50 protein-coding genes and 2 pseudogenes (2 of these 52 running past the window's edge) are annotated in these 57,671 nt (G+C 68.4%); 26 read left to right on the top strand and 26 right to left on the bottom strand.

Features of this window, described 5'->3' with window-relative positions:
* The 4 genes from FDZ84_RS27000 to FDZ84_RS26985 all read right to left on the bottom strand — a co-directional run.
* A protein-coding gene (locus FDZ84_RS27000) for an ABC transporter permease (RefSeq protein WP_168588162.1) crosses the window boundary here: on the bottom strand, positions 1 to 892 show its 5' portion. It extends 467 nt beyond the left edge of the window; only the first 892 of its 1,359 coding nucleotides appear in the window; the start codon lies at positions 890 to 892; its stop codon lies off the left edge, out of view.
* Positions 889 to 1,830, bottom strand: a complete 942-nt coding sequence (locus FDZ84_RS26995) for an ABC transporter ATP-binding protein (RefSeq protein ID WP_168588161.1) — start codon at positions 1,828 to 1,830, stop codon at positions 889 to 891. The genes FDZ84_RS27000 and FDZ84_RS26995 overlap by 4 nt, the downstream gene beginning before the upstream one ends.
* Positions 1,831 to 2,306: 476 nt before the next feature.
* Positions 2,307 to 3,500, bottom strand: a complete 1,194-nt coding sequence (locus FDZ84_RS26990) for a phenylacetate--CoA ligase family protein (RefSeq protein ID WP_168588160.1) — start codon at positions 3,498 to 3,500, stop codon at positions 2,307 to 2,309.
* A 249-nt stretch (positions 3,501 to 3,749) separates the two neighbouring features.
* Positions 3,750 to 4,718 carry a chitinase gene (locus FDZ84_RS26985; protein WP_371812920.1) on the bottom strand — a complete coding sequence of 323 codons (969 nt, stop codon included), beginning with the start codon at positions 4,716 to 4,718 and terminating at the stop codon, positions 3,750 to 3,752.
* A gap of 418 nt (positions 4,719 to 5,136) precedes the next feature.
* Here FDZ84_RS26985 and FDZ84_RS26980 point away from each other — a divergent pair, with 418 nt between their 5' ends.
* The 8 genes from FDZ84_RS26980 (at position 5,137) to FDZ84_RS26945 (ending at position 15,403) form a co-directional block, all read left to right on the top strand.
* Positions 5,137 to 6,243: a Gfo/Idh/MocA family protein gene (locus FDZ84_RS26980; protein ID WP_246868455.1), complete on the top strand. Its 1,107-nt coding sequence runs from the start codon at positions 5,137 to 5,139 to the stop codon at positions 6,241 to 6,243.
* On the top strand, positions 6,240 to 7,343 hold the full coding sequence (locus FDZ84_RS26975; RefSeq protein WP_168588158.1) for a DegT/DnrJ/EryC1/StrS aminotransferase family protein: 1,104 nt from the start codon (positions 6,240 to 6,242) through the stop codon (positions 7,341 to 7,343). The genes FDZ84_RS26980 and FDZ84_RS26975 overlap by 4 nt, the downstream gene beginning before the upstream one ends.
* 2 nt (positions 7,344 to 7,345) lie before the next feature.
* On the top strand, positions 7,346 to 8,257 hold the full coding sequence (locus FDZ84_RS26970; RefSeq protein ID WP_168588157.1) for a hypothetical protein: 912 nt from the start codon (positions 7,346 to 7,348) through the stop codon (positions 8,255 to 8,257).
* Complete coding sequence (murJ, locus tag FDZ84_RS26965) at positions 8,254 to 9,864, top strand: murein biosynthesis integral membrane protein MurJ (protein ID WP_168588156.1); 1,611 nt, start codon at positions 8,254 to 8,256, stop codon at positions 9,862 to 9,864. Before FDZ84_RS26970 ends, murJ begins: the two co-directional genes overlap by 4 nt.
* A complete protein-coding gene (locus FDZ84_RS26960) occupies positions 9,855 to 11,309 on the top strand; it encodes a hypothetical protein (protein ID WP_246868454.1) in 1,455 nt (484 codons plus the stop codon). Before murJ ends, FDZ84_RS26960 begins: the two co-directional genes overlap by 10 nt.
* Positions 11,257 to 11,997 (top strand): sugar transferase, encoded by a 741-nt coding sequence (locus tag FDZ84_RS26955; protein ID WP_246868453.1) that lies wholly within the window; start codon positions 11,257 to 11,259, stop codon positions 11,995 to 11,997. The genes FDZ84_RS26960 and FDZ84_RS26955 overlap by 53 nt, the downstream gene beginning before the upstream one ends.
* A complete protein-coding gene (locus tag FDZ84_RS26950; protein ID WP_168588155.1) occupies positions 11,994 to 14,036 on the top strand; it encodes a GNAT family N-acetyltransferase in 2,043 nt (680 codons plus the stop codon). The genes FDZ84_RS26955 and FDZ84_RS26950 overlap by 4 nt, the downstream gene beginning before the upstream one ends.
* 104 nt (positions 14,037 to 14,140) lie before the next feature.
* The gene (locus tag FDZ84_RS26945; RefSeq protein WP_168588154.1) at positions 14,141 to 15,403 is read left to right on the top strand and encodes a nucleotide sugar dehydrogenase; all 1,263 of its coding nucleotides are present in this window, start codon (positions 14,141 to 14,143) and stop codon (positions 15,401 to 15,403) included.
* A gap of 92 nt (positions 15,404 to 15,495) precedes the next feature.
* On the opposite strand, the gene FDZ84_RS26940 is transcribed toward FDZ84_RS26945, so the two are convergent.
* Positions 15,496 to 16,050, bottom strand: coding sequence for a TetR/AcrR family transcriptional regulator C-terminal domain-containing protein (locus FDZ84_RS26940; protein ID WP_168588153.1), 555 nt, complete (start codon positions 16,048 to 16,050; stop codon positions 15,496 to 15,498).
* Between the two features lie 104 nt (positions 16,051 to 16,154).
* Here FDZ84_RS26940 and bioB point away from each other — a divergent pair, with 104 nt between their 5' ends.
* From bioB to FDZ84_RS26900, 7 genes are all read left to right on the top strand, one after another.
* On the top strand, positions 16,155 to 17,237 hold the full coding sequence (gene bioB / locus FDZ84_RS26935; RefSeq protein WP_168588152.1) for a biotin synthase BioB: 1,083 nt from the start codon (positions 16,155 to 16,157) through the stop codon (positions 17,235 to 17,237).
* A 1-nt stretch (position 17,238) separates the two neighbouring features.
* Complete coding sequence (locus tag FDZ84_RS26930) at positions 17,239 to 18,498, top strand: adenosylmethionine--8-amino-7-oxononanoate transaminase (RefSeq protein WP_168588151.1); 1,260 nt, start codon at positions 17,239 to 17,241, stop codon at positions 18,496 to 18,498.
* Complete coding sequence (locus FDZ84_RS26925; RefSeq protein ID WP_168588150.1) at positions 18,495 to 19,634, top strand: 8-amino-7-oxononanoate synthase; 1,140 nt, start codon at positions 18,495 to 18,497, stop codon at positions 19,632 to 19,634. Before FDZ84_RS26930 ends, FDZ84_RS26925 begins: the two co-directional genes overlap by 4 nt.
* Positions 19,631 to 20,386, top strand: a complete 756-nt coding sequence (gene bioD / locus FDZ84_RS26920) for a dethiobiotin synthase (protein WP_168588149.1) — start codon at positions 19,631 to 19,633, stop codon at positions 20,384 to 20,386. Before FDZ84_RS26925 ends, bioD begins: the two co-directional genes overlap by 4 nt.
* A 732-nt stretch (positions 20,387 to 21,118) precedes the next feature.
* Positions 21,119 to 21,874 (top strand): thioesterase II family protein, encoded by a 756-nt coding sequence (locus FDZ84_RS26910; RefSeq protein WP_168588148.1) that lies wholly within the window; start codon positions 21,119 to 21,121, stop codon positions 21,872 to 21,874.
* A 344-nt stretch (positions 21,875 to 22,218) separates the two neighbouring features.
* On the top strand, positions 22,219 to 22,989 hold the full coding sequence (locus tag FDZ84_RS26905) for an HAD family phosphatase (RefSeq protein WP_168590379.1): 771 nt from the start codon (positions 22,219 to 22,221) through the stop codon (positions 22,987 to 22,989).
* Positions 22,990 to 23,009: 20 nt separating this feature from the next.
* Positions 23,010 to 25,382 carry a glycoside hydrolase family 65 protein gene (locus tag FDZ84_RS26900; RefSeq protein WP_246868452.1) on the top strand — a complete coding sequence of 791 codons (2,373 nt, stop codon included), beginning with the start codon at positions 23,010 to 23,012 and terminating at the stop codon, positions 25,380 to 25,382.
* A 344-nt stretch (positions 25,383 to 25,726) separates the two neighbouring features.
* On the opposite strand, the gene FDZ84_RS26895 is transcribed toward FDZ84_RS26900, so the two are convergent.
* The 7 genes and pseudogenes from FDZ84_RS26895 to FDZ84_RS26875 form a co-directional block, all read right to left on the bottom strand.
* Positions 25,727 to 26,878, bottom strand: a complete 1,152-nt coding sequence (locus tag FDZ84_RS26895) for a hypothetical protein (protein WP_210435128.1) — start codon at positions 26,876 to 26,878, stop codon at positions 25,727 to 25,729.
* Between the two features lie 290 nt (positions 26,879 to 27,168).
* Positions 27,169 to 27,903 carry a GntR family transcriptional regulator gene (locus tag FDZ84_RS26890; RefSeq protein WP_168588146.1) on the bottom strand — a complete coding sequence of 245 codons (735 nt, stop codon included), beginning with the start codon at positions 27,901 to 27,903 and terminating at the stop codon, positions 27,169 to 27,171.
* A 98-nt stretch (positions 27,904 to 28,001) separates the two neighbouring features.
* A complete protein-coding gene (locus FDZ84_RS39375) occupies positions 28,002 to 28,247 on the bottom strand; it encodes an FAD-dependent oxidoreductase (RefSeq protein WP_246868451.1) in 246 nt (81 codons plus the stop codon).
* On the bottom strand, positions 28,244 to 28,543 hold the full coding sequence (locus tag FDZ84_RS39370; protein WP_246868450.1) for a hypothetical protein: 300 nt from the start codon (positions 28,541 to 28,543) through the stop codon (positions 28,244 to 28,246). Before FDZ84_RS39370 ends, FDZ84_RS39375 begins: the two co-directional genes overlap by 4 nt.
* A gap of 55 nt (positions 28,544 to 28,598) precedes the next feature.
* A pseudogene (locus FDZ84_RS41045) lies at positions 28,599 to 29,045 on the bottom strand (FAD-dependent oxidoreductase); the annotation flags it as partial.
* Positions 29,046 to 29,397: 352 nt separating this feature from the next.
* Positions 29,398 to 29,769 (bottom strand): hypothetical protein, encoded by a 372-nt coding sequence (locus FDZ84_RS26880; protein WP_210435126.1) that lies wholly within the window; start codon positions 29,767 to 29,769, stop codon positions 29,398 to 29,400.
* 94 nt (positions 29,770 to 29,863) lie between these two features.
* Positions 29,864 to 30,862: a cation diffusion facilitator family transporter gene (locus FDZ84_RS26875; RefSeq protein ID WP_246869236.1), complete on the bottom strand. Its 999-nt coding sequence runs from the start codon at positions 30,860 to 30,862 to the stop codon at positions 29,864 to 29,866.
* On the opposite strand from FDZ84_RS26875, the gene FDZ84_RS39360 reads away from it, so the two are divergent.
* The 7 genes from FDZ84_RS39360 to FDZ84_RS26845 all read left to right on the top strand — a co-directional run bounded on the left by FDZ84_RS39360 (position 30,854) and on the right by FDZ84_RS26845 (position 36,934).
* Positions 30,854 to 31,165: a hypothetical protein gene (locus FDZ84_RS39360; protein ID WP_246869291.1), complete on the top strand. Its 312-nt coding sequence runs from the start codon at positions 30,854 to 30,856 to the stop codon at positions 31,163 to 31,165. The genes FDZ84_RS26875 and FDZ84_RS39360 overlap by 9 nt on opposite strands.
* A gap of 567 nt (positions 31,166 to 31,732) precedes the next feature.
* Complete coding sequence (locus FDZ84_RS26870; RefSeq protein ID WP_210435125.1) at positions 31,733 to 32,410, top strand: ABC transporter substrate-binding protein; 678 nt, start codon at positions 31,733 to 31,735, stop codon at positions 32,408 to 32,410.
* Positions 32,407 to 32,676, top strand: coding sequence for an ABC transporter permease subunit (locus tag FDZ84_RS26865; protein ID WP_210435124.1), 270 nt, complete (start codon positions 32,407 to 32,409; stop codon positions 32,674 to 32,676). The genes FDZ84_RS26870 and FDZ84_RS26865 overlap by 4 nt, the downstream gene beginning before the upstream one ends.
* Positions 32,673 to 32,933: a hypothetical protein gene (locus FDZ84_RS26860; protein WP_168588144.1), complete on the top strand. Its 261-nt coding sequence runs from the start codon at positions 32,673 to 32,675 to the stop codon at positions 32,931 to 32,933. Before FDZ84_RS26865 ends, FDZ84_RS26860 begins: the two co-directional genes overlap by 4 nt.
* A 43-nt stretch (positions 32,934 to 32,976) precedes the next feature.
* Positions 32,977 to 34,593 (top strand): aldehyde dehydrogenase family protein, encoded by a 1,617-nt coding sequence (locus tag FDZ84_RS26855; protein ID WP_168588143.1) that lies wholly within the window; start codon positions 32,977 to 32,979, stop codon positions 34,591 to 34,593.
* A gap of 172 nt (positions 34,594 to 34,765) precedes the next feature.
* Entirely contained in the window at positions 34,766 to 35,479 is a 714-nt protein-coding gene (locus FDZ84_RS26850; RefSeq protein WP_168588142.1) for a hypothetical protein, read from the top strand.
* 174 nt (positions 35,480 to 35,653) lie between these two features.
* Positions 35,654 to 36,934, top strand: coding sequence for a C39 family peptidase (locus tag FDZ84_RS26845; protein ID WP_168588141.1), 1,281 nt, complete (start codon positions 35,654 to 35,656; stop codon positions 36,932 to 36,934).
* Positions 36,935 to 37,076: 142 nt separating this feature from the next.
* On the opposite strand, the gene FDZ84_RS26840 is transcribed toward FDZ84_RS26845, so the two are convergent.
* Positions 37,077 to 38,429 carry an HNH endonuclease signature motif containing protein gene (locus FDZ84_RS26840; RefSeq protein ID WP_168588140.1) on the bottom strand — a complete coding sequence of 451 codons (1,353 nt, stop codon included), beginning with the start codon at positions 38,427 to 38,429 and terminating at the stop codon, positions 37,077 to 37,079.
* Between the two features lie 581 nt (positions 38,430 to 39,010).
* Positions 39,011 to 39,139 (bottom strand): annotated as a pseudogene (locus FDZ84_RS39355) (sugar ABC transporter ATP-binding protein); the annotation flags it as partial.
* Positions 39,140 to 39,493: 354 nt separating this feature from the next.
* Between FDZ84_RS39355 and FDZ84_RS26830 the strand changes: the two are divergent.
* Both FDZ84_RS26830 and FDZ84_RS26825 read left to right on the top strand, forming a co-directional pair.
* On the top strand, positions 39,494 to 39,757 hold the full coding sequence (locus tag FDZ84_RS26830; RefSeq protein WP_168588139.1) for a hypothetical protein: 264 nt from the start codon (positions 39,494 to 39,496) through the stop codon (positions 39,755 to 39,757).
* Positions 39,758 to 40,223: 466 nt separating this feature from the next.
* Complete coding sequence (locus FDZ84_RS26825; protein ID WP_168588138.1) at positions 40,224 to 41,537, top strand: DUF1015 family protein; 1,314 nt, start codon at positions 40,224 to 40,226, stop codon at positions 41,535 to 41,537.
* 81 nt (positions 41,538 to 41,618) lie between these two features.
* Here FDZ84_RS26825 and FDZ84_RS26820 read toward each other — a convergent pair whose 3' ends face one another.
* From FDZ84_RS26820 to FDZ84_RS26810, 3 genes are all read right to left on the bottom strand, one after another.
* Complete coding sequence (locus FDZ84_RS26820; RefSeq protein WP_168588137.1) at positions 41,619 to 43,982, bottom strand: arylsulfatase; 2,364 nt, start codon at positions 43,980 to 43,982, stop codon at positions 41,619 to 41,621.
* Between the two features lie 187 nt (positions 43,983 to 44,169).
* The gene (gene katG, locus FDZ84_RS26815; RefSeq protein ID WP_168588136.1) at positions 44,170 to 46,398 is read right to left on the bottom strand and encodes a catalase/peroxidase HPI; all 2,229 of its coding nucleotides are present in this window, start codon (positions 46,396 to 46,398) and stop codon (positions 44,170 to 44,172) included.
* A gap of 21 nt (positions 46,399 to 46,419) precedes the next feature.
* Positions 46,420 to 46,836, bottom strand: coding sequence for a Fur family transcriptional regulator (locus FDZ84_RS26810; protein ID WP_168590377.1), 417 nt, complete (start codon positions 46,834 to 46,836; stop codon positions 46,420 to 46,422).
* A gap of 198 nt (positions 46,837 to 47,034) precedes the next feature.
* On the opposite strand from FDZ84_RS26810, the gene FDZ84_RS26805 reads away from it, so the two are divergent.
* Positions 47,035 to 47,931, top strand: a complete 897-nt coding sequence (locus tag FDZ84_RS26805) for a LysR family transcriptional regulator (protein WP_168588135.1) — start codon at positions 47,035 to 47,037, stop codon at positions 47,929 to 47,931.
* A gap of 76 nt (positions 47,932 to 48,007) precedes the next feature.
* On the opposite strand, the gene FDZ84_RS26800 is transcribed toward FDZ84_RS26805, so the two are convergent.
* The 7 genes from FDZ84_RS26800 to FDZ84_RS26770 form a co-directional block, all read right to left on the bottom strand.
* Positions 48,008 to 48,856, bottom strand: a complete 849-nt coding sequence (locus tag FDZ84_RS26800; protein WP_168588134.1) for a carbohydrate ABC transporter permease — start codon at positions 48,854 to 48,856, stop codon at positions 48,008 to 48,010.
* Positions 48,846 to 49,799 carry a carbohydrate ABC transporter permease gene (locus FDZ84_RS26795; RefSeq protein WP_168588133.1) on the bottom strand — a complete coding sequence of 318 codons (954 nt, stop codon included), beginning with the start codon at positions 49,797 to 49,799 and terminating at the stop codon, positions 48,846 to 48,848. Before FDZ84_RS26795 ends, FDZ84_RS26800 begins: the two co-directional genes overlap by 11 nt.
* Entirely contained in the window at positions 49,796 to 50,644 is an 849-nt protein-coding gene (locus FDZ84_RS26790; RefSeq protein WP_168588132.1) for a metallophosphoesterase, read from the bottom strand. Before FDZ84_RS26790 ends, FDZ84_RS26795 begins: the two co-directional genes overlap by 4 nt.
* Complete coding sequence (locus FDZ84_RS26785) at positions 50,641 to 52,011, bottom strand: ABC transporter substrate-binding protein (RefSeq protein ID WP_168588131.1); 1,371 nt, start codon at positions 52,009 to 52,011, stop codon at positions 50,641 to 50,643. The genes FDZ84_RS26790 and FDZ84_RS26785 overlap by 4 nt, the downstream gene beginning before the upstream one ends.
* Positions 52,012 to 52,037: 26 nt before the next feature.
* The gene (locus tag FDZ84_RS26780; protein ID WP_168588130.1) at positions 52,038 to 53,138 is read right to left on the bottom strand and encodes an ABC transporter ATP-binding protein; all 1,101 of its coding nucleotides are present in this window, start codon (positions 53,136 to 53,138) and stop codon (positions 52,038 to 52,040) included.
* A gap of 255 nt (positions 53,139 to 53,393) precedes the next feature.
* On the bottom strand, positions 53,394 to 54,440 hold the full coding sequence (locus FDZ84_RS26775) for a polyprenyl synthetase family protein (RefSeq protein WP_168588129.1): 1,047 nt from the start codon (positions 54,438 to 54,440) through the stop codon (positions 53,394 to 53,396).
* 200 nt (positions 54,441 to 54,640) lie between these two features.
* Complete coding sequence (locus tag FDZ84_RS26770; protein WP_168588128.1) at positions 54,641 to 55,186, bottom strand: DUF488 family protein; 546 nt, start codon at positions 55,184 to 55,186, stop codon at positions 54,641 to 54,643.
* A gap of 412 nt (positions 55,187 to 55,598) precedes the next feature.
* On the opposite strand from FDZ84_RS26770, the gene FDZ84_RS26765 reads away from it, so the two are divergent.
* Positions 55,599 to 56,873 (top strand): ATP-binding protein, encoded by a 1,275-nt coding sequence (locus tag FDZ84_RS26765; protein ID WP_168588127.1) that lies wholly within the window; start codon positions 55,599 to 55,601, stop codon positions 56,871 to 56,873.
* 66 nt (positions 56,874 to 56,939) lie between these two features.
* Here the strand turns inward: FDZ84_RS26765 and FDZ84_RS26760 are convergent, their stop codons facing one another.
* Positions 56,940 to 57,377, bottom strand: coding sequence for a nitroreductase family deazaflavin-dependent oxidoreductase (locus tag FDZ84_RS26760; RefSeq protein WP_168588126.1), 438 nt, complete (start codon positions 57,375 to 57,377; stop codon positions 56,940 to 56,942).
* A gap of 285 nt (positions 57,378 to 57,662) precedes the next feature.
* Positions 57,663 to 57,671, bottom strand: the 3' end of a protein-coding gene (locus FDZ84_RS26755) for a maleylpyruvate isomerase N-terminal domain-containing protein (protein ID WP_168588125.1). It continues 648 nt past the right edge of the window; the window shows 9 of its 657 coding nt (coding positions 649-657); the start codon falls outside the window, past its right edge; the stop codon is at positions 57,663 to 57,665.

The following is a 57,671-nucleotide window of genomic DNA, read 5'->3' as shown; positions in this document are numbered from 1 at the left end:
CGGTGATGATCGCGCGGCGCCCGGAACCGTCGTGAGTGAGGTTCGTGAAGTCGCGCCGCAGGAAAAGCAGGTAGGCCAAGGCGGTCGCGGCAACGGCCCACACGAGGCTGACCACGATGCCGATCATCAGCGGCCCGAGTTGCGCCGGGCTGGTGAACAGACCGTTCCAGGCGATGAAGGCGTAACTGGGCAGGGCGAGGCGCACCGCGACCGGCACCGGCAGCATCTGGACGAGCTGCATGGCGAGGGCGACGACGATGGGCAGCAGCAGTCCCATCGGGGACCGTCCAAATGCGACGGAGCCGAGCAGTCCGATCGCGCCGAGGGCCAGGGACGGGGCGAGCACGCAGACCCATGCGAGCAGGACCTGCCCAGCGGCGTCCGCCGGCGCCAGCAGGTGGCCGTCGAGCCCGACCAGCTCCCTGTTGCCGACCGCGACGACCCCGCCGATCGCGCTGGAAGCGACCAGCCCGGCCACGAGCAGCAGGATGACGGTGAGGCTGGCCAGTGCCTTCGCGACGAAGATCCGTCGCGGCGAACGGACCGCCACCAGCAGGTGACGCCAGGTGCCGAGCCGGTCTTCAGAAGCGAAGACGTCACCGGCGATCAGCGAGGTCAGCAGCGGGAGCGCGTAGGTGCCCGCGAAACCGAGCATCACCAGCGATCCGGCCCAACCCGTGGCATTCATCCAGCGACCGAAGAGGGTGTCGACAGGCAGCGAACTCTGCTGGCTCACCGCGGCGACGAAGAGCGCAGGCGCGAGCCAGCAGGCGAGGACCAGCAGGCGCACCCGCCATTGCGAGAGCAGTTTGACCAGCTCGAAGCGGTAGCCTCGCGCCACCGAGACAGGGCGGGCGGCGGAAGCGGGGGCATCGGCGACGGTCGCGGTCATCGGCTGGACTCCTGCTGCTCGGTGAGGGCGAGGAACGCGGCTTCGAGTGGGGACACCACCGGCGCGAGCTCGCGCAACGCGATGCCCGCGTGTACAAGCCGCACCACCAGTTCGTCGAGGGCGGGCACCGACGCGCGCACCACGAGCACCTCGGTGTCGTGCCGTGTCCCGACGTCGTCGGCGACGCGGACCCCGGTTGTGTCGGCGGCCAGCCTGCGGGCGGCCTCCGGGTCGGAGGTGAGGACCCGGTAGTCGATTTCCTGGTTCTCGGCGGCGAGCTTGCTCAACGGGCCAGAGAAGACGACCCGTCCGGTGGCGACGATGGTGACCTCGGCGGACAGTGCTTCGAGGTCATCCATCCGGTGGCTGGAGAGCACGACGGAGGTTCCGTCGGCCGCGAGCCGGGTGAGGACGCCGTGCACGTGCTGCTTGCCGGCCGGGTCGAGGCCGTTGGACGGCTCGTCGAGCACCAGGAGGCGGGGCTTGGTGAGCAGGGCTGCGGCAAGCCCGAGGCGCTGACGCATGCCGAGGGAGAAGCCCCGGACCCGGTCGTCGGCGACATCGGCGAGCCCGACCTGGTCGAGCACGTCGTCGATCCCCGCCGTCCGCGCGTCGCGGCCGCGAAGCACGGCCAGCGCGGCGAGGTTCTGCTTGGCGGTGAGCGATGGGTAGAGGCCGGGCCCGTCGACGAATCCCGCTACGGCGTCGGGAGCGGCGAGCGACCGGCCGACCGGCTTACCGAGGATTTCCAGCGTGCCGCCGTCGGCGACGGCCAGACCCAGCAGCAGACCGAGCAAGGTGGTCTTGCCCGCGCCGTTCGGCCCGACCAACCCGTGAATCTGCCCCTGCGCCACATCCAGATCGATGCCGTCAAGCGCAACGACATCGCCGAAACACTTGGTGATCCCACGAGCCCGCACTGCGGGGGGTGTGTCCATTGTTCCCTTCCTTCGTCAGGCTAAGAACTTAGGGACAGCCATCAACTCGGGCAGGGACTCCGGCTGAACGTTCAGAAAACGGAGGGCAACCGGGGACCGCCAGGTCGCCGGTTGATCACACCTCGACGGACATTTGCCATTGTGAGCAGCAAAATGCCGAAAACGGAGAAAGCGCCCAATGTGGCGATCATCCGAGATCCACGACCAGGCAAGAAAAACTGCTGACCTACGTGCTGGTCAGCAGGCCCCCGCCAACATCGGGCTACCGACAGAAGCGCGCAGTGCGTCCACCGGGTCTTTGTCGTTGTGCTCGGCGCGCCACCTGGCCGTGAGTGATTTTGGGTGCCATAGCACCGAAAAACGCTCACGGACCTCGGTCCGGCCCGTAACGCTCCCCCCGACCGTTCATTGAAGGCGCGCCAGCAGACCACGACCGCACGCTGCAGGTGGCGAAACGGTCGCGGTGCGCAACGAGGTCACGCCGGGTCGAAGGCCCGCACGACTACGCGGTGCTTGCCGCCCCGAGTGAGTTCCATCGGCTCGTCGGTCGTCAGGTCGACGTCGACCACGCTGCCCACCACGCGTCGAACTTCGCCGAGGATCATCGAACGTTCGTCCGCGTCGAAACCCGGTTCGACCTCGAGACGCACCTGGATGCGCCCGGGCTCCGGCTGGACGAACTGGTAACGACGCACGTGACGGGCGTCGAAGAAGCATTTCCCGAGCGGGTGCATGGAAACGTGCCTGCCGTTGGGCAATTGCAAGCTGTCGCCATGCCGACCGACCACCCGCTCCAGGAAAGTGCCTTCCGTGCCACACGGACATGTCCCCGCGCCGAGTACGGCCCGGTCCCCGATCCGGTACCGCAGGAAAGGAAGTGTCCGGGCGTGCAGGTTCGTCACGACCACGTCGCCCTCATCACCCGGTGGGCACCGGTGGCCGGCGTCGTCGAGGACCTCGACGATCGATACGTTCTCGGCGAGGTGAAGCCGGCCGTGCGAACATTCTTGCGACATGATGCCGCCGTCGTTGCACCCGTACTGGTCGCGCAGCGGCGCCTCGAAGGCTTGCTCGATGCGCTCGCGCCAGGTCGGGAACAACAGCTCAGCCGTCGTGACGATCACCTTCGGCGCCGGCACGCGCACACCGGCTTCCAGTACGGCGTCGGCCATCGCTGCGATATGGCTCGCGTATCCGTACCAGAGCGCTCCCCGCGCGCGCCCGGCGGCAAGTGCGCGTTCCAGGCTCGTCTCCGGGTCGATGTGGCATCCCGCTGCGGAGATCACGCGTCCCTCCAGGACGGAGCGCAAGCGAGTCTTCAAACCCTCGCTCGCGGACTGCAATGAGGGCGGGGAACTCACCATTACCAGGCGCTCCCCGTAGCGGTAGCCGGCGCTTTCCCAGAAGTACAGGTTCGCTCCGTAGACGTGCACCCAAGCGCGCTTGTCGAGCGGGTACTGGAACGGGTCGCCGGTACTACCACCGGTCTTCTTGGCGATGTGCGGGATGTCTCGCCAGCCCCGGCTCAAGAAGTTGTCCATGCACGGCCGCATCATCGCCTTGTCGATCACGGGGAGCTCGGTGAGGTCCACCCCGTCCACGTCCCGCCCGGCCAGCACGTCGCGGTAGTACGGCACCTCGTCCCGAGCGTGCCGCAGGACATCTTGCAACCGGTCCCGTTGCCAAGCTCGGCGCTTTTGCTCAGGCCACGCGAAAAACTCCGGCAACCACCGGGCGGTGCTCAGATAGGGTGTCCGGAGAACGGGCTCCACAACGCCGCGTGTGACGGCAGAGACCACGCGCGGGCGCAAGGCAGCGTGCAGGCGGAGCAGAGACATCATCCGACCTCCCGGACCGTTCGATCAGCAAGTCTTGGTGACACAAGCAGAATCAGTTCTGTGGTTCTCGGACCGGGCCGATCAGGGCTCCGTGGCGCGGTAGCGCGCTACGACCCTGGTGAAGTCCCAGTCGCGCTGGGCAATCCCGCTCCCCGCGTCATGGCTCGGGTCGCCGGGACGGTCGCGGTTGACCGCCCAGAAGGTGAATCGGCCGAGGTGATGGCCGTTGGCGTAGTCCAGGAAGTTGTGGAAGTCCTCCAACCGCACGGTTTCCTCGAGCCCACCGTTCTTCGACGATATGCCGGCCTTCTGGTACGCCTCTTTCTTCGGTATTGCGAAGGTGCCGGCGATCTCCGACACGAGCCCTTCGGCGGCCGAGATCGTGTCGCGGGTCATGTCGGTGCCCCCGAAGCTGAACGGCATGATCGTGAAGACGTCGACGTTGGCGCCGAGCTCGTGCGCTCGTCGGATGAGTCGCTTGCCGAGGTCGTCCGGACCGGAGCGTTCCGTGGGAAATACCATGATCGTCTTCAGTTCGGGGTTGCGCTGCTTGAGGATCTTCAGCGCGCCGAGTTCGCGATCTTGCGCTTCAGGGGATTCGAACTCGCCCTTCTCGATGTCGATGTCGATCGCTTTGAGCTGGTAGGCATCGATGACCTTCTGGTACGCGTTCGCCAGGGCTTGCTCGTTCGGGCAGACCTCGCCCAGCTTTCGGCCCTCCTGGGCGCTGCCCCCCATGGAGACGACGACATCACCGCCCGCATCGCGGATTCTCTTGATCTGAGCGGCATCGTCGCCGTCCAGCGGCCTTTCGCCGTCCCATGCGGGGTCGCAGCCATTACCGGAGAGGATGAAAGCAAGGGTGAACGCCTTGATGCCGGTTTCCTTCATCACCGCAACCGGGTCAGGGGGGTTGCCCCACCCGAAGAACAGGTATGGCGATGAAGTCACCACGGCCGTGCTCCGGGAAACGTTCTGGCTGTGCGTTCCGCACGCGACAAATGCCCAACCGATCATGAGGGCGATGAAAAGCGCTCGCATCTTGGGCATGGCCCGATTCTCCCCTGCCGCCACCAGAGCCGCCTGCCGCGTCACCACATGGATGGTCCGATAATCGTGTACTCGTTCGGCCAGCGACAGCTGACGTCACTCGATCCGGCCGCGTTTTTCAGCTGCAGAGAAAAGGATCTTCTTCCTCCACACAGGATATGCGCACCCATTCCGCGAAGATAGCTCGCCTTTCTCCATCGTGGTCACCTTGCGCGCCCGTCGTCAGGCGCGCAGGTGACGACACTGCGTCCCACTCCCGAGGCTCGCCCCTTCGTGGATAGTCAGAACCGCGCTGACGCTGTGCGACGAATCGACGGATTATCCACTTTGGTATTGCCAAGCAAGCGGATTTCCGCATGAAGTCCAACGATGGCTCACCGGATCCCTGTTGTACCCCAACCGGTTTCTGGAGGCTTTAATGGCTCGAACGGACAGCATGCGCGTTGCAGTAGTGGGTTACGGCTACTGGGGTTCCAAGCACGTACGCGTTCTCAGCACGTTGCCCGGCGTGGAGGTGGTGGTCGTCGACCAGGATCTCGGGCGACTGGCCGAGGCCCACCGCAATTTCCCGGCGGCGGGCACGGCGTGCGCCTTGGACGAGGTCCTCCCCAGCGTGCACGCGGTGGTGGTGGCAACTCCGCCGTGCTCGCACGCACAGATCGCGCTGCGGTCCGTGCTCGCAGGAAAGCACACCCTCGTCGAAAAGCCGCTGGCGACCTCGATCGAGGACGCCTGCAGACTCGTCGATACCGCTGATGAACGTGGCGTGGTGCTCATGACCGGCCACACCTTCGAATACAACGCCGCCGTGTGGAAGCTCAAGGAGATCATCGATTCCGGCGAGCTGGGACGAGTGCTCTACATCGACACCTCGCGGCTGAACCTCGGTCTTTACCAACGGGATGTGAACGTCGTCTGGGACCTCGCACCGCACGACCTTTCGATCATCTCATTCCTGATGGACGAAACTCCGGCGTCGGTCACCACGTGGGCCCATCACCACGTCGACGGACGACACGCGGACGTGGCGCACGTGCGCCTGGAGCTGGAGAAGTCCGGGACCTACGCCTTCGTACACGTCAGCTGGCTCAATCCGCAGAAGGTCCGCCGCGTGACGGTCGTCGGTGACCAGAAGATGGCGGTCTACGACGACACTTCCGATGAGGACCGGATCCGCGTCTACGACATCGGCGTCGACTCGCACGGCCTCGACGATCCGGCGGACGCGCACGCGATGCCGATCACCTACCGATCCGGCGACATCGTCTCGCCGCACGTGGTGTTCCGCGAGCCGCTGCTCGTGCAGGACAGCCACTTCATCGACTGCGTGCGCACCGGCCGAACCCCCAACACCTCCGGTCGCAGCGGCCTGGAGATCGTCCGGGTGCTCAGCGCGTCGGACCTGGCGCAGGTCGCCGGTCGGCCGGTGCGGGTGCTGGACGTTCCGGCCCAGCGCTCCTCCGACGACGTGGAAGCCGCGCAGCTGGTCGCAGGGCCGGCGGCTTACGGAGAGGCTGTCCAATGAATGGGAACACCGGTGCGGTCCCCTTCCTGGACCTCGTGGACATCAACGCCGAACTGCAGACGGATCTGGAAGTGGCGTGGAAGGCGGTCCTCCAGCACGGCCGGTTCATCGGCGGGCCGGAAGTCGAACGGTTCGAGACGCAGTTCGCCGCGTACTGCGAGTCGCGCAGTTGCGTCGGCGTGGCCAACGGCACCGATGCCATCGAACTGATCTTGACCGGGCTGGGCATCGGAGGCGGCGACGACGTCATCGTTCCAGCGAACACCTTCGTCGCCACCGCGGAAGCGGTGCGTGCGGTCGGTGCGCGGCCGGTATTCGTCGATGTCCGCCCCGACACGCTGCTGATCGATCCCGCGGCGGCCGCCGCAGCGGTGAACCGGCGTACTGCTGCGATCATCGGGGTCCACCTGTTCGGTCAGATGGTCGATGTGCCAGCGCTGAGCTCGCTCGCTGACCGCTGCGGTATCGCGTTCATCGAGGACGCGGCACAGGCGCACGGAGCGCGCTACGGCGGACACGCCGCCGGAAGTGTCGGACGCGCCGCCGCTTTCAGCTTCTATCCCGGGAAGAACCTCGGGGCACTGGGCGACGGCGGCGCCGTCGTCACCAGCGACGTCGAGTTGGCCGACCGGGTGCGGCGCCTCGCGAACCACGGTCGAGCCGCGCACGACCGGCACCGCCATGAGCTGCCGGGCCGCAACAGCAGGCTCGACAGCATCCAGGCCGCAGCGCTGTCCCTAAAACTCCCGCGGCTGGACTCGGACAACGCGCGTCGGCGCGAACTGATGCGCCGGTACCGGGAATCGCTGCCGGCGTCCTTCCAGCCGGTAACCGTGGACCCCGCAGCCGAGCACGTGCACCACCTCGCGGTGGTGCGGACGTTGCGGCGGGAACAGGCGGGTGCGGCGCTGTCCGCGGCCGGAGTGGGTTGGGGCGTGCACTACCCGGTTCCTTGCCACCGGCAACCGGCTTTCGCCGGATGCGACGAACGGATTCCCGTCGCCGAGGAGGCGGCCACGCAGATCTTGTCCCTGCCCATCTCCCCGACGCTCGACGACGGCGCCGTCGTTCGGGTTTGCGATGCATTGCGAGGTGTCTGACCTTGACCGAAACCCAGCACTCCAACGGCGAGCCGGTCAACGCTGCGCGCTTGGACGCCGCAGCGGTGACAACCCGTGCCGCGCCCATCGGTCCGCTCCTCGGCGCTCAGGAAGACCTGCCGACCCCGCCGCCCGCGCCGGAAAACCGGGCGTGGTCCGCACTGCTGGCCAACAAGCGGCGACTGCTTGGCGTGTCCCTGCTGATCGTGCTGATCGGCGCTGGCACCGCATTCACCGGGGCACTGGTGTGGCCGCCGGTGTACGCGGCGCGCGCGCAGATCCTCTTCGAGATCAGCGAAGAGAAGTCGACCGGTTTCCTGCGCGAGGACCGGAGTCTGACGACCCAACTGGTGCTGCTGCGCAGCAGGCAGGTGCTCGGTCCGGTGGCCGCCCAGGAGCAGCTTCCGGTGGAGGACCTGGAGAAGACGGTGACCATGTCGCTGCTGGACAGCAGCGAGGTCCTGCAGGTCGAGTCCAGGGCCGGCACCCCCGACGTCGCGCTGCGCCGGGCCCGGGAGATCGTCGACCGCTACCGGGACATCGCGCGGACCAACAGCGAGTCCGGAGTGGACGGTTATGTGCGCGGGCAGCTCGCCGATGTCCGGACGAATCTCGTCGAGGCAAGCGCACAGGTCTCGCGAGCGCGCGCAGAACCCGGCTCGCCCTCGCTGGCCTCCGCCGAGGCTCTGGTGCAAAGCCTGCAGCAACGCGAGCAGCAGTTGCAGTCGCAGCTCGACCAGCTCAGCATGACCGAACTCGCGCGCTCCGAACCCAAGGTCGTGGTGCCGGCCTACTCGGTGACCGACCCCGTCAGCCCCCGCCCCATGTTCGCCACGGCAGCCGGAGCGCTCACCGGACTCCTGGTCGCAGCCGTCACCGCTGTGCTCCTGGTCCGCCGGTGGAGCAACCGGTGAGTGCCCGCGCCGCGCTGCGCGCCGACCTGTCCCGGCCAGCCGTCAGGAGAACGGTGCGGCGTTCTGCCGTCGTCTCCGGCGGAATCCTCATCAGCCGGCTGACCGGGCTGATCCGGGTCGTCGTGGTTGGCGCGGTGCTCGGCCCGACCTACTTCGCGAACGCGTTCATCGCCACGAACATGGTTCCCAACCTGATCTACAGCGTGATCGCGGGGCCCGCGCTCGCTCTGGTGATCGTCCCAACCGTGGTGCAGGTGCTCGCGCGCGGCGGACCAGACGTGGCAACCAGGCTGCTCGGCCGGGTCAGCGGATTCCTGCTGATCGCCTCGGCGGTGCTGGCCGGACTCGTGGTGCTCGCCGCGCCGGTGCTCGGGTGGTGCCTGAACTTCGCCATCCCGCAACCCACGCTCCGGGAGCAGGCCGAGCAGACGACGACAATGCTCGTCCTGCTGGTCGCGCCCCAGGTCATGCTTTACACGGCGGCAGCGCTGGGAGCCGCTGCTCAGCAGGCCCGCGAACGCTTCGCGATGGCGGCCGTGGCTCCCGCAGCGGAGAACGTGGTGCTCGTCGCCGCCGTAGTCGTGGTGGGCTTGCACTGGGGCCCGGGGCTCGATGTCGCGGAGGTTTCGGCTGGTCCGTTGGTCGTTCTCGGGCTGGGCAGCACCCTCGCCGTGGCGGTGCACGCTTGCCTCCAGTTGTTCGGGGCGTCCCGGGCGGGGCTGCCGGTGCGTCCGTCGTTGCAGTGGCGATCGGACCCGGAGGTGGCGTCCGTCCTGCGACGGCTGCGCCGTTCGATCAGCCTGCCCCTCACACGGTCGGTCGCGCTGTACGTGCTCTTGGCCGTCGCGTCGACAGTGCCTGGTGGAGTCATCGTGGTGCAGAGCGCGTACACGGTTATGCAGGTGCCGACCGCGTTGGGGGCACGGGCAGTGTCGACCGTCGTGCTGCCCGGGATGTCAGCCGCAGTTGCACGTGCGGACCACAGCGGTTTCGCCGCGTCGTGGCGACAAGCGCTGACGCTCGCGTCGATCACCAGCCTGCCGCCGTTGCTCCTGCTCACCGTGCTCGCCCACCCGGTGGCGAGCATGCTGGCGAACGGGCAGTTGCACTCGGACAAGCTGATCGACCAGCTCGCGGCCTGCCTCGCGGTGATCGCAGTCGCCCAGTTCGCGGCGAGCGTGCACATGGTCGGCCTCGATGCGCTGTTCGCGCGGCTGAACACCCGCTGCCCGCGGCTGGCCAGCTACGCACTGCTGGCCGCGTCGCTCACCGTCACCGTCACGTCGCTGCTCGTGCCGGACGACCAATCCCGCTTGGTGGTGCTGTGCGCGGGCCTGCTGGCGGGTGAGTTGGCCGGAGCGGTGACCGTGCTCTTCGGTCTGCGAGCCGCGTTGCGACCCGAACGCTGGATCGACCGCGCGCAAATCGCGCGGGCCTTCCTCGCCTGCATCTCGATGGTGCCGATCGTCGCTTTCGGCCGCTGGTTTCTGAGCATCGGCGAGACCAGCCGGGCTGGGTACGTGATCATCCTCGGCGCGTGCGGACTGGCGGCCATCGCCGTCTACGCCGGGGCGGTGCGCATCAGCTGGATCGGACGGTGCCCGTGAGCGTTTTGCTGCCCCGACGCGACGAGATCTCCGGCCGGATTCCGGACCGTGCGGAAAGGCTGCTGATAACCCAGGCGGCCTTGTGTGCATCGCTGGCGGGACTGTCCATCGCCGTGGCCGGGCCGCTGGTCGCCGGATCACTGGTGGCTGCGGGGCTTTTCGCCGCGGCCGCGTACCGACCCGCGTTCGCGACCTACGCCTACCTGCTGGCCTTGCCGTTTCTCGCGGGTATCGACCGGGGCACGCTGATCCCGGGAGCACGACCGAACGAGGCGTTGTTCGCCGTGCTGGTGGCCGGGGCGTGCGTCGGTGGCTGGCTGCGGCTGCTACGTGGTGACCCGATCCCGCTGCGCCCGCGGCCGCTGGACGTTGCGCTGGCCGGTTTCGTGGTGTTCAGCACGGTTTGGCCGATCGCGTCGATGATGTTGCGGGGCAACGAACCTCACGGCTCCGATCTAGTGGCGCTGCTGCCGGTGTGCAAACTCGCGGCGCTGTTCCTGCTCGTCCGGTTGACCGTGCACACCGAACAACAGCGGCTTCGCTGCATCCGCCTGGTGGTCTGGCCGACCGCCGGGTTGTCGATAGTGGCGATCCTGCAGACGCTGGGTGTCGAACCCGTGCTGACGTTGCTGAGCGCGTTCTGGAATGCGAGCGCGAACGATGCCAGCGACCGCGGCACGGCGACGCTGGGCTCCTCGATCGCGACCGGCGACTACATCATGGTCGGGTTGGCACTCCTGCTGTACTGCGGCACTCGCGGAATCCTCGGCAAGCGGGAACGGATCGGGCTCGGCGTGCTGCTCGGTGCCGGTGTCCTCGCAAGCGGGCAGTTCTCGACCTGGATCTCCGCACTCGTGGGCGGGGTGCTGATCCTGCGCCGTTACCCCCAGGCCCGGCGTCAAGTGGCCAGGTTCCTGCCGATCGTGGGGATCGCCGCACTCGTCGGCGCGCCCGCGTTCCTGGGCCGCATGGCGGACTTCGCGCAGGGCTACGCCGTGCCCCGCAGTTGGCTCGGCCGGTGGGACAACCTCACCACCTTCTACCTGCCGCAGTTGGCGGAAGGACGTTTCGTCCTCGGGATCTCGCCGGACTCGGTGCTCACTGCCCCGGAGACCTGGCGAGACGTGATTTACCTCGAATCCGGTTACCTGCAGTTCCTCTGGGTCGGCGGGATTCCGCTGCTGCTCGCGTTCGCCTGGCTGTCGGTTGCGGTGCTGCGCGAGGCCCGCCGGCTGGCCTCGCGTCCGGGCTCGGTAGGGGCGTGCGCGGCGGCGCTGGAGATCGCGTGGTGGATGGTCCTGGTTCTGTCGCTGATCGACATCCACCTGGTGGTCCGCGGGTTCGGCGATCTGCTGTTCGTTCTGCTGGCGATCATGTCTGGGAGGCTTGGTGATGACGAGCACAGCGCTCAAGATCCTGCTCTCGATCGGTCTCGCGCAGCCTAGGAGACCAACGCGGGCGGTGCGGGCGGAGTGCCCACCGGAACCGTTGACGCCGGGCGGTCGGCGACCTCGGTGGGAGCGGTCCGTGATGCGCGGGATCGACGTGGTCGGTGCAGCCGTCGGGTTGGCCTTGCTTGCGCCGCCGATGCTCATCATCGCCGGGATCATCCGCCTCACCGGCCGAGGCCCGGCGCTGTTCCGGCAACGCCGGGTCGGTCAGGGCGGAAAGCCGTTCACGCTCTACAAGTTCCGCACCATGCGACTGGGGTGCAGCGAGGAACCGCTGCGCGAAATGATCGCACGCGAGTTGCGCGGCGAGGACACCTCCGCCGACGGCAGTTTCAAGCTGGACCGCGATCCGCGCATCACCGCGGTCGGTTCTTGGCTGCGGCGTACCAGCCTCGACGAATTGCCACAGCTGCTCAATGTGCTGCGCGGCGACATGGCGCTGGTGGGCCCACGTCCGTGCCTCGAGTGGGAGGCCGCGATGTTCCCGCCGGAGTTCGCCGACCGGAGTGCGGTGAAACCCGGGCTGACCGGGCTGTGGCAGGTCAGCGGCCGCAGCACCATGGCCACCTTGGACATGCTCCGGTTGGACCTGGTCTACGTGCGGTCCCGCAGCTTGCGGACCGACCTCGGCATCCTGGCCCGCACCCTGCCGTCGATGCTGCGCGGGGACGGTGCCCGATGACGACACTCTTCGTGGCAACCACGGGCGGTCACCTTGCCCAGCTGCACAGCCTGTCCGAGCGGATTCCCGCGGACGGCCCGGCGGTGTGGGTGACCAGCCGCAACGAGCAGAGCACGTCGATGCTGGCGGAGCGGGACGTCGTTTACGTTCCGCCGGTCGGAGGCCGCAGCGTGCCGGGAGTGCTGCGGTGCCTGCCGATCGCACACCGGCTGTGGCGTGACCGGGGGATCACCCGGGCCATCTCCACCGGTTCCGGCATCGCACTCGGTTTCCTGCCCTACCTGGCCGCACGCGGCGTCGAGTGCCACTACATTGAAAGCGCCGCGCGGGTGAACAGCCCGTCATTGACCGGCAGACTCCTCCGCTGGGTTCCCCGGGTCCGGGTCTACACCCAGTACCCGCACGCTGCCGGCCACGGCTGGCGCCACGGCGGCAGCCAGTTCGACGGCTACCGGGCGACGGCCGCAGGCCGCCCGCTGGGAGACCGGTTGCGCGTGGTGGTCACGGTCGGCGCATCGGCGTACCCATTCCGCCGGATGATCGAATCGCTGGTGCCGCTGCTCGAGCCGGACGGTGCGCTGCACCGCGCGACCGGCCTGCCGGTCGAGGTGCTTTGGCAGACCGGTCCGGCGGCGGTGGACGACCTGCCGATCCAGACCAAGCCGTACCTGCCAATCACCCAGCTCGCGGAGGCGCTTTCGTCGGCCGACGTGGTGATCAGCCACTCCGGTACCGGATCCGTGCTGCTGGCCTTCGATGCGGGGAAGGCGCCGGTGGTGGTCACCCGGCAACGCCGGTTCGGCGAGGCCATCGACGACCACCAGCGACAGCTCGCGACCGAACTCGGCCGCCGCGGCCTGGTTCTGCACCGGGAACTCGGCGAAATCACCGTCGATGACCTGCTAGTAGCTCGGTCCACGGCGGTGGGAACGCTGCGGGAGCCACCGCCGTTCCAGCTCTCCCGAACGCCTGCGAAGGCGGCCCTGATGCGCAGCACCACACCCGAGATCGTCACCGTCGACCCGCGGAAAGACTCACGATGGGCCGAACTCTCCGCTGGTCCGCAGGGCAGCGTATTCACGTCCCAGCCGTGGCTGGAGGCGGTGTGCCAGACGTACGGTTTCACCCCTGAAGCTCGCATCGCGGTTGACGCATCGGGAGCGGTGGCCGGCGGCTTTGCCTGGGTCCGCGTGCGGGACATCCGCGGAGAACGACTGTGCAGCCTCCCGTTCTCCGACTGGGCGGACCCGTTCGCCCCCACCGAGACAGTCTGGCACCAGCTCACCAACGGGGTCGTCGACCAGGGCATCCCAATTGCGTTGCGGTGTTTGCGTTCCGAAGCCCCAGTGCGGGATCCGCGGTTGCGCGAAGCCGGTCGGCTCGCCTGGCACGCGACACGGTTGGACGCTCCCCTGCCCGAACTCCATCAACGGATCTCCGCCACCGCCCGCCGCAACATATCCGCAGCCGAGCGCAACGGCGTCCGGATCAGCGCCGACACCGGGGTGGAAGCGCTGCGGAACTTTCACCGGATGCAGGTCCGGCTGCGCAAGCACAAGTACCGAATGCTGGCCCAGCCGATGGAGTTCTTCGAGAACATCTGGGAGCAGTTCCATTCCGGCGATTCGGTCGTGACCATGACAGCGCACGTGGGCGACGAACCCGTCGCCGCTGCGGTGTTCCTGCAGTGGAACGGCGTGCTGCACTTCAAGTTCGGTTCGTCATTGCAGGACCGGCTGCGACTGCGCCCCAACGATGCGATCTACTGGGCCGCGATCCGCTGGGCCGTGGAGCGCGGGCTGCGGCTGGTCGACTGGGGTGTTAGCGACCTCGACCAACCAGGGCTGCTGCACTTCAAGCGGAAGTACGCCGACGACGAGAAACAGGTCGTGGCCTTGCGCTCGCCAGGCGAGTCGTCGACTACGCGGTCCGAAGTGGACGATCTGCTCGGCGGCATCACCGGTTTGCTCACCGACGAATCCATCTCCGATGACATCACCGGGAAAGCCGGTTCCCTGCTCTACCGGTACTTCTGCTAGGAGCCCTCATGCAGCGAGATGACCGAACAACCCTGAACACGAAGCGTGCCGTTGCATTTCCGCGAGCGGACGGATGCAGGAAAGGCCCGGAAGAAGTGACCGGAATGCCCGGTGCACGAGTTGTCATCGTGGGCCAGGGCTACGTTGGCCTTCCCGTCGCCATGCGCGCCTGCGAGGCGGGATTCGACGTCGTCGGTCTTGACGTCGACAAGGACCGCATCGATCTGCTCCAGAGGGGCAAGTCCTTCATCGACGACGTGGACGACGAGCGACTCGCCGCCGCGCTGGCGACGGGCCGGTACCTACCGACCACCGAGCACGCAGAACTGCGCGGTTTCGACTTCGCTTCGGTGTGCGTTCCTACGCCACTGCACGACGGCGCACCGGACCTGCGTTACATAGAAGAGGCCGCCCGTGCGTTGTCCACGCACATCACGCCCGGCTGCTGCGTGGTGCTCGAGTCCACGACCTACCCCGGGACCACGGAGGAAATCTTCGTGCCGATCCTGGAGACCGGCTCAGGACTGCGCGCTGGAAACGACTTTCACGTTGGTTACAGCCCGGAACGCATCGACCCGAGCAACCCGACCTGGAAGTTCCACAACACGCCCAAGATCGTGTCCGGTGTGGACGCGGAATCGCTGCGCGTCGTCCGCGACTTCTACGACCAGCTGGTGGAGGTGACCGTTCCGGTGCCCGGAACTAGGGAGGCGGAGCTGGCAAAACTTCTGGAGAACACCTTCCGGCACGTCAACATCGCGTTGGTCAACGAACTCGCGGTGTTCGCACACGGACTCGGGGTGGACGTGTGGTCGGTCCTCGATGCGGCGGCCAGCAAACCGTTCGGGTTCATGCGCTTCTCGCCCGGTCCCGGGGTCGGCGGGCACTGTCTGCCGATCGACGCCTCCTACCTGTCCTGGCAGGTGCGGCGTTCCCTGGGACAGGAGTTCCGATTGGTCGACGTCGCCAACGATGTCAACAAGCACATGCCGGACCATGTCGTCGCACGCGCCACGGAGCACCTGAACCGGCGACGCAAATCCGTGAACAGCAGCAACGTCCTGCTGATCGGGATGACCTACAAGGCGAACTCCGGCGACGCGCGCAACTCCCCGTCGATGGCCGTGGCCGAGCGCCTCGACCGGCTCGGTGCCGAGCTTCGCGCGGTCGACCCCCTCATCGACCCGGACGAAGTTCCGCCACACGTGCGACTGGTGGGGTTCGATGCCGACCAGATCTCCCAGTCCGACCTGATCATCGTGCTAACCGACCACGACATGCTCGACTGGGCGCTGCTGGAGCGCTACGCCGACCGCGTGCTGGACACCCGCAACCGGCTCCGCTCTCCGCAGGTGGAACGGTTTTGACCAACTCCGCGGCACGAACGGAGACCCCACATCCAACGCAGAAGCGGAGGTGCGCACCCGAGGTGCGTTTCCGCTTTCGCCTCGCGACGTGGTTAGCCGTTGACCTTGGACCGGAGGCCGTCCAGCACCAATTCGAGTCCCCGCTCGAAGTCGGCCGGTCCCCCGGGCGCCCGATCGATCGCGCCGGCGCTCGCAGCTTGCAGCGCCATCTGCTCCTCCACGGTGTGGCCGAAGACGAGGTGCAGGAGGGCGCGGGTGCCGACGTCGACGAGGTCGTCGGGCAGGCCGCCGTCCCGCAGTGCTTCCTGCAACTGGCTGGCGGGCTCGCCGGCGCCGAGGCCGAAGGTGTATGCCGTGACGACCACCTCGGCACCGTCCCGGTAGGCGAGCATCGCGTCCCGGAGCTCGGCGCAGACCTCGACCACGCGCCGGTCCCATTTCCGGGCCCGCCGAGGTCGCCGGCCCCGGGTCAGGATTTCGTCGGCGACCGCCGCCAGCAGCGTCTGCTTGTTCGGCACGTGGTGGTAGAGCGCGCTCGGTTGCACACCGAGCTCGGCGGCCAGTCGGCGCATCGTCAGCGACTCCAGCCCGTACTCGTCGAGGACCGCGATCGCGCGGTCCACGACGTCGCCCCGGTGGTAGCGCACGCGGATCCCTCCCGTTGACCCATCTACCCGCCCAGTCTAGCCTGAACAGCGTTCAGGTGAACACTGTTCAGGTTGCTTCACCAGCCGACACCGGAGAAACAACGATGAGCGCCACCTTCCAGCACCTCGCCGATGCGATCCTCGCCGGAAACCCGGCCACACCAGAAGACGCCCGCTCGGTGCTGCGCGCCGACGACGCCGAGCTGATGTCCGTCGTAGCCGCCGCCGGCCGGCTGCGCCGCGCGCACTTCGGCAACACGGTGAAGGTCAACTACCTGGTGAACCTCAAGTCGGGCCTGTGCCCGGAGAACTGCAACTACTGTTCGCAGGCGCTCGGCTCCAACGCCCCCATCCTCAAGTACTCGTGGCTGTCCAAGGACGAGACCCTCAAGCAGGCCGGTGCCGGGCTCAAGGGCGGCGCCAGCCGGGTGTGCCTGGTCTCTTCCGGCCGCGGACCGTCCACTCGGGACATCGACAAGGTCTCCGAGATGGTCGTGGCGCTGAAGGAGGAGTACCCAGGCGTCGAGGTCTGCGCCTGCCTGGGCCTGCTCCAGAACGGCCAGGCCGAGCGCCTCAAGGACGCCGGTGTGGACGCCTACAACCACAACATCAACACCGCCGAGAGCAACCACGCCAACATCGTCCAGACCCACACCTACGCCGACCGGGTGAACACCGTGGAGAAGGCGAAAGGTGCGGGGATCTCCCCCTGCTCCGGCCTGATCGCCGGCCTGGGTGAAACCGACGATCAGCTGGTCGAGGCGCTGTTCGCGCTCAGGGAACTGGGCTCCGACTCGATCCCGGTCAACTTCCTGATGCCGTTCGACGGCACCCCGTTCGAGAACACCTGGGAGCTCTCCCCCACTCGCTGCGTGAAGATCCTGGCGACGGCGCGCTTCGTCTGCCCGGACAAGGAGATCCGGATCGCCGGCGGCCGCGAGATGCACCTGCGTTCGCTGCAGTCGATCGCGCTGCAGGTCGCCAACTCGATCTTCCTCGGCGACTACCTCACCTCGGAGGGCCAGGACGCCAAGGCGGACCTCGAGATGATCCGGGACAACGGCTTCGTCGTCCTGGGCTCCGAAGAGGACCTCGCCCAGCAGGCCAAAAGGACCGATCGGGTGGAGCCGATCGATCCAGCCATCCGTCGCCGCGGCGCGGGCACCGACGTCCTCCCCAACGCCTGACATGACCCCGGAAGCACTACTCGCCTTCGACCGCGAGCACCTGTGGCACCCGTACACATCGATGACCGACCCGACGCCGACCCGTCTGGTCACCGGCGCCGCGGGCAGCCGGATCACCCTCGACGGCGTCGGCGAGGTCGTCGACGGGATGGCGTCGTGGTGGTCGGCCATCCACGGCTACCGGCACCCCGTGCTCGACGAGGCGGTGCGCCGCCAGCTCGACCAGATGTCGCACGTGATGTTCGGCGGGCTCACCCATGAGCCTGCGGTTGAGCTGGCCCGGCGCCTGATCGACCTCACGCCCGCCGGTCTCGACCGCGTCTTCCTAGCCGACTCCGGGTCGGTGAGCGTCGAGGTGGCGATGAAGATGGCGCTGCAGTACCAGCGCGGTGTCGGCCGGCCGGAGCGGACCCGGTTCCTCACCGTCCGCGGCGGCTACCACGGCGACACCTTCGACTGCATGAGCGTGTGCGACCCCGACGGCGGGATGCACGCGATGTGGTCCGGCGTGCTGCCGGAGCAGGTGTTCGGCGAACGTCCACCCCGACTCGACAGCGACGTCGACAGCTGGGCCGCGGGCTTGCGGTCGCTCGCGGCAGAACACGAAGACCGGCTCGCCGGGCTGATCGTGGAACCGCTCCTGCAGGGCGCCGGCGGCATGCACCCCTACCCCGCGGACTGCCTGACGGTCTTCCGCGAGATCGCCGACGAGCACGGGCTGGTACTGGTCTTCGACGAGATCGCCACCGGATTCGGCCGCACTGGCACACTTTTCGCCGCCGAGGCCGCTGGCGTGACGCCGGACGTGTTGTGCGTCGGCAAGGCGCTCACCGGCGGCTACCTGTCGCTGGCCGCCGCAGTTTGCACGGCGGAGGTCGCCCGTGGCCTGTCCGCCAGCGATTCCGGCGTTCTCATGCACGGCCCCACCTTCATGGGAAACCCGCTGGCCTGCGCGGTCGCCTCGGCCAGCCTTGACCTGCTGGCCAGCGGCGGCTGGGCGCGAGACGTGCGACGGATCAACACCGGGTTGCAGGCGCTGCACACGATCGACGCCGTCGAGGTGCGCACCCTCGGCGCAGTCGGCGTGGTCCAGCTCGACCACGCGGTAGACGTGGTCAAGGCGACCGAAGCCGCGCTGGCACAAGGCGTGTGGCTGCGTCCGTTCCGCGACCTGATCTACACCATGCCGCCCTACGTGTGCACCGACGATGACATCGCCGCCATCTGCGCCGGGATCGCGGCCGCTGCGGAGGTCGGATGAACACCTGGGCGGAGTGGTTCGCCGAACAGCGGGTCGTACGCGAGGACTCCGGCTTGCAGCGCACGCTGCGGCCGCGTGCGGCCGACGACGACGTCATCGACCTCGCCAACAACGACTACCTGGGGTTGAGCTGCCACCCCGAGGTACGACGAGCGGCCGCCGACGCCGCCCTCACCTGGGGCGCCGGGGCGGGTGCCTCCCGGCTGGTGACCGGCACCACTACCCTGCACGCCGGCCTGGAGCGCGAACTCGCCGAGTTCACCGGCCGCGAGGCGGCGCTGGTCTTCTCGACCGGATACCACGCCAACCTGTCCGCAGTGACCGTGCTCGCGGACAAGCAGTCACTGATCGTCTCCGACGCGCACGTGCACGCCTCGCTGATCGACGCCGCGCGGCTGTCTCGCGCGGCGATCGAGGTGGTCCCGCACAACGACGTTGCCGCAGTCCGGGCCGCGTTGGCCGGGGCCGGCGGCAGGCGAGCGATCGTGCTGACCGAGTCGATCTTCTCCGTGCTCGGCGACGCCGCCCCGCTCGCGGACTTGGCCTCGGCCTGCGCCGACCACGACGCGCTCCTCATCGTCGACGAGGCGCACGGGCTCGGCGTAGTCGGTGACGGCGGCCGAGGACTGGTGCACGCCCACGGCATGGCCGACCACCCGAACGTGGTGATGACCGCGACGCTGTCGAAATCGCTCGGCGCGATGGGTGGTGCGGTGCTCGGCTCCGCTGCGCTGATCGACCACCTCACCAACCGGGCCCGCCCGTTCATCTTCGACACCGGACTGGCACCGGCTCCCACCGCCGGCGCGCTGACCTCCCTCCGCCGGCTGCGCCAGCAACCGGATTTTCCGTCGCTGATCCACGAGCGTGGTGGTGAGCTGGCCGACCGACTCGGCGTGCAGCGGTCGGCGGGCGCTGTGCTCTCGGTGCCGATGCGGTCCCCGCAGCTCGCCGTCGCCGCGCAGGCCGCAGCCCTCTCGGCCGGGGTCCGGGTGGGGTGCTTCCGGCCGCCGTCGGTGCCGGACGGGATCTCCCGGCTCCGGATCACCACCCACGTCGGCCTCGACGACAAGCGCTGGGCACACGCGGTGGACGTGCTGACCCGCGTCATCGACGACCACGGACGGCAACCATGATCATCATCGTCACCGGCACCGACACCGGTGTCGGCAAGACCGTGGCCACCGCAGCGCTCGCGGCCCGCTCCGGACCGGGAACAATCGTCGTGAAGCCCGTGCAGACCGGCATCGGCACCGAAGAACCCGACATCTCCGTCGTGGCGCGCCTGACCGGCTGCGAGGTCGCCGAGTTCACCCGGCTCGAAGACCCGCTCGCGCCGGACACGGCCGCCCGACTGCGCGGCATCGGGATCCCACCGATCAGCGAACACACCGCCCGCGTTCGCGAACTCGCCCGGACCCACGACCTCGTGATCGTCGAGGGTGCCGGCGGCATCCTGGTCCGCCTCGACGCCGACGGAGGCACCCTGCCGGACCTCGCCGTCGAACTCGCCCGGGATCACCCGGTGCAGGTGTACGTCGTGACCCGCGTCGGACTCGGAACCCTCAACCACACCGAGCTCACCGTGAACACCCTGCGTTCACGAGGCCTGGAGCCGGCGGGACTGGTGCTCGGCGCGGTGCCGAAAGAGCTCGGCCTGGCCGAGGAGTGCAACCTCGCCGAGCTACCCCGCGTCACCGGAGTGCCGATCGTGGCCGCCCTCCCGGACGGCGTCGGCGGTCTCGATCCGGAGCACTTCCAGACGCAGGTCGACTCCTTCTTCGTGCGCCACAACACGCCCAAACCAGCCAAGTGCAGCCAGCGATGCTGTGCCCGCGAGATCGACGGAAACACCAACGCACGGAGCTGCTCCGTGGCCAGAACATGATGTACAGCAACCAGTTCCAGCACCAGACGATCCCGAGGCGTCAGCTTGGCCCACGGCGCCCCGTCTGGCTCTCCGGCCGCCGCTGTGCGGGTGCGCACCCGCACAGCAGACGTGAAATAAGGCTGATTGTGACCAATCAGTCAGAGTCTGGTGCGGCGGTCCTTGTCCCCCGCCCTGACCTGCGGATCGTACTCACGGCTGGCGGCTTCTCGCGGGCGTGCGGACCCACGTGACGAATGGCTGTGATGGTCAGAACTTCAGTTCGGTGATCGTGTTGAGGTCGATGCCGTAGCGGGCGTAAATCTTGATGGTGTTCTCGCCAGTGAGGTCGGCTTCGGTGCAGCCGAGCAGCGAGGCGACGCGCACCACCTCGTCCTTGGAGCCAGCTTCGATCTCCAGGTAGGGCGGGATTTGCGGCCAGGTGTCGATCTCAACCTATGCTCCGTCGAGGATGAAGCTGGTGCGCTTGGTCTCTTGGTAGGACTTCGGGGTGAAGCCCAGCATCGCGAGCAGGGCGTTGGTGGCGGCGAAGTCATCGACGCCGACTTCGACCTCGTGGGTGCCGTCGATGGCGTCTGTTGATCGGTGTGGGCCGGGCGATCGATGTCGGCAGGTTGGTGTTCACTGTTCGGCCGATGGCTGGCAACATCTCACTCCGGACGTGCGCGCGTGATGCCGTCGGGGGTCCGCGGCGTTCCGGCTCTTGAAGACCATTCCGTGACGAGGGAGATCATGACCAACCGAGAGGACAGCACGTGGATCCGGCGGTTCCACCCGCGGCCGACCGCCGGGAACCGACTGGTGTGCTTCCCGCACGCGGGCGGGTCGGCGACCTACTTCTACCCGCTCTCGGCGGCGATGCCGCCTTCGGTCGAAGTGCTCGCAATCCAGTACCCCGGCCGGCAGGACCGCCACCAGGACCCGTTGGTCGACGACCTTGCCGTGTTGGCCGACACCGTCACGACGGTGCTGCTGGACTGCGCTGATCGGCCGCTGACCTTCTTCGGGCACAGCATGGGCGCGACCCTCGCGTTCGAGGTGGCGCGGCGGTTGGAGCGGATCGGCGTGGTTCCGGCAGGGCTGTTCGCCTCGGGCAGGCGCGCGCCCACCTGCCACCGCGAGGAAGCGATGCACCGCAGCAGCGACCAGGAGCTGCTCCGCGAAGTCGTGGAGCTCGGCGGCACCGAACCGCAACTGATCGACGACGAGGTGGCACGCATGATCCTTCCCGCCCTCCGCAACGACTACCGGGCCGTGGAGACCTACCGGTACGAACCGGGCTCCGACTTGACCTGCCCGGTGATCGCGTTCATCGGGGATGCGGACCCGAAGGTGACCTCCTCGGAAGCCCAGGCGTGGGCCGGGCACACGACCGGCGAGTTCTTCCTCCGGATCTTCCCCGGCGGGCACTTCTACCTCAAAGAACACAAATCCGTCATCGTCAAAGCCATTTCCGACCACATCCTCACGGCGGGCGCGCAGCGCTGACCCGCCATGATGGACGCCTTGCCCGCCGCCCTGCACTGACACCACGGCGGCGGGAGTGGGTTGACCCCGCAGTCGAACTCGAAGATCAGCGCCCGGCCGCCGGCCATGTGGCTGTGGATCTCGCGTCGAACCCGTTGGCCCGTTGTGCGCAAGCCGGTCGATCACGGAAGTCCGAAATGGACAGTTGGCTAATCAACGGTCAGCCCCGGGCGGGGCCAAGTCCCGGTGCCCGGGTGGTGATCGCCGTCGAATTCCACGTCTCCGGCGTGACCACGGCCGCGCAGAGCACCGGGCGACGACCGGTCGACGTTTGGAGTCCTGCGCGTCCGGAAAAACCTTCGAGCATGGATCAGCCTGGGCGGGACCGCGCCACGCAGCGTATCCGCGTGGCGCCGGAAAGGATCACGGCCTGCCTCTTCGACCTCGACGGCGTGCTGACCAGCACCGCCGCGCAGCACATGGCGGCCTGGCAGCAGACCTTCGACGCGTTCCTGCGGGAGCGGGAGGGCGAGCGCTTCTCGCCGTTCACAGAACGTGACTACCTGGAGCACGTGGACGGGCGGCCGCGGTCGGACGGCGTGCGCCAGTTCCTCGCTTCCCGCGGCATTTCGCTGCCCGAAGGGCGTCACGACGACCCACCGACCTCGGAAACGATCCACGGCCTGGGTAACCGGAAGAACGAGACCCTGCAAGCGATCATCCGAGAACGCGGGGTGACTCCGTATCCAGGGTCGGTACGCTACCTGGAGGCGGCGCGGGACGCCGGCCTCGCCATCGGGGTGGTCACCTCCTCGGAGAACGGCGCGTCGGTGCTGGAGGCGGCGGGCCTGAGTCGCTTCGTGCAAGCCCGGATCGACGGCCTGGTGATCACCGAGCAGAAGCTGCGCGGCAAGCCGGAGCCGGACTCCTTCCTGGCCGGGGCCCGGGCGCTCGGCGTCGCGCCGACCGAGGCGGCGGTCTTCGAGGACGCGCTGGCGGGTGTGCAGGCCGGCCGGGCCGGCGGGTTCGGGTGGGTGGTCGGCGTGGATCGCACCCACCACGCGGACGAGTTGCGGGCGCATGGCGCCGACGTCGTGGTGTCAGACCTGGCCGGCCTCCTGGTCGTGGATCGCTGAAGCACGAGGTGGTGGACGACGTGACGACTCCTCGGCTACCGGGTTACGAGGTGGCCCCGTGGGAGCTGCGGTGGCGGTGGCTGGACCTGGACGCCCTGCGCCGCACCGAATCCACCTTCGCCCTGTCCAACGGCCACATAGGTTTCCGCGGCTCGTTCGAGGAAGGCGAGCCGCGCGGCCTGCCCGGTACGTACCTCAACGGCTTCTACGAGCGGCGACCGCTGCCGTACGCCGAAGCCGGGTACGGCTACCCGGAGGACGGGCAGACCGTGGTCAACGTGACGGACGGCAAGATCATCCGGTTGCTGGTCGAGGACGAACCGGTGGACATGCGCTACGGCTCGGCCCCGCACCACGAGCGCGTGCTCGACTTCCGGTCGGGGACGCTGCGCCGCAACACCGAGTGGGTCTCGCCCACCGGTCGGCACGTGCGCATCACCTCGGAGCGCCTGGTCTCGTTCACCCAGCGCGCCATCGCCGCGATCCACTACGAGGTCGAGCCGTTGGACGGGCCTGCGCCGCTGGTGGTGCAGTCCGAGCTGCTGGCCAACGAACCGATCGAACGGGACGTCGACGATCCTCGGGTGGCCTCCGTCCTGGAGGGCACGCTGATCTCGGACTTCGCCGTGGGCGAGGGCAGCCTCGCCGTGCTGGGCCACCACACCCGCCGGTCCGGCCTGCGCATGGCCGCGGCGATGGACCACGAGGTGGACGCGCCCGGTCCGATGTGGACGGAGGACCGGATCGAGAGCGACCTGGCCCGGCTGACCGCGGCCGCCGAGGTGCCGCAGGGGCAGAAACTCGCGCTGACCAAGTACGTCGCGTACGGCTGGTCCAGCCAGCGGTCCCCGCAGGCCCTGCGAGCCCAGGTGGAGGCGGCGCTGGCCGGCGCCCGGCAGAGCGGCTGGCAGGGTCTGCTCGACGAGCAACGCGCCTACCTGGACGACTTCTGGGAAGCCGCGGACGTGGAGATCGACGGCGACGCGGAGCTGCAGCAGGCGGTCCGGTTCGCGCTGTTCCACGTGTTGCAGGCCGGTGCCCGCGGGGAGACCAGGGCGATCCCGGCGAAGGGGCTCACCGGACCCGGCTACGACGGGCACGCGTTCTGGGACACCGAGTCGTTCGTGCTGCCGCTGCTGACCTACACCGTCCCGGAGGCCGCCCGCAACGCACTGCAATGGCGTCACTCCACATTGGACAAGGCGCGGACCCGGGCTGCTCAGCTCGGCCAGGCCGGCGCCGCGTTCCCGTGGCGCTCGATCAACGGCGACGAGTGCTCCGGCTACTGGCCGGCCGGTACGGCGGCGTTCCACATCAACGCGGACGTCGCCGACGCCACCGCCCGCTACCTCGCGGCCACCGGGGACGAGGACTTCGAGGCCTCCGCCGGGCTGGAACTGCTGGTGGAGACGGCACGGCTGTGGACGTCCTTGGGACATCACGACGCGCACGGCAGGTTCCGCATCGACGGGGTCACCGGTCCCGACGAGTACACGGCCGTCGTCGACAACAACGTCTACACCAATCTGATGGCGCAGCGGAACCTGCACGAGGCGGCCGTCCACTGCGAGCTGCACCCGGAACTGGCCAGCAGGCTGGGCGTGGACGAGGAGGAGACGGCCCGCTGGCGGGACGCCGCCGACCGGGTGGTCGTGCCCTACGACGACGCGCTCGAGGTGCACTCGCAGTCCGAGGGGTTCACCAAGCACGCCCACTGGGACTTCGCGAACACACCCCCGGAGGACTACCCACTGCTGCTGCACTACCCGTATTTCGACCTCTACCGCAAGCAAGTGGTCAAGCAAGCGGACCTGGTGCTGGCCATGTTTCTGCGCGGGGACGCCTTCACCCCGGAGGAGAAGGCAAGGAATGTGGCGTATTACGAGGCGCTGACGGTGCGGGACTCATCGCTGTCTTCGTCCGTGCAGGCGGTGCTCAACGCCGAGGTCGGCCACCTCGAACTGGCCTACGACTACTTCGCCGAGGCGGCCCTGGCGGATCTGCACGACATCTACCAGAACGTGCGCCAGGGACTGCACATCGCCGCGCTGGCCGGTGCGTGGATCGCCGCGGTCGCCGGGTTCGGCGGGTTGCGGGACCACGGCGGCGAGCTGAGCTTCGCGCCCCGGCTGCCGCCCGCGCTCAGCCGCATCTCGTTCCGGCTGTGCTTCGCCGACAGCCGGATCTGCGTCACCATCCACCGCGACGAGGCGACCTACGCGCTGCGCCACGGTGAGCCGGTGCGGACTTCGCACCACGGCCAATCGATCCTGCTCACAAAAGACCAGCCGATCACCTTGCCGATACCACCGCCGCCGGAGAACCCACCGCCCCGCCAGCCCGCCGGGCGCGCTCCGACCCGCCGCCGGCTCCAACCGACTCCCGGGGGCTGAGAGTTCTTTGCAGAATGCGGTAGAGAAAAATGGTTCTTCTGCTTCTTCCGTGGGTTAGGCGTGTCCGGGGATTGACACATCTACCGAGACATGACACCGGTAAAAACCGGCATTGCCACTCACGGCCCAAGGGACACCCGTCCGTGCGAGAGCACGCACGGCCGCCCGCAAAAACACCCGGGTGGTCCCGAGATCCAGAGCCCGCCACCGACGACGCCCCCCACCCCGGTTATCCCAGTGCGCCGGATCGCCACACATGGTCCCGGAAGGTGATGTAGTGCCGCTGGACTTCGCGGAACCCGCCGGCTCCTGTCGTACCGGGGGCGCATTGAATTCCATCGAGCTCAGGACCGGCCCTCACCGCCGGTACCGGGGCGGCGGTCCGCCGGGCGCACCGGCGGAATCGGTCGGCTGGGCCAGCGTCGCGGTCCGGACCACAGGGCGGGCACGGCGTCGGTCGCCGCCGCGAGCGCGTACGCGGTGGACTCGTAGTTGACCCGCCAGCCCCGGAAGTGCGGCCACGCCGCCTCCGGAGCGCGCTCCACCGGGAACCCGACCGCGGTCAACCGGTCGACCGCGGCGCGGTATTCGTCGTACGACAACTGAATTCCGGAGTCCGGATCCGGATCCTCGTCGACCGGAATGCCCACGGCGAAGGCAATCTGCCGCAGGGCGGTGAAGCCCATCCGCAGGCACAGCCGCGGCTCGATGCGGTCCCGGCTCGGGCACAGCGCGAGCAGCAGCGCCGCCGAGTCCAGCACGGCCAGCAGTCCGACCAGCCACGAATGGCGCGGCTGCGGGGAGCGGAACCAGACCAGGACCGGGTAGTTGCTGTGGCTCTCGCCGATGTCGGCCGCCCACCTCTCCCAGAGCCGGTACAACTCGGTGAGGTCATCTTCGCCGAGCTGGATGCCGTACCTGGTGCGGGCGAGCAGCTCCGGCCCCCAAGGCGGAGATCCCGCCCGCGCCCCCAACAAGGTCACCTCGGTCTCGCGGCGGTTGAACGCCGAGTACAGGGCCGGCAGGTAGGCGATCTGGAGGGCCACGATCAGAAGTCCCGTTCCGGCCGCCAGGAAATCGATGACGCTCGGCCCGGCGGTGGCGGTGGTGGAGAACCCCAGCGTGAACAACGATGACCCGGCCTCCCGAGCGGCCTCGGCCGGACCCGGCTCCCACGGGAACAACAGAAGGGTGTAGCCGAGGAAATAACCCGCGAGCCACGTGGCCAGCATGACGGCGAGGAAGGTGACCGCCTGCGCAGCGAGGACCCGGTCCCGCGTCGGGTAGTCGGGCGCCGACCTGGTGAGCAGCACGAAGAGCGAATTCACCACGCGGCGGACGAAACGCGTGAGACCACCGGGGCGCGCACGTGTGATGACCAGCGTCCGCGCGACGCTCACCGTCACCACCGCCACGAGCAGACCGCCCATGACGGCCGCGACGACCGCAGCAGCCGTGCCTAGACCCCCGGTCAACACAGCGGCACTGCCGTCCAACTGCCGATGCACATCCGTACGCCATCCACTGTGGACTTTCCTGGCCTGCCGCCGACCCTTCGGTCATTCCGAGCATCGATTTGACCCGAAAAGTCTAGTGTCGAATGCGGCAATGCGGGTAGGGGCTACCTCGAAGCCACCACCGTCGTCTGTGCGGCAGTGCGAGAACCGCCCGGCAATCGATCCGTGACCACGACACGCTGGCGCTGCCCTTCGGAACGCGCCGAACCTCCCCCATCGCCGCCAGCGACGTCGCCAACGGGCCCGGCTGACCTGGCCCGAAGGGCTTGTTACCTGCGCCGGTGCGAGGTCGTGTCCGCTAGGACGATGCCGGTGGCGGCGCGGCCACCACGATTGGTGCCCTCGATGAGGCCTTCGAGCACGCGTGCCCGGCTCGCCTCGATCTGTTCGACCACGATCTCGCGGGCGCGCGCCGCGTCTCGCGCGAGCAGCGCGTCGTGCAGGTCGTGGTGTTCGTGCACCATCTCCGATGCCCTGTCCCGGTTGCCGAGACTGATGAAGAACAGGCGCTGCATTTCTTCGAGGAGGCCTTGCAGGGCTCGGGCGAGCCGCTCGTTGCCAGTCGCCTTCGCGATGCGGACGTGGAACTCGCGGTTGTCCTGGAGGAACTGCTCGTAGCTGCGGGTGTCGCCGTGGACGTAGGTCTTGTGCGCCAGCGCGTGCAGGGCTTCGAGTTCTTCCTTCGGTGCACGCAGCGCGGCGAACTCCACCGCTACCGGTTCGAGCACCAGCCGCATCTCGAACAGGTCCTGGACGCTGGCCAGCGTGACGACGGAGACCCGGTAGCCCTGCCTGGGGCGCACCTCGACGAAGCCCTCCTGCACCAGGCGGCGCAGGGCCTCGCGGACCGGTGAGCGGCCGAATCCGGTGGATTCGGTGAGCGCGACTTCGCGCAGCTCCTCCCCAGGCGCGAGTTCGCTGGTAAGGATCAGGTTCTTGATGTGCTCGTACGCGTTCTCGGTCGCGCTGCCGCGCTGCCGGGCGTCCTCCGGTGGCGCCGTCATGAGGCGGAGCCCCCTTCGACCGCTCTTGCGAGCCGCTGCCATGAAACGTTTCGTGACATATCAGGACCGATGGTACCGGTCGGCGGCGCGACGGCGGATCATGCCGGGGTGAGGGCGTCCGGCGGCCAGTCCGCCAGCGGCCGGTCCGGGGCGAGGAAGCCGACGTCGCGCGCGGTCCGCCCGTCGATGACCAGGTCGGCGACGACGTCGCCGATGGCCGGGGCGAACTTGAAGCCGGCACCGGAGAATCCGCAGGCGAGGATGACCCGCGATGCCTCGGGCAGCGGTCGGAGCAGCGGGTGGCCGTCGGTGGTGTAGCCCTCCACGCCGACCGTGGTGGTCACCGGATCCGCGTGCAGTCCGGGGTGTCGTAGCCGATCGGGTGTCCCGTGGTGTAGATCCCGATCTTGATCGTGGCACCGTCGAGCGTGGGGAAGCCGTAGGCGTTGACGTCCCCCACGCGTTCGAAGACCGGGAAGACCTCCTCGCGGTACCGGTCGATGTCGTCCGGCACGTACCAGGCCTGCACCAGGCGCCTCGGCAGCACCGCCGCGCGCATCGCCGGGAGGACGTCGCGCGTTCGAGCGCCGGGCGCGACGACGACGTGGGCGTAGCGCCGGGAACCGCTCTCGGTCCGCACGACGAACCCCGTCGGCGTCGAGCTCCAGACCCAGCACCCGGGTGTGGTCGAAGATGACGGCACCGAGCTCCTCCGCCCGTCGCGCTGCGGTGACCACCGACAACTCCGGCCGCAGGAAACCCGCTTTGGGATCGATGACGCCGGCGTCGGTGGCCCGGGTCAGGTGTTGCGGGAATCGTTGCTTCAGCTCGGAGCTGTCCAGGAGTTCGTGGTCGAGGCCGGCCGCTCTCGCCGAGGCGTGCGCGGCGACCAGCGCGGGCGCATCGCAGGGTCCGAGGATCAGGCCCCCGGCGAGGTGCAGGAGGCAACGCCCGGTCGCGCTCTCCAGTCCGCGCCAGAGGTCCAACGCATGCAGCGCGAGCGCGGTGAGGCGCGGCTCGCGCTGGCTTTGCACGGAGAACCGCCGCGTCTGCCCGGAGAACGCGCCTCGGTCGTGCCCGACGCCGAACCGTTCGTAGCCGTGGACACCATGGCCGCGCACTGCGAGCCGCCACGCGGCCATGGATCCGATCGCGCCGAGACCGATCACGGCGACGTCGGCTGCGTACTTCGTTGCTGGACGCATGGACGGCTGCCTCAGGCCGCGGCGGTTTCGCATTCCGCCATCCGCCCTGGGGGAGGGTGACCACCCGCAGGTTCTTCCGCTGCGGACCACCTACGCGGAATGAGCCCAGGAACCGGTTTTCAGCGGGATTTCCATGAACACCGCCCGCGACACCCCGGCGGTGTCGTCCTCGACCACGACCGAGCCCATGGACAGCCAGAACGGCAGGGCGCCCGGCGAAGCCGGAAGGTGTGCAGGGCGACGGCGTCGTAGTGGCCCTCGCGCCGCACGCGGTCGAGGACCTGGCGGATCAGGACCCTGGCGATGCCGCGTCGCCGGTGCTCGCGGAGGAGTAGACGCGGACCAGCTGGCCGGTGCGCCCGTCCCGGTAGCGTTCGACCAGGTGCGGTGGGCTGAGCCCGTCCTTCAGCGCCCCGCCGCGGACGCCTGCCGTGGCCAGCAGTTCGCCGGTGTTCCGGTCGACTGCCACGAGCAGGAAGGGCGCCTCGGGCTCGATGTACCAGCCGGCCATGTCGTCGATGTCGGCGTGCACGACCGGGTCGTAGGGGTCGCCGAAGTCCTCCCAGACGGTGCGCAGCATCAGCGCCCGCGCCTCCGGGATGTCGTCGGCGGCCAGTTCTCTGACGGTGTATCCGGCGTCGTGGTCGGTCGGTGCTGTCATGGACGCAGACCTCCAGTTCGACTGCGCGGCGGACTGGCCGCAATTTCCATTGAAATCGAAGGTCCGATTTCAATGGAAATTGCGTTACAACTTCCTATTGCCGGGTGGCGAGTTTCGCTCGGTAGGCGGCGCGCGCCTCGGCGCTGGCGTGGTGCCCGGCGAGCTCGTGCAGATCGGCTGGGCGCTTTCCGTCGACGATCGGGTGCAGGTGCACGAGGACCGATTCGAGGTGCGGTGTCGCGTGCAGCAGCTCGTGTTCGACCCGGTCCGCGATGCGGTGCCCTTCCAGGACGCTCAGATCGCCCGGCACGGCAACGTCCGCGTCGGCTTCCATGCGGTGCCCGTTCCAGCGGGCCCGGAGCCGGTCCACCGCCACGACGCCGTCGACCGCGGCGGTCGTGCGGGCCATCTTGTCGATGACGCCGGGTTCGACGCCGTCCATCAGCCGGCGGAACACGGTTCGCATCGTGCTGATAAGGATGCCCAGGATCACCAGCGCGATGATCAGCCCGATGATGGCGTCCGCGCGCTCGAAGCCGAGCCACACGGCGACCACTCCGACGACGACGGCGACCGAAGTGAGCCCATCGGCGCGGGCGTGCTGCCCCTCGGCGATCAGGGCCGCGGAGCCGATCTTGCGGCCGGTCCGGATCCGGTAGACCGCCACGATCTCGTTGCCCGCGGCGCCGACGAGACCCGCCGCGAAGACCCACCACAGGTTGGTCAGCGGGCGCGGGTTGATCAGGGCGTCGATGGACTCCCAGATGATCAGCACCACGGACGCCGCGATCACCAGGGCGATCAGCACCCCGGCGAGGTCTTCGGCGCGCCGGAAGCCGTAGCTGTAGCGGTTCGTGGCCGCCCTCCTGCCCAGCCGGAAGGCGATCACCAGGGGGATCGTCGTCACCGCGTGCCCGAGGTTGTGCACGGTATCGGCGAGCAGAGCGATGGAGCCGGAGATCGCCACGATCGCCATTTGCAGGATCGCGGTCGCCATCATCCCGGCCAGGCCGATCCACGCCGCCCGGATCCCCTGACCGCTGGTCTCCTCGGCCGACTGGATGGCTTCGTTGGCGTCGTGCGAATGCGGCACGACGACGTTCTTCAGCTTCGCCAGAAACCCTTGTCCGTGCTCATGTCCGTGCCCGTGACCATGACCATGACCATGACCATGGGCGTTGCGCTCACCGTGTTCGTCGTGTTTTTGCGCGGAGTCGTGCCCGTGGCCCACCGCCCGAGCATCGGCCGCACTGGTCGAATTTTCGCTGCTCATGAGACCGAGTCCCGTCTGTGGGGGATACTACGCGAGAGTGTTCAGCACGTGATGTTTCACGACACACATTACAAATGGTCCACCGGGCAGTCAACCACCGAAGGCCGCCGGGAAGACCGCTGACTCAGGTTGTTAACAAGCAGGACTCAGCTCGTGACATCGGCCGGAGCCATTCCGCCCCTCGTCGCGAACGGCCTGGCAGACAAGCCTTCCTCGCCCGTTCAGACGCGCCACGACGAGATCCGGCCGGTCGACAATCCGCTGAGCAGAAGACATTGTTGACACCTCTGATCGCTGTCCGATGATTTCCCGCATCGTTGCCGAGCCGGTCTCCGGCTCACCGCGGTCGGCCGCGCTCCCCAGCGGTCGGCGCCCGCGCCGTTGCGAGCACTTGCAGGCCATGCGCCACGATTCTTCGTTCCTGCCAATGATTTTCAATAGCTCGGCCAAACAGCGGAACGGGAGACGAGAAGTCGACGAGGCGGTGCCCTCGCCGGAAACCGTCGACGACCACGAGTTCGTCGCTGACGCCTGGCAGTCGCGGCCTATCAGCGGCTGTCCCCCTCACCAGGTGGTTCCCATGAGAAGCTCACGACTCGTCCAATTCGCCGTGCTCGCCGCGTCGGCCGCGCTGGTGCTTCCCGCGTGCGGCACCTTCGGAAACGGCTCCCCCGGCGGCGCCGACGCCGGATGGTGATCAGCCTCCAGTTCACCCCCCGGTCCAACTATGCCCTCGAAACCGACGACGCCCTCGTCCTGAGCCAGATCGGTTGCCTCGAAACGCTTCTCACCTACGACGCCGAAGCCGGCGAGCTGAAACCGAAACTGGCCACCAGTTGGCAGCAGAGCACCCCGACGACGTGGGACTTCAAGCTCCGCGAGAGCGTCAAGTTCCAGGACGGCACAGACCTCACCCCGGGCGCGGTGGTGGATGCGCTGCGCCGCCTGCTCAAGGCCGAAGCACCGCCCCGCGCCTTCACCCCGAAGGTGATCTCGGCCGTCGACGCCGTCGACCCGTCGACCGTCCGGATCAGCACCCACAAACCGAGCGCACTGGTGCCTTTCCGCCTGGCCAGCGCCAACACCGGGATCCTCGCACCCGCAGCCTACACCGACTCCGGCATTAAGCCCGTTCGCCAATGCACCGGCCCCTACACACCAGTTTCCGAGGTGCCGAGCCAGTCGATCTCTTTGGAGCGCCACGCGAACTACTGGGGCAACCCGGCAGCACTGTCCCATGTGGAGGCTCGTTTCATCCCCGAGGGAGCGACCCGGGCCACGCAGCTGCAAACCGGCGAATCCCAGATGCGCTCGGTATCCCCGCCACCAAGCTGGCCGACCTGCGCGGCAACGGCGAACTCACCGTGAGCGAGGCGTTCACCCCGCGCACCACCGGCCTGTACTTCAACAACTCCCGCGCCCCGTTCGACAAACTGGGCGGATCCGTCGTGGTCGAGGTGATCTTCTCCATCCCTGGCATGGGACGCCTGCTCTACGAGTCGGTGGTGAACAACGACGTCCCCGCGCTCCAGCCCGGGATCATGAGCCTGGTCGGGCTGGCGGTGCTCATCACGACGCTGACCGACCAGCTGTACGCGTGCATCAACCGGCCGATATCCGCACCTGGCCGGTGAGCCTCCGCTTGGGCGTCGCGGTCTTCGGCGCGGTGCTGGTGGTCCTGGTCCTGACGCCGTGGATCGTCCCGCACGACCCGGGGCGTCGCGCGTGCGATCACCACCGCTGCCGGTTCCGGAACCGGTGTGTGACCGCGCACGCGGCGCACGTCGAACACAAGTGCGCCGACATGGAACCCGCACTCGTCGATTCGGGGACGCCCGGGCACCTGACCCGATGCTGGATCCCCATGCAGCGGACCGAGGAGTCCCGATGAGCATTTCCCGCTCCCCCGGACCGGCCTTCGGCCCCGCGAATTCGTGCACTCCATCGAGGGAGTCACGCTCCGCGTCCGCCACGGCGAAGTGCTCGGGCTGGTCGGCGAATCCGGTTCCGGGAAGAGCACACTCGCCCGGGTCATCCTCGGCCTGAGCCCCACGACCTCCGGCCGGGTGGCCGTCGACGGCATGGAGATCAGCCAGTTGCGCCGCGCGGAACGCAAGCTGCTGACGCGCACCGCGCAGTTGGTCTTCCAAGACCCGCATGCCGCGATGGACCCGCGCATGACCATCGCTGAAAGCCTCACGGCCGTGCTCGCGCAACACGGGATCGGGACCAAACACCAGCGCGTTCAGGCGGTTTCCGAAGCCCTCGCCGAGGTCGGACTGGACGACGGCTACTTGAACCGATATCCGCGCGAGTGCTCCGGCGGGCAGTTGCAGCGCGTGGTCATCGCCCGCGCGTTGCTGCTGCGACCGAAGCTGGTCATCTGCGACGAGCCGACCTCGGCGCTCGACGCTTCGGTGCAGGCGAGGATCCTGAACCTGCTGCACCGCCTGCACCGGGAACACCAGCTCACGATGGTGATGATCTCGCACGACCTGCGCGTCGTGCGGTTCATCGGCGACCGCGTAGCGGTCATGTACCTCGGCCAGATCGTCGAAGTCGCCGACCGCGAAGACCTCTTCCGGAAGTCCTGCCACCCGTACACGCTGGCGCTGCTCGCGTCCGCGGGGGAATCCACGCTGGTGGGGGCCACAACAACACACCGCGCGGACGGGGGCTGGACGGGCTGGTACACGCGTGAGCCGATCGGCGTGGTCGCCGCGATCACGCCCTTCAACGACCCGCTCAACCTCGTCGCCCACAAGCTGGGCCCCGCGCTCGTCGCCGGCAACGCCGTGGTCCTGAAACCCGCGCCGCAAACCCCGCTGACCGCGCTCGCGCTGGTCGAACTCCTGCTGCGCAACGAGGTTCCCGCCGAACGCCTCGCCGTCGTACCGGGCGAGAACGCCGGGCACTCGCTGGTCCGCGACGGCGCCTTCGGCGTCGCGGGGCAGAATTGCCTTTCAGCGCAACGTGTTTTCATCGACGCCATCCGCTACGGCGAGATTCTTCGGCGCGTCGTCGACGCAGCGGAGGCGCTGGTGGTCGGCAGCAAGAAAGATCCAGCCACGAACATCGGTCCCCTCGTCAGCGAAACCGAGGCCAAGCGCGTCGAGCGCTGGATCGGCGAGGCCGTGGCGGCCGGAGCTATCCTGCACACCGGTGGACGACGACGCGGCACCTTCGTGACACCCGCCGTCCTCACCGACGTCCCGGCGGATGCCGCGCTCCGGAACGAAGAGATCTTCGGCCCGGTCGTCCTGCTTGATCCCTTCTCCGACCTGACGGCGGCGATCAACTCCGCGAACGCCGTCGACACCGGACTCCATGCCGGTGTCTTCACTCACGACATCCGCCGCGCCATGACGATCGCCAACGCGCTGACCGTTGGTGCCGTAATGATCAATTCCAGCACCGACTTCCGCATCGACGCCATGCCCTTCGGCGGTTTCAAACGCTCGGGCATCGGCAGGGAGGGCATCGAGTCAGCGGTGGAGCAACTCACCGAACCCAAGATCGTCGCGATCAACACCGGGTTCGCACCGGAATGATCCCCCAAAAAATGCGCGTGCCCCTTTTTTCTCGCGATCAGGTTGGCGATCGACTGGACGGCCGCAGCGGACATAGCACGCTGGGCAAGTCAAGCCGCACACCGCGTGAACTACCGTGAGATTTCACTCAGCGGGCTCAGCGGTCGGCGCAGGTGTGCCAGGGTCTGGGCTCATGCGGATAGCTGAGCTGGCCACGTGGATCTGCGCGGGCCTGGCGATCGTGGCCGTCGGGCTCGCCGGCTGGCAGCTCTGGCTGGCCCGCCTCGCGGCCCGCCAAGCAATAGAACGAGCGGAAACTCTCCGCCGCTTGGCGGACGCCGCCGAAAGCCACGCCGCGAAGGCCGCAGGGGCGGCCCGAACCGCACAAGCACAGGCCGAACGCGCTTGGGAACAGGTCAAGCTGGCCAGCGGCCAGCTCGACGAGGCGCGGCAGGAGCGCCGAGCCACCACGCAGACGGAACAGTGGGAATGGGCGTACTCGGTGACTACGGCTGCCAGAGAGCTCGTCGACACCAGCCAGGAGCTGATCCGCAGCGCCCTGGACCCCCACGTGGCCCCGCACCACCGCGTTGCCGCCGAACGGTACTACCGGCAAACCGCCCGGCGTTGGCAGGAAACGATGATCAAGGCGGTCGCACGCACATCTCCACCCCTGGAAGTGCAGCAGCAGTTCGTCACTTTCGTCGACGTGCACCAACGCCTGCACGGCCACCTCGGCGTGCTCCTGCGCGCCGTCGAAACGAACACGCTCTCCGACGGCGACGCGCTGACCAAGCAGATCTTGGGTCTGCGCCACGAGATCAACAACGCGCACCGGAACCTGCGGCGGACCATCAGCGCGAGCCTGACCGCCCCGGACGCCCCAACCCAGCAGATCACCGCCTGACCACCGCCACACCGTGTCCCTGTCAGACCGGTCGCGACGGGGCGGCGATCCGCGCTCGTAGCCCTATTCTCGGTGCACGCTGGGCGTCAAATCGCCGGTGAAGCCGCGGAAACCTATACTCCGAACCAATCGAGAAGGACCGCCGTCCGGCGGCGAGGCCGATGAGAGGTCGGCATGCGTACTTCCAGATCGATTTACCGTAGCGCCCTCACCGGAATCATCGGCGCACTGGCGCTGACGATGGCCGCCTGCGCTCAACCAGCACATCCTCCGGCACAGTCCGCCATCGACTACCACCAATGGCACTCCGCCGACGATTTCCAGTCGGGCACCGCCGAGGGCGTGCGCAGTGGCGGAACGGGCATCCAGATCGGCGAACGGATCGGCACCGTCGCACATCCCGCACCCGATGGGCGGGAGCGCGACTACGACTACGCGCGGTGGACGTCGCCGCTGCAGGCGACGGGGTTCGGGGCGACCCAGTTGGTCGCCTCGTGGAACGCGGCGACACCGCCCGGCACCTGGCTGCGTCTCGAAATGCGGGGGCGGACCAACACCGGCGCTCGAACCCGCTGGTACGCCATGGGCGAATGGGCGTCAGGCGATGCCGACATCCACCGCACGAGCGTCGCCGGGCAAGCCGATATCCACGGAACCGTCAACGTGGACACATTCACCACGAGTCCCGGAACGACGCTGTCCGGCTATCAGCTCCGCGCCACCCTCTACCGCGCCGTTGGCACACCGGCGTCGCCCTCGCTGTCGATGCTGGGCGCGATGACCTCGAGGATCCCGGACCGGTTCGGAGTTCCCACCTCCGGCCCCGGCGGGGCATGGGGTACCGAACTCCCAGTACCGCGATACTCCCAGAACGTCCACAGCGGACACTTCCCGCAGTACGGCGGCGGCGGCGAGGCCTGGTGCAGCCCCACATCGACGGAAATGGTCGTCGAGTACTGGGGAAAACGGCCACCCGAGCAGGACCTGGCCTGGATCGGTCCACAACACCCGGATCCCGCCGTCGACCACGCCGCGCGCCAGACGTTCGACTACGCCTACGACGGCACCGGGAACTGGTCGTTCAACGCCGCCTACGCCGCCGCCCACGGCTTGGAAGCGCACATCACCCGCCTGAACTCGCTGGCCGACGCGGAACGCTACATCCGCAGCGGAATTCCCTTGATCACATCGCAGTCGTTCGCCGCCAACGAACTCAACGGCGCGGGATACGACACCGACGGCCACCTCATGGTCATCGTCGGCTTCACCACGAACGGGGACGTCATCGCCAACGATCCGGCTTCGTCCGACGACGCGGCCGTGCGCAACATCTACCCTCGCGCCCAGTTCGAGAACGTCTGGCTGCGCACGAAGCGCCGGGACGCCACCGGAGCGGTGGTCGACGCTTCCGGCGGCATCGCATACATCATCACGCCGCCCCGATTCCGGACCTAAAGTTTTCGGCGATCGTCCCACGGGAATGCGGTCGGCCGGTCGGCAACCAAAAGTTAACCACCGGACCCTCGCGCCAGCGGGTGGTGATCGACGCCGACGGAGGCCTCACCAGGGCCTGACACCCCATGACCGAACCAGGGCATCATGGTTCGCCCGCCGGGCCCCGTGGTGCGGGGATGAGGTCCCGGAGGTATTCGCGGTGCTGGGCGGGTAGTGCTCTACCGCCTGGTCGTGGTGTTCGCTTTGGGTCCACTGTGGGTGGTGGGATGAACGCGGGTCGCCCACCGCGCATGGTGATTTCCCATCGCTGGTTGTGCAGGGTCCGGTGGTGGTGACCGCAGAGCATCACCATGTTGCTCAGCTCGGTGGTTCCACCGTCGGCCCAGTGGGCGAGGTGATGTGCTTCCGGGGTTCCCGGCGGCCGGTCGCACCCCGGGAACGCGCACACCCCGTCCCGCTGCAGCAACGCCGCGCGGATCTGGGCGGGCGCGGTCCGCTTCGCCCGGCCCACGTCCAGCGGGAGCCCGTCCCCGTCGAGGACCATCGGCAACACCTCGGCATCGCAGGCGATCCGTCGGGCGTTCTCGGCGGTGATGGCCCGTTCGGTGTTAAGGGTCCCGGGCATACCGGTCTCGGCGGCGACGAACCCGAGCCCCTTCTTCAAATCCTCGAAATCGATAGAGATCGTCAGGTGCGGGCGCTGCCCACCCGTGCGCGGAACCCCGTCATGATCCAGCGCCAGGTCCAGGATCGCGGCGAACCCGTCGGCGTTGCGCTGCCCCACCGTGCGCGGATCCTTCTCCCCCTCCACCTCCGGACGGGGAGCGGCCAGGGGCTGCATCAGCGCGGCGAACTTCGCCCCGGCCTCGCGGTCGAGGCGGGCTTTGATGACCGTCATCCCGTCCCGGGCAACCGTGTAGTGCAGCTCCCGTGACTCGTGCTGGTCTTCCTCGTCGTCGTAGGCGCCGTCCTGGTCCAGCAGATAGCGGATGCGCTCGGCGAGTTTCTCCAGCTCACGAGGCGTCATCATCCGCGCATACCCGACGAGGGTCGATTCGACCTCACCGACCTGATGACAGCGCGCATACTCCGGCAGCCGACGGACCCCGTCCACGATCACCCGCGCGTGCTCCAACCCGATCGCACCCTCGGCCAAAGCCGCGGCGGTCTCGGGTAGGTCGGCGGGCATGACCTCGCCATACAAGCTCTGCCGGTCTTCAACATTGCGGGCGACCTTGACGCGGGTTTGCGCATCACGCGCATCGATGTTGAGCAGCCCCTGCAACCACACCTGCGCCGACCGGAACCCCAACTCGGCATACACACCACGGTGGTCGGCTTCGGCGATGCACAGCAACTGCTCCATCATCAACACCCGCATCCCCTCCTCCAGTTCACGGATACGGGCGGCGAGTTCGGCATCCGTGCACGACACCGCCGACCGGGCACCAGCGGTGCCGACGGCCGGATCCTGGGTGTTCAACAGCGGTGTCATACCAAGTATTCTCCCGCATTAGCACACCAGTTCGCACGTCTTTTATGGTCGCTTGATCAGGTGAAACACCCGGCCCAAAGCCCAAAAACCCAACCCGCGCGGAAGCGAAACCACCGGAAACCACGACACAGCAACGAAAACCAGGGCACGCCGAAGGCGACACCCACCCACCACCACACCACCAGCACGAGCATCGTGAGCGGTTTCAAGCGCTACAGCCCCGAAAACCGCGCACGGGCCACCTCGGAACGCAGCGATCACTACCACCCACCCCGCCCACCACCACCCACCCCCAGTACTCCGCCACCCTGCAACGCAAAGCCTCACCCCGCCAGACCGCTCCTGGCCATCCCCGTGGCACAAAGCCGAACAGGTGCTGCGGGACGGATGTCAAGCCGTTCACCCCCGAAGGGGCGGCCGAAGGCCGGGCTTGACCTCCGGCCCGCAGCCCCCACACTCCACCCGCCACGGGGATGGCCACCCACAACCAAACCCCCACAAGCCCCAACCCCGGCAAGCCCCAAAACCGGCAAAAAGCCCAACCTAGAAAGCGACACCCACCGCCACTCTCCCCGCCCCCGTTTGCCGGCGCCGTTGTCGACCACGACGGCCAGCACCTCGCCGGGGACGACCTCGAAGTCGGCGCCGTCGATGGCGATCACCCAGCCGTAGCACTTGACCAGGCCGCGGGCGCAAAGCGTGGGCACCATCAGCTCTTCCTCCTCGCCACGCGGTCCACCACGACCGCTGCGAGGGCCAGGGCCCCGATGGCGACGTCGTGGTCGCACCCGCTGTTGCAGCGTGCTCCGCAATTGCACCGTCGGCCCCTCCCCCTGAAGCGGGACACCTCCTGGCCCGATCCAGCCCCTCGTCCTACCTGGTGCGAGCTCACGGTCACATCCGGCCGCCGTCCGTCCGCTAGCTCCGCGCACTACTCAAGCCAAATGCGAGGGCAGCATGAGTAGTTCACCCCGTACCTGGCTCCGGTGCCGGACGTCACAGTGGATAGCGCGACCGAAGCAGTTCGACCCACCAGGCATCCGCCGACGAATCGGGGTGTGACCATGTCCCAGCTCACCCAGCGCTCCCACACCGCATCACTGGCTTCCTGCCTCCTAGACGAACTTGATCGTCGCGCCAAACTCGCCGAGCTCTGCATGAACCACGCGCTCGAACAGCAGTGCTGGGACCTCGTGTCGCGGCACCACCGCGAACTGCTCGTCGTCCGAGCGGAAATCCGTCGGCGCCTGGACGCCCTCGAGGACTTCCCCGGCCACGTCGGATCGCGCCTGGACGAGTGGACAGACGATACGGTCGGCTCCGGTTGAGTCCCGACAGATCAGACAGGGCGAAAACCGCTCCGTGCGACAGCGCGAGCGCGATGGCCAGGGCCAGCGCGATGGGCGCTGGGGACTTGGTCGGAGGTGAATCCGTTGCGAAGAAAACCAGTTGCCCGAATGGCACGCCGCACCCTAGCCTCCTCGGTACACAGGAAGGGAGGTGGTCCAACGTTGAATACCAACAGGACTTGTGAGGTGGCTGTCCGCTAGGACCGCCCACGGCACTCCAGCCGACCCGTGTCGTCTGATCCTGCGGGATTCGGCGCGGGCATGCGGTCGGCGAATACCAGGCAGCTACCCGACCCCGGGGCCCCGAACTGCGTCCGGTTCGGCCTGTACGGACAAACCGGCAGGAATCGGCTCCGGGGTTGCTGCTTCTTCGGTCGGGGTTTGCCATTCGCGAAGACCCGGTCGAGCTCAGGACGCGGTCGGCGCGGCAGGCCAGTCGGCTCCGGTGTGCACGATCGCGGGCCTGTTCGCGTTCGTCCCGGCGCATAGGGAGAATTCCGCTGACGATGCCGAGCTCGACGAAGAAGCGGACGCCGAGGAGACGACCCAGTTGCAAGTAACCGCGATCGACCCTGCCAGCCCCAGCATCAGCGGGGTCGGCTTAGCACCCTTCCGCGGTTGGCGCGTCGCGCCCGAGCGCCTGCGTGATCTGGCCGGGCGCTACGCCACGCCCTGGGATCAACATGCCGGCGCCTGGGACGGGTCGGCTGAGGAAGCAGCGAGCGTCCTGCGGTCCTGGCAGCGAAGCGGCGCGCTGGTGCGCGAGCCCGCCCGCGCTCTGTACGCCTACGAACAGACCGGCCCGCGCGGGTCCCAGCGCGGGCTGCTCGCTGCCGTCCACCTGGACAGCCGCCTGTTGCCGCACGAGGACGTCATTCCCAGTCGCGCCAACGGTATTGGCCGGGTCCTGGAGGTCGGTCGGCTGAACCTCGAGCCCTTGCTGCTGGGCTACTCGGGCGGTGGGCGCACCGCAGCCCACCTCGATGCAGCGACCCGGCGCACGCCGGCGTCGGAAGTCCTCGCCTCGGACGGACAACGGCACCGGTTGTGGCGCATGACCGACCAAGCGGCGCACGCTGACATCACGGCCGAGCTCAGCCGCATCCCGGCCTTCCTCGCCGACGGGCACCATCGTTGGGTCGCGGCCCGGCAGCTCCGCCGCTACCTCCACGCCGAAGGTCGCGGCACGGGCCCGTGGGACTACATCTCCGGTTTGCTCGTCGACGTCCAGCGCAGCCCGATGGCGCTTTCCCCGGTCCACCGCGTCCTGCCGCACGTCAATCCGACAGCAGCCCTGAACTCGGCGGCGACCCGATTCCGGGTAGCCAGGTTGCGGGGCGGCCTCACCGAATGGTTGCGCGTGCTCCGGCAGAACGCCCAGCACGCAATCGCCTTCGTGGTGGTGACCGGGCACGAGGCGTTCCTGCTGACCGACCCGCACCAGGCGTTCGTGGCCGAAGAACTGCGCCGGGTTCCAGCGGCACTTCGCCGGATGCAGCTCACCGTCCTGCACGCAGCTGTGATCGAAACGCTTTGGCGCGTACCGGACTCGCCCGAGGACATCCACTACGAGGCCAGCCCCACCAAGGCCGCGCGCCAGGTCCAGGAGTTCGGTGGCATCGCCGTGCTGGTCGCGCCACCACGGCAGGCCGATCTCCAGAACGCCGCCGGGGCGGGCTTGAGGCTGCCGCGCAAGTCGACCTCGTTCGGCCCCAGGCCGCACCCCGGTCTCGTCCTCCGCCTCTTCGACGAAGACTGACTCCCCAGCAGGGGAGGAAGTCAGCGATCGGTGCTGGACCGGCAACTGACGACTGCCGCCGACGGCGCGCCGCAGGTCCGCTCAGTCGTGGCTGGCCTTGAACCGAGCGCGGTCGTGGTCCGCGTCCGCGTCGTTGTGCAGGTCGTCGCCCAGATCGACGCGGACCCAGTGCAGCTTGCCGGTGAACGCGTTGTCCCCCACCGGGTAGTCGTCGGTGACCGGTGTGGCACGGTCGACGCCGATGTCGAAGGTCTCGTCGAAAGCGAAGTAGTACGGGATCGTTTTCGGGAGCACGACCTCGCCGACCTGTTTACCGTCAACGTGCAGCGCCACGTCGCCGCCCCTGCCGACGCCGCCGCCGTGGTACGAGAACTCCATCCGGATCTCGTGGCGCCCGCCCGCCAGCGGAACGCGTGCCCGCGCCGCGTGCACCTCCAAGCCGAAGTAGTTGTAGGCGTAGCAGAGCCGCCCCTCGTGGAAGTACACCGACCAGCCGCCGAAACGGCCACCTTGCGCGATGATCACCCCCGCCGCAGCGCTGTCGCCGGTCTCGACCTGGGCTGTCACGCTGTGCGAGCGGTTCTTGACGTTGGGCGCGGTTTCCTCCGTCAGCCGCTTCGCTCCCGCGTGGAACGTGATCGATCGGCGATCTCCCATGAGGTCGAGCCGTCCGGCCTCCATCGGGTTCTCCCGCTCGGTCATCCGGTCGTCGAGCGGGAACACGTTGTACCTGCTCGCCTCGATGAGGAACAGCTGCTTGAGCTCGTTCAGCTTGCCGGGATGCTCGGCGGAGATGTCGCGCGCCTGCGTCCAGTCCGCAGTGGTGTCGTAGAGCTCCCACACGTCGTCGTCGAAGTAGCGGCGCTGGTCGCCTTGCACCATCTCCCACGGCGTGCCGTGGCGGGTCACCGCCATCCAGCCGTCGCGGTAGATGCCCCGGTTGCCGACCATCTCGAAGTACTGCAGCCGATGCCGGTCCGGCGCTTCGGCGGCGTTGAAGCTGTAGAGCATGCTGGTACCCTCGATCGGCTGCTGGGCGACACCGTCCACCTCGACCGGGTGCGGGATGCCCGCGGCTTCGAGCACGGTGGGCACGACGTCGATCACGTGGTGGAACTGATGGCGCAGCCCGCCCCGCTCGGCGATCCCGCGCGGCCAGTGCACGACCATGCCGTCCCGCGTGCCCCCGAAGTGCGAGGCGACCTGCTTGGTCCACTGGTAGGGGGTGTTCATCGCCAACGCCCAACCCACCGGGTAGTGGGCATGGGTCGTGGCATCGCCCAACGCGTCCGCGTTTTCGACGATGAATTCGGCGGTGTCGGGTATGCCGCTGGCGAACCGGTGCTCGTTTAGTGTGCCGCCGAGTCCTCCCTCGGCGGACGCCCCATTGTCACCGAGGATGTAGATGAACAGCGTGTTGTCCAGCGCGTCGAGTTCCTCCAACGCATCCACGAAACGCCCCACCTGGTCATCGGTGTGCTCGGCGAAACCCGCGTAGAGCTCCATGAGCGACGCGGCCGCCCGCTGCTCCGTCGCCGACAGCTCGTCCCAATGCGGCACGCCTTCCGCCCACGGCGCCAGCTCGGCGTCCACGGGCACCACGCCGAGTTCTTTCTGGCGCCGCAGGGTGATTTCTCGCTGCCGGTCCCAGCCGTGATCGAACTCGCCCTCGTACTTGTCCCGGTACGCGCGGGGGACGTGGTAGGGCGCGTGCGTGGCGCCGAACGGCAGGTAGACGAAGAACGGGTGGTCCGGCTTCAGCGACCGCTGGTCCCGCACCCAGTCGATCGCCTGATCGACCAGATCCTCCGACAGGTGGTAGCCGTCCTCCGGGCGGCGCGACGGCTCGACGGGAGTCGTCCCGTCGAACAGCAGCGGGTACCAGTGGTTCATCTCGGCGCACAGGAACCCGTAGAACTTCTCGAAACCCTCCCCCGTGGGCCACCGGTCGAACGGCCCGGCCGCACTCACGTCGCGGGCCGGGGTCTGGTGCCACTTGCCGAACGCCGCGGTGTTGTAGCCGTTCCCCCGCAGCACCTGCGCCAGAGTGGCGGCACTGCGGGGCCGGATTCCGCTGTATCCCGGTGCGGCGCTGGCCATCTCGGTGGTGACCCCCATGCCCACCGAATGGTGGTTGCGCCCGGTCAGCAGCGCCTGCCGGGTCGGCGAGCAGATCGCGGTGACGTGGAAGCGGCTGTAGCGCAACCCGCCGTCGGCGAGCCGTTCGGCGGTCGGCATCCGGCATGGCCCGCCAAAGGCGCTGGGAGCGCCGAAACCCATGTCGTCGATGAGCACTACCACCACGTTCGGCGCTGTTTCCGGAGGTCGCACCGGCTGAACGGGTGCGAACTGAGGCTCCTGATCACGCACGTCCACGGACGTGGCCGGGGTGCCAACGGCATCTGGAATCGGCAAACGTTCGCGGGAAACGACCGCGTCGCTCATTCAGACCTCCTGGACAACATCCGAGTCCTGCCCGAGTTGTGAAACGGCAGCATTCAGCGGAACGGGCGAACGGAAATACCAAAATGGCGAGACCCCGCCCTCGGATAAGTCACCGGACGGGGTCTCGCCAGCCCTCACGGCTGATTGCGCGCGGCCCGCTCGGTGCGGGCCGACCTGCACGTCGGGATCAGACGAGGTCGAACCGGTCGAGGTTCATCACCTTGTCCCACGCCGCGACGAAGTCGCGCACGAACTTCTCCTTCGCGTCGTCGCTCGCATAAACCTCGGCGAGCGCCCGCAGCTCCGAGTTCGAGCCGAAGACGAGGTCGGCGCGGCTGCCGGTCCACTTGACCTCGCCCGAGGCGTCGCGTGCCTCGAAGGTCTGCGCGTCCTCCGACGTCGATTTCCACGTGGTGCCCAGGTCGAGCAGGTTCACGAAGAAGTCGTTGGTCAGCTTCCCCGGGGTGTCGGTGAGGACGCCGAGCTCCGAGGAATCGTAGTTCGCGCCGAGGACCCGCAGACCACCGACGAGGACGGTCGTCTCCGGCGCGCTCAGCGTGAGCAGGTTCGCCTTGTCCAGCAGCAGGTACTCGGCCGGGAGCCGGCTGCCCTTGCCCAGGTAGTTGCGGAACCCGTCCGCGGCGGGCTCCAGCGCGGCGAAGGACTCCGCGTCGGTCTGCTCCGACGAGGCGTCTACGCGGCCCGGCGTGAACGGCACCTCGACCTCGTGGCCGGCGGCCTTGGCGGCCTGCTCGACGGCCGCGCACCCACCGAGCACGATCAGGTCGGCAAGCGAGACCTTCTTGCCTCCGGTCTGGGCGGCGTTGAAGGACTCCTGGATGCCCTCCAGGGTGCTCAGCACCCTCGCCAGCTGGTCGGGGTTGTTGACTTCCCAACCCTTCTGCGGCTCCAGGCGGATCCGCGCGCCGTTGGCGCCACCGCGCTTGTCGCTGCCGCGGAACGTCGAGGCCGACGCCCACGCGGCGGAGACCAGCTGCGAGACGTCCAGACCCGAGTCGAGGATCTTGGCCTTCAGGTCGGCGATTTCCTCGGCACCGATGAGCTCGTGGTCGACCGCCGGGAGCGGGTCCTGCCACAGCAGGGTCTCCTCCGGCACCTCCGGGCCGAGGTAGAGCGACTTCGGCCCCAGGTCGCGGTGGGTCAGCTTGAACCACGCCCGGGCGAAGGCGTCCGCGAACTCGTCGGGGTTCTCCATGAACCGCCGCGCGATCGGCTCGTAGATCGGGTCGTACCGGAGCGCGAGGTCGGTCGTCAGCATGTTCGGCGCGATCCGCTTCGACGAGTCGTGGGCGTGCGGCACCGTGCCTTCACCCGCACCGCCCTTCGGCTTCCACTGCTTCGCGCCGGCCGGGCTTTCGGTCAGCTCCCACTCGAAGCTGAAGAGGTTCCAGAGGAAGTTGGTGCTCCACCTCGTCGGCGTCGAGGTCCAGGTGACCTCGAGACCGCTGGTGATGGTGTCCGCTCCGCTGCCGGCGCCGAAGGAGTTCTTCCAGCCCAGGCCCTGCTCCTCCAGCGGGGCGGCCTCGGGGTCGGCCGCGAGGTTGCTGTCGGGCGCCGCGCCGTGGGTCTTACCGAAGGTGTGACCACCGGCGATCAGCGCGACCGTTTCCTCGTCGTTCATCGCCATGCGGCCGAACGTCTCGCGAATGTCGCGGGCCGCGGCGATCGGGTCCGGGTTGCCGTTCGGGCCCTCCGGGTTGACGTAGATGAGGCCCATCTGGACCGCCGCCAGCGGCTTTTCGAGGTCCCGCTCACCGGTGTAGCGCTTGTCGCCGAGCCACGTGGTCTCGGGGCCCCAGTACACGTCCTCGTCGGGCTCCCAGACGTCCTCGCGACCACCGGCGAAGCCGAAGGTCTTGAAGCCCATCGACTCCAGGGCGACGTTACCGGCCAGGATCAGCAAGTCGGCCCACGAGATGTTCTGGCCGTACTTCTTCTTGACCGGCCACAGCAGGCGGCGCGCCTTGTCGAGGTTGACGTTGTCCGGCCAGCTGTTCAGGGGCGCGAAGCGCTGCTGACCGGCGCCGGCGCCACCGCGGCCGTCGCTGATGCGGTACGTGCCCGCGCTGTGCCACGCCATCCGGATGATCAGCGGACCGTAGTGCCCGAAGTCGGCCGGCCACCAGTCCTGCGAGGTCGTCAGCACCTCTTCGATGTCCCGCTTGACGGCGGGCAGGTCGAGCGCCTTGAACGCCTCGGCGTAGTTGAACTCCTCGCCCAGTGGGTTGGCCACCGGCGGGTTTTTCGCGAGGATCTTCACGTTGAGCCGGTTCGGCCACCACTGGCGGTTTCCGCCGCCCTCGGTCGGGTGCGGGGCGCGTCCGTGCGCGACCGGGCACTGGCCTGCGCTCTCCTCCTGCGCCTCGCCAACAACGGCGTCAGTGCTGTCAGTCACGGGAATCCTTTCGGGCTCTCTTCAGCGGGTTTTTTCCGGAACTGGCTCGGGGGAACAGGCCGGGCACAGTCCCCAGTAGATGACCTCGGCCTCGTCGATCGTGAAGCCGTGGGCATCGGAGGCAGCCAAGCAAGGTGCGGCACCCACAGCGCAATCGACGTCGACGATGACGCCGCACGACCGGCATGCGAGGTGGTGGTGGTTGTCCCCGATCCGCGCCTCATAGCGGGCCAAGGACCCCATCGGCTGGATGCGACGCAGCAAGCCCGCGGCGGTCAGCGCGCGCAGCACGTCGTAGACGGCCTGGTGGGACACCTTGGGAAGATCTTTGCGCACGGCACCGATGATCGATTCCGTGTCAGCGTGCGGGCGATCATGCACCGCAGACAGCACTGCCACCCGAGGACGGGTCACGCGCAGTGCAACCCCGCGCAGCATGCGCTCGAGGTCCGCAGTCGTTGGCACGCGCAGCAGTCTGGTCCATTTTCTTGAATTAATCAAGAGTGGGTTGGCGCTCGTCCCGCACCAGCCGAGCAGGAGATGGCGATCGGCGCCAATCCACCACTGCCCGTCGCCCGCTGTTCATCCGTCGCTCTCCAGCGCCCGGTAGCGTGGCGGCACCCAGGGAGGTCAGGCGTGGAACTGCGGCATCTCGTCTCATTTCTAGCTATTGCCGAAGAACTGCACTTCGGCCGGGCCGCGGCGCGGCTGCACCTGGCTCAGCCCTCGCTGAGCCAGCACCTGCAGCGGCTCGAACGCTCGGTCGGGGCGGCGCTGGTAGCCCGGAACTCGCACGAGGTCCGGCTCACCCCCGCCGGGGAAACCTTCCGCGAGCTCGCGCAGGACATTGTCGCCAGGGCGGAGCGGGCGGGGCAGGCCGCGCGGGCGGCCGCTGCCGGGCGGGCCGGCACGGTCCGGGTCGGGTACAACTTCCCCGCCGGGCAACGGATTTTGCCCGCCACGCTGAGCGCGTTGCACAGCCGCCACCCGGCGATCGACGTGACCATGTTCGAGATGCGGACCGGCCCGCAGCTGGCGGCTCTCGCCGACGGGCGGCTGGACGTCGCGATGGTGTACGGCAAGCCGGCGGCGACCAACCTCACCAGCCGCCTGCTGCTGCGCGTACCGCTGGTCGCCGTGGTCGGCCGGGAACACAGCTGGGCCGGTCTCGACCGGGTGCCTTTCGGCGAGCTCGCCGGGGAACCCTGCGTGCTGTTCAACCGGGCCCAGTCGTCGGCCATGTACGACACGATCTTCTCCGCCGCCCGGACCAGCGGAATCCAGCTCACCGTCGCCGAGGAGGTCGACGACCCGGGTGCGACGGCCATCCTCGCCGCGGTCAAGCCGGTTGTCGGCTTCGCCTCGGCGCTGCGGGGCGGGCTCACCGACGTCCGCTCCCCCGGCGCGCGCACCACCACCGTCCCGCTGGTCGACCCCGTACCCATCCTCGAGCTCCACGCCGTCTGGCCCACCGAGCATGGCCCGCTCGTGAACGCGTTCCTGGAATGCCTTCCCCCCGGTGCGCTGGAGTAAGGATTCACCTGCAGGCGGCGTGCTCTACGGCTGGCGGCCCGATGGCGGAACCGGCTGCTGCGTCCTGTTCGCAGCGTCATTTCAGGCCGGATCTCACGAACGCGTTCACGATGTGCCGTTGCAGCACCAGGTAGAGCGCGAACACCGGAAGGCAGGTCAGTCCCGCGGTGGCCATCAGCGGCCCCCACTCGTTGCCCTCGGTGCCGAGGAAGCTACGCAGGCCGAGCTGCACCACCGCGTTGCTGCGCTGCAGCACCATGGCCGGCCAGAAGTACTCGTTCCACGCCGTGATGACCAACAGGATGCCCAATGCCGCAAGCACCGGGCGCAGCGAGGGCACCACAACCGTCCACAATGAACTCCAAGATGACCGGCCGTCCATCCGGGCCGCGTCGAGCAGCTCCTTCGGGAAGTTCTTGAGGTGCTCCCGCAGCAGCAGCACGCCCAATGCCGAGCACAGCGTCGGGATGATCACCCCGGCCAGCGTCTCCAACAGGCCCAACCGGGCCAGCAGCACGTAGTTGGGCAGCATGGTCGCCTGGAACGGCACCAGCCAGGTGCCCACGAACATCAGATGCAGCAACCGCTGGAACGGGAACGACCAGGCCGCGAAAGCATAAGCGGCGAGCAGCGCGATCAGCAGCTGCCCCAGCGCGCTGAGCACGGCCACGATCGCGGTGTTCAGCAGCATCCCGGCGAGGTCGATCTTGCCGAGCGCGTCGGCGTAATTGCCGGTGGACAGCGGCCACGGCAACACCGACAGCTGGTAGACATCACCGGGCGCGCGCAACGACGTGGCGTAGAGCCAGTAGATCGGGAACACGCAGAACAGGCCGAGCAACCCGAGGGCGGAGTGGCCCAGGGCCCGCTGCGCCGGGCTGCGCGCCCCGACCGGCTCGTCGTTCGCGCTGTGTTCAGTCGTCATGATGGCTCAACCGATCCGCCAGGCTCGCCAGCAATGCGGCGAGCACGATGAATCCCAGGAAGAAGACGATCCCGGCCGCTGCGGCCAACCCCGCGTCGTGGCTGCGGAACCCGTACTCCCACAACAGGTAGTAGACGTTGGTGGTGGAGCCGACCGGGCCTCCTTGGGTGAGGGTGTCGATCAGCGGGAAGGTCCACTGCGCGGACAGCAACACCGTCATCAGCACCAGGAAGGCCAGCGTCGGCGAGAGCAGCGGCAGTGTGACCCACCGCGTGATCTGGCCGCGCGAGGCTCCGTCGACCTGCGCGGCCGCCGCGTAGTCCGGGTTGATCCCGGTCAGCCCGGCGGAGACGACCAGCGCGGCGAACCCGACCAAGTGCCACCCGGTGATCACGATGATGACCAACTGCGCGGTCCCGGTGGTGTTGATCCAGTTCAGCTCGGTTCCGAGCAGCCGGTTGACCACACCGGCGGTCGGATCGAGCAACCACTGCCAGACCGCGGCCCCGGCGACCGGCGCGACGAGCATCGGCGCGAACACCAGGCCGCGGTAGACAGCCGCGGCGCGGCCGCGCACATGGCGGGTCAGCAGCCCCACGACGGTCGGGATCAGCACGGTGAACGGCAGCATCCCGGCGATCACCGCGAAAGTGCGCAGCACCGACTCGCCCAGTTCCGGCGTGGTCAGCAGGCGAATGTAGTTCGCGAACCCGACTTCCCGCATGGGCGAGGTCGGCACGAGGTTCCAGGAGTGAACCGACAGGTACGCCGTCTGCGCGAGCGGCTGGTAGGTCCACAAGACGAGCAGCGCGACGGCAGGCGCCAAGTAGAGGTACGGCGGTGCGATCCGCCGCACCCGGCTCCACGCCGACCGGCGTGCGGCGGGCACAGCCTCCGTGCCCGCCGCACTCGGGGAGGGGATCTCCACGAAAGTGCCGGTCACCAGGCCCCCACCACTTCGTGGACCATCCGCAGGCGCTCGGCCGCGTCCACGTCGTAGACCTGGTCGGCCGTGGACAGCGGGACCGCGGTGGACACGATCTGGTCGCCGAACACGTCGATGCGGCTGAACCCGGCGTCCGCTCCGGCGCGCAGCCGGCCCTTTGGCGGGACCGCGGCCACGCCGTAGGCGAGTGCTGGTCCCACCCAAACCGGGATTCCGGCCAGCGCACCGCACCCGGTGTGGTGCGCGTGCCCGCTCACGATCAGCCTCACGTCGGTGCCCCTGAGCACCTCGGCCAGCCGGTCCGCGCCGCGTAGCCGGAGCAGGTGCACCGTCGGCACCGGCGAGGGCAGTGGCGGGTGGTGGCTGATCAGGACGGTGCCCCGGGGAGCCGAGGTGGCCAGCACGCGGGCCAGCCAGTCCAGTTGCGCGTCCGACAGGTGACCGTCGTGGTGGCCGGGCTCAGTGCTGTCCATCGTCACCACCCGAAGGCCGTCCACCGTGGACACCGAGTCGCACTCGCCCGTCGCGGGTTGCTCGTCGAGCAGCTCGGCGCGGAACGCCGCGCGCTCGTCGTGGTTTCCCATCGCATAGACGATTTCGGCGCCGAGCCGGCGTGCGGCAGGTGCGACGATGCTGCGCAGCCTGCGGTAGGCCGCCGGGTCTCCGTCGTCGGCGAGGTCACCCGTGAGCAGCAGCGCCGCCACGTCGGCCTCGGAGTTCTCGACCATCTCGACGGCCGTGGTCAGGTTCGCCGTCGTGTCGACGACACCGTGCATCAAGCCGTCCGCCGGCCGCAGGTGGGTGTCGCTGAGCTGCACGAGCGTGAGGTCTGGTTGGGTCACCTGCCACCACCCGGCAGCAGCTTGGACACCTCGGCCTGCTTGGCTTGCAGCGTTGTCGCGGCGTCCGCGCCTTGGAACACCGAGCTCTCGACTGCCTCCATCATGCCGTCGCGGATCTGCAGGTAGTTGGGGCCGGGCATGGACACCCACGGCTCCATGTTGGCCAGCTGCGTCAGGTTCGGCTTCAGGTAGGGGTTCTTGTCGGCCCACGACTTGAGGCCGTTCGGATCGTCGACCAGTCCGGTGCGCAGCGGCAGGTAGCCGATCTTGCTCGCGATCTTGGTGTAGGCCTGCTCGCTGGTCAGGAACTTCATCAGCTCCCAGCTGGCCCGCTGCTTCTCGGGCGAGTGCGAGAACACGAACAGCGCCGCGCCCGAGTTCGTCGGTACCGTCGGCTTGCCCTGGAACCCCGGCATCGGGGCCGCTCCCAGCCGCCACTTCCCAGCGGCGCCCTTGAGGAAGTTGCCCTGCGTGGCGCTGGATTCGAGGATCATGCCCAACTCTCCGCGGGCGAAGGCATCCACCGCCTGCGTCTGGGTGCGGTTGGGCATCGCGCCGGAGCGCACCATGTTCTGCATGCTCTGCACGGCCTCGACCGCGGGCGCCTCGGCGAAGGAGAGGGAACGCCGGTCCTGGGCGATCACCCGACCGCCGTTGGAACGCACGAGCGCCTGGAAGCACCAGTCCTTGGACGCCTTGGTCATGCAGTCGACGTAGGCACCGTCCTTGCCGGTGCGCTCCTTGACCGCCAGTGCCGCCCGCTGCACCTCGTCCCAGGTCGCCGGCGGTCTTGCCGGGTCCAGCCCGGCGGCGGCGAAGAGGTCCTGGTTGATGTAGAGCGTCGGGGTGGAGAAGACGAACGGAACGCCGTAGGTCTTGCCGTTCCAGTCGCCGAGTGTCCGCGCGGTCGGGGCGTACGGGTGTCGCGATCCGTCGAAGTTCCGCTGCACCTCGTCCTTTCCGACCAGGTCATCCAGCGGCGCGGCACCGAGCTGGTTGACGGCGAAGTCCAGGTCGCTGAAGCCGAGCTGCGCCACGTCCGGCGGATTGCCCGCGGTCAGCTGGCTCTGCAGGCTGGGAATCGTGTCCGTGGCCGGGTTCGAGCTGTTGCCCTGCGGTTTCTGCGCGGTCACCGTGATGTTCGGATGGGTCTTTTCGAACTCGTCGATCAGCTCGTTGAAGGTGTCGGTCCAGGCGCCGGCCTGGCCGAAGTTGTAGCTCTCGAAGACGATCGAGACCTTCTGGTCGGGGGCCAGCTCCGGAACCCGGCCCACCGCCGCCGGGGTGTCGGTGGTGCCGAGCCCGCAGCCAGCGGCGACCAGCGTGAGAGCCGTCGCCGCGCACGCCGCGACGAGGGACTTCTTCATCAAATTCTCCTTGTTCTGATGGGAAATCAAACGCCTGCGGCGACCGGAGCAGGCCGCCAGGCCAGCCTGCGGCCGCTGCCGGGGTCGAAGAGGTGCAGGTGTTGGGGGCGGGTGGCCAGGTTCACCCGGTCGCCAGGCCGCAGGCCGAGCGGACGGGGTCCGCGCACGCAGATCGGGCTGGCGCCGGCCTCGCAGAGGGCGACTTCCTCGCTGCCGAGGTTCTCCACCGCGGTGACCGCTGCGCGGATGCCGTCTTCCTCCAATCCGGCCGGGCGGAGGTGCTCGGGCCGCACACCGAGCACCACCTCGCGCTCGGGCATTTCGCCCTCGATGCCCAACCCGAGCTCGACGCCGTTTGCCCGAGCCGTGAGAGCGCCGCCTTCGGCACGCACGGTGACGTCCAGCAGGTTCATGGCAGGCGAGCCCAGGAACCGGGCGACGAACACCGAGGCCGGTTCGTCGTAGACCTCCTCAGGGGTGCCGACCTGTTCCAGCTTTCCCCCGTCGAGCAAGGCGATCCGGGTTGCCATGGTCATCGCCTCGACCTGGTCGTGGGTGACGTAGACCATCGTCGCGCCCAACCGCCGGTGCAGTGCGGAGATCTCCGCACGGGTGCTCGCCCGCAGCTTGGCATCCAAATTGGACAGCGGCTCGTCCATCAGGAACGCGCCTGGGTCGCGGACCAACGCCCGGCCCAACGCCACCCGTTGCCGCTGGCCACCGGAGAGTTCACGCGGCTTGCGGTCGAGCAGCTCCACTAGGTCGAGGGTGGCGGCCACCTCGGCGACCTTCGCCCGGATGTCGGCCCGGGACCAGCGCCGGGCCCGCAGCGGGAAGCCGATGTTGCGGGCCACGGACAGGTGCGGGTAGAGCGCGTAGCTCTGGAAGACCATGGCGAGGTCGCGCTGCTGCGGTGGGACGTCGGTGATGTCGGCGCCCGCGAGCCGCAGCCGTCCCCCAGTCGGCGGCAGCAGCCCGGCGATCATCCGCAACAGCGTGGACTTGCCGCAGCCGCTCGGGCCCAGCAGCACCACGAACTCCCCGTCGGCAACATCCAGCCAGACGTCGTTCACGGCGGTGACCGAACCGAATCGGCGGCTCAGACCCTGCAGTTCAATACGGCTCACTGCGCACCTTTCGCCTCTCTCGACGGGCTCCCGCCGAACGCGGCTTAGTGCAACAGGCATTCGTATACGGCAGGTGAACGACCGCTGCCACCCGCCGGACCGGGCGAGCCCCGAAAGCGCCGGTGACCAGGCAAAACACCGCCATTTTCGGAAATCGCCCGCCGGACGTCGATCGGAGAACGCAATCGACCGAGACGATCCGCCGCTGGCGCGGCCTACGTCGCGATCATCGTCCTTTTAGGAGCGGCGCCCCGGTCACTTGATCCTCCCGATCAGCGAATGGGCCAGGGCATCGAAGGAAGCGCGGATCTCAACGGACATCGACAGCGAGGCGAGGCAGTCGTCAACCCCGGCAAGATGCGTGGCAGCTTCCCGCTCGGCGAACGCACGCCCACCAGCCTCCTCGATGAGCTCCGCCGCTAATCGCAGGTCGAAGTCGGTGCGCACGCCGCGCCCGAGCAGAGCCCCCAGCCGCGAGCTCGCGGGCACCTCGGCGGTCAGCGCAGCGATCACCGGCAGCGTCCGCTTGGCCTCGCGCAGGTCCCCGAACACCTGCTTGCCGGTGTTCGCTGGATCACCCCAGATGCCAAGCACGTCATCGGTGCACTGGAAGGCGAGGCCCAGATGGCGCCCGAGCCGGTCGAAGCAGTCCGCAGCCGCAGCGTCGGCACCGCCCAGTAAGGCGCCGGCCGAGGCGGAAAAGGCCAGCAGCGCACCGGTTTTGGCTTCGGCCATCGCCTGGTACTCGGCGATGCTCACCGCCTGCTCGCCCGTCCACGGCCGCTCGGTGAACCGAATGTCCTCGACCTGCCCCACGACGACCTCCCGCATGGCGGTGGCAAGGCGCGCAGCTGCCGCAGCGGCGTTCGGGCCGCCTCCGCTGAGCAGGATCCCGAACGCCTCGGAGTGCAGCGCGTCGCCGATCAGGATCGCCGCCGGAACCCCGTACTGCTTCCACACGGCCGGCTGACCGCGTCGCAGTTCATCGTTGTCGATGATGTCGTCGTGGATCAGGCTGAAATTGTGCACGAGTTCAGCGGCGGCAGCCGCGGGCAACGCATCCGTTGCCGCGGCGCCGACCGCCTCCGCCGCGAGCAGGGCCAAGGTGGGCCGGATGGCCTTGCCCCCGGTAAAGGAGCCCCCTGCGCGCCAACCGAAGTGGTATCTGCCGATACTCGCCAGCGACGGACCGAGCCGGTCGATGAGATCCCGCAACACCGGTTCGGTAAGCGCGCGAGCACGTCGAGTCGCGTCGAGCCCCAGCTCGTGATCACGGCTCGCGGTGGCCGGAAACGTCATCATGATCCGCCTCAATCCTGGTATCGCCCTTGACCCGATCAACGGTATCCAGCCGCGGAGTCCGCCGTATCGGCCGAAGTGGCAGCAAAGATCAACCGATCGACCGAGACAACGACTTGGCACCTCATACTTTCGGCCCGGTTCACCGACGCCGCCGTCGTCGTCGGATCATCTACCGCTAGCGATACGGACTGGCACCGACATCAGTCCGGGCCGAGCGGGGGCTGGCCTGCGTCGTAGACCAGCACGCCCCGGTCGGCGACCAGGCGCGCCTCGGGGCTGGGGCGGTGCGGTCGCACCGTTCCGTCGTGCATCAGGTGGGCGACCTCCACCCCGCGGACCAGGGTCAGGAAGTCGGCGATCATCTTGCGGTGGCAACGCCACCACACCGACTCGGCGCACATCACCGCGGTTGGTTCCGCAGCCGCGTCGGCCAGCAGGTCGTCGATGGCGACCCGGAAACCGCCGGAGCGCATGTACTCGGCGTAACCGCTGAACGACCGGTTGCGCAGCGCGGTGTCGGGGCTGTCCGGGTGCGCCCGGCGCCACCCACCGAGCCGGGCGTCCCATCGGTAACCGATGTGGGCCGCCGGCAACCACTGCGACATCGCCGACCGCGTCGCATCGGGGTTGTACCGGCTGCCGGGTGCGGTGCGCACGTCGACCAGCAGGTGGACGTCGGCGCCGCGCAGCAGGCCGGTCATGGTCGCCGCGTCGGCGGTGCCGTGCCCGAAGGTCAGCACCCGCATCGGGACCACGCCTGTCGCGGAAGGACCCCAGCGGTCGCCGACGCTGCTGAGGACGCTTCCCGCAGGTGGAAGCGAGCTCTCGCCCAGCGGTTCTCGTGGTCGTTCGGCAATCTCACGACAACCTCCCGTGGCAATTGACGCAGATCCGTCGCATCGCGGCCAGGTCGCCATCCCGCTGCGGTGCAAGACCGCCGACGACGCTACCGGCGCCTGATAGGTGCGGCTTATCCGCATTTCGGAAACATCACATTGCCGCACACCGGAATTCCGGCGGAGAATCCAACCAAATTGAAGATCCTGCTGCTGCGGCGCGGAAACCGCTCTTGTCCCGACTCCGGACTCCGCTGCCGAGGAACGAGCTTCGCCTCATGTTCGGTGCACCGCAGTGCGGGGAAGAACCGGGAGGTGTGCCATGCCGGCTTGGCGAGTGCGCGATTTCCACGACGACGACCTGGACCAGGCGATCCACATCTGGGACCAGAGCAGGGCAGGCGGGGAGCCGGTGTTCTCCGCCGCAGAGGTGGTGTCGATCGCGCGGGCCGGGCATCCGGCCCTGGTCGCGGTGGTGCAGCAGGACGTCGTCGGCATGGCGGCAGCCAAGGTCGAGGGTGACAGGGCCTGGCTGGCGCTGTTCGCCCTCGACGCCCGGTGGCGCAACCGGGGCATCGGCAGCGCGCTACTGGCCGAGTTGGAGAAGAAGCTGCGAGGCCTGGGCGTGCACCGCATCACCAGCCTGGTGTCCGAGGGAGCCGCGGGTTTCCGGGCGATGGTCAACTCCGGCTACCGGCCGCGCACCGACCTGACCTACTTCGAGAAGGTGGAAGAACTCGACCCTGCCGAGTTCGACGTGCTCGAACATCTCGGCGGCACGCTACTGCCGCCCGGTAGGTGGGACGCGCTGGCGGGCATGCGGCAGGAGAAGGACATCATCGATCGCCGGGTCGTGCTGCCGATCTCCCACCCCGATCGGGCCGAACGCCACGGCGTGCTGCCGCCCAAGGCGATCGTGCTGTTCGGGCCGCCGGGCACCGGCAAGACCAGCTTCGCCAAGGCCATCGCCTCCAGGGTGAACTGGCCGTTCGTCGAACTCTTCCCTTCCCGGCTCGCCGCGTCTTCGCCGGGCGGGCTGGCGGCCTCCCTGCGCGAGGCGTTCTCGGAGCTGGAGGAACTGGACGACCTGGTCCTGTTCATCGACGAGGTCGAAGAGATCGCCGGAACCCGTTCCACACCCGCGGCGGGCCCTGCGCACGGGGTGACCAACGAACTGCTCAAGCTGATCCCGGGCTTCCGCGAACACGACCACCGCCTGCTGGTCTGCGCCACCAACGCGGTGGGCTCGCTGGACCCGGCCTTCCTGCGCCCGGGCCGGTTCGACTACATCATCCCGGTGGGGCCGCCGGACCCACCTGCGCGGCGGGCGATCTGGTCGCGCTACCTCGGCCCGGCGCGCGACAACGTCGATCTCGACCTGCTTGTGCAGCGAACCGAACTGTTCACCCCGGCGGACATCGAGTTCGCCGCGCGCCAGGGCGCCCAGGCCGCGTTCGAGCGCGACGTGCTGCACGAGGACCGAGAACTCGCGACGACCGACGAATACCTGAAAGCGATCGCAGACGCACGCCCGACGCTGACAGCCGAGGTCATCGCCGAGTTCGAGCAGGATATCGACACGTACACGAGGCTCTAGCGCGGCTCTAGCGCAACGCCGGGTTCGCGCCACATCGCGCTGCTGGCGGTCGACCTCATCGGGCCGTCACCTGGGGTCGAGCACGAACACGGGGATCTGCCGGTCGGTCTTCTCCTGGTACTCGGCGTACGACGGGTAAGCCGCGACCGCACGCTCCCACCACCCGGCCCGCTCGGCACCCTCGACCTCGCGAGCGACGTACTTCCTGTTCGCGGTCCCGTCCTGCAGCGAGATCTCGGGGTGCGCCTTGATGTTGTAGTACCAGGTGGGGTGCTCCGGTGCGCCGCCCTTCGACGCAACCACGGCATAGCTTCCGCCCTGTTCCACGCGCATCACCGGGGTGTAGCGCAGCTTGCCGGTCCGCGCGCCGCGCAGCGTCAGCAGCACGATGGGCGACCCGAGGATCTCGATGCCCTCGGTGGTCCCGGTCTCGAGCACCTTCTTCGTCTGGTTGCGCACCCAGTCCGTCGGGCTGAACTCCGCATCCTCGCGTGCAGCATCCACTTCGGACGCTCCTTCCACCGGTGGCCCGTCAGCACCCGACGACTGGTCAGGACGGTGAGCCGTTCGATTCTGCCGAGCCCACAATAACTCGCTCCCCAGACCCGAATCATGATCCGAAGCTGCGCCGACTCCGCTGACGGGTGAGACACGGCGCCCCGCTTCACCCGCGGTCAGCCTGCCCGGCGATCTTTGCCGCGACTTCGGCGGCGGTACTGCTCCGCGCGTCAACGGATGGTGACCGAACGGCGCGGCCAGGCCAGCGCCTCGGTCCGTTCCGCCAGGCGGTCATCCGAG

The organism is Saccharopolyspora sp. ASAGF58 (assembly GCF_012277335.1).
In the GTDB taxonomy this organism is placed as follows: Bacteria; Actinomycetota; Actinomycetes; order Mycobacteriales; family Pseudonocardiaceae; genus Saccharopolyspora; species Saccharopolyspora hattusasensis.
This window is presented reverse-complemented; position numbering and strand designations above follow the sequence as displayed.

Coding starts and splice junctions, on each gene's coding strand:
- FDZ84_RS26830 (WP_168588139.1), top strand. CDS start 39,494: ATGTCCCAGCTCACCCAGCGCTCCCACACCGCATCACTGGCTTCCTGC.
- FDZ84_RS26985 (WP_371812920.1), bottom strand. CDS start 4,718: ATGCCCAAGATGCGAGCGCTTTTCATCGCCCTCATGATCGGTTGGGCA.
- FDZ84_RS26880 (WP_210435126.1), bottom strand. CDS start 29,769: ATGACAGCACCGACCGACCACGACGCCGGATACACCGTCAGAGAACTG.
- FDZ84_RS26765 (WP_168588127.1), top strand. CDS start 55,599: ATGCCGGCTTGGCGAGTGCGCGATTTCCACGACGACGACCTGGACCAG.
- FDZ84_RS26785 (WP_168588131.1), bottom strand. CDS start 52,011: ATGAAGAAGTCCCTCGTCGCGGCGTGCGCGGCGACGGCTCTCACGCTG.
- FDZ84_RS26905 (WP_168590379.1), top strand. CDS start 22,219: ATGGATCAGCCTGGGCGGGACCGCGCCACGCAGCGTATCCGCGTGGCG.
- bioD (WP_168588149.1), top strand. CDS start 19,631: ATGATCATCATCGTCACCGGCACCGACACCGGTGTCGGCAAGACCGTG.
- FDZ84_RS26820 (WP_168588137.1), bottom strand. CDS start 43,982: ATGAGCGACGCGGTCGTTTCCCGCGAACGTTTGCCGATTCCAGATGCC.
- FDZ84_RS26995 (WP_168588161.1), bottom strand. CDS start 1,830: ATGGACACACCCCCCGCAGTGCGGGCTCGTGGGATCACCAAGTGTTTC.
- FDZ84_RS26950 (WP_168588155.1), top strand. CDS start 11,994: ATGACGACACTCTTCGTGGCAACCACGGGCGGTCACCTTGCCCAGCTG.
- FDZ84_RS39360 (WP_246869291.1), top strand. CDS start 30,854: ATGCGGCACGACGACGTTCTTCAGCTTCGCCAGAAACCCTTGTCCGTG.
- FDZ84_RS26980 (WP_246868455.1), top strand. CDS start 5,137: ATGGCTCGAACGGACAGCATGCGCGTTGCAGTAGTGGGTTACGGCTAC.
- FDZ84_RS26775 (WP_168588129.1), bottom strand. CDS start 54,440: ATGATGACGTTTCCGGCCACCGCGAGCCGTGATCACGAGCTGGGGCTC.
- FDZ84_RS26955 (WP_246868453.1), top strand. CDS start 11,257: ATGACGAGCACAGCGCTCAAGATCCTGCTCTCGATCGGTCTCGCGCAG.
- FDZ84_RS26800 (WP_168588134.1), bottom strand. CDS start 48,856: ATGACGACTGAACACAGCGCGAACGACGAGCCGGTCGGGGCGCGCAGC.
- FDZ84_RS26890 (WP_168588146.1), bottom strand. CDS start 27,903: ATGACGGCGCCACCGGAGGACGCCCGGCAGCGCGGCAGCGCGACCGAG.
- FDZ84_RS26845 (WP_168588141.1), top strand. CDS start 35,654: ATGCGTACTTCCAGATCGATTTACCGTAGCGCCCTCACCGGAATCATC.
- FDZ84_RS26870 (WP_210435125.1), top strand. CDS start 31,733: ATGGTGATCAGCCTCCAGTTCACCCCCCGGTCCAACTATGCCCTCGAA.
- FDZ84_RS26850 (WP_168588142.1), top strand. CDS start 34,766: ATGCGGATAGCTGAGCTGGCCACGTGGATCTGCGCGGGCCTGGCGATC.
- FDZ84_RS26925 (WP_168588150.1), top strand. CDS start 18,495: ATGAACACCTGGGCGGAGTGGTTCGCCGAACAGCGGGTCGTACGCGAG.
- FDZ84_RS26975 (WP_168588158.1), top strand. CDS start 6,240: ATGAATGGGAACACCGGTGCGGTCCCCTTCCTGGACCTCGTGGACATC.
- bioB (WP_168588152.1), top strand. CDS start 16,155: ATGAGCGCCACCTTCCAGCACCTCGCCGATGCGATCCTCGCCGGAAAC.
- FDZ84_RS26810 (WP_168590377.1), bottom strand. CDS start 46,836: ATGCTGCGCGGGGTTGCACTGCGCGTGACCCGTCCTCGGGTGGCAGTG.
- FDZ84_RS26840 (WP_168588140.1), bottom strand. CDS start 38,429: ATGACACCGCTGTTGAACACCCAGGATCCGGCCGTCGGCACCGCTGGT.
- FDZ84_RS26945 (WP_168588154.1), top strand. CDS start 14,141: ATGCCCGGTGCACGAGTTGTCATCGTGGGCCAGGGCTACGTTGGCCTT.
- FDZ84_RS26910 (WP_168588148.1), top strand. CDS start 21,119: ATGACCAACCGAGAGGACAGCACGTGGATCCGGCGGTTCCACCCGCGG.
- FDZ84_RS26930 (WP_168588151.1), top strand. CDS start 17,239: ATGACCCCGGAAGCACTACTCGCCTTCGACCGCGAGCACCTGTGGCAC.
- FDZ84_RS26770 (WP_168588128.1), bottom strand. CDS start 55,186: ATGCGGGTGCTGACCTTCGGGCACGGCACCGCCGACGCGGCGACCATG.